55 protein-coding genes and 6 pseudogenes (1 of these 61 only partly in view) are annotated in these 56,457 nt (G+C 66.7%); 29 read left to right on the plus strand and 32 right to left on the minus strand.

What is annotated here, in order from left to right; translation table 11 throughout:
* Positions 1 to 236: hypothetical protein (locus tag MKK53_RS05030; RefSeq protein ID WP_243927453.1), on the minus strand; the 236-nt coding region annotated here is incomplete at its 3' end.
* 515 nt (positions 237 to 751) lie between these two features.
* Between MKK53_RS05030 and MKK53_RS05035 the strand changes: the two genes are divergently transcribed.
* The 3 genes from MKK53_RS05035 to terL are packed head-to-tail and all read left to right on the plus strand — an operon-like array spanning position 752 to position 4,236.
* Positions 752 to 2,245: a DNA modification methylase gene (locus tag MKK53_RS05035; protein WP_243927455.1), complete on the plus strand. Its 1,494-nt coding sequence runs from the start codon at positions 752 to 754 to the stop codon at positions 2,243 to 2,245.
* 9 nt (positions 2,246 to 2,254) lie between these two features.
* Positions 2,255 to 2,710, plus strand: coding sequence for a hypothetical protein (locus MKK53_RS05040; protein ID WP_243927457.1), 456 nt, complete (start codon positions 2,255 to 2,257; stop codon positions 2,708 to 2,710).
* Entirely contained in the window at positions 2,707 to 4,236 is a 1,530-nt protein-coding gene (gene terL, locus MKK53_RS05045) for a phage terminase large subunit (RefSeq protein ID WP_243927459.1), read from the plus strand. The genes MKK53_RS05040 and terL overlap by 4 nt, the downstream gene beginning before the upstream one ends.
* A 239-nt stretch (positions 4,237 to 4,475) precedes the next feature.
* Here terL and MKK53_RS05050 read toward each other — a convergent pair whose 3' ends face one another.
* Together MKK53_RS05050 and MKK53_RS05055 are read right to left on the minus strand one after the other, a co-directional pair.
* Complete coding sequence (locus tag MKK53_RS05050; protein ID WP_243927461.1) at positions 4,476 to 4,865, minus strand: hypothetical protein; 390 nt, start codon at positions 4,863 to 4,865, stop codon at positions 4,476 to 4,478.
* A gap of 396 nt (positions 4,866 to 5,261) precedes the next feature.
* Positions 5,262 to 5,675: a VOC family protein gene (locus MKK53_RS05055; RefSeq protein WP_243927463.1), complete on the minus strand. Its 414-nt coding sequence runs from the start codon at positions 5,673 to 5,675 to the stop codon at positions 5,262 to 5,264.
* Between the two features lie 87 nt (positions 5,676 to 5,762).
* Here MKK53_RS05055 and MKK53_RS05060 point away from each other — a divergent pair, with 87 nt between their 5' ends.
* Positions 5,763 to 6,485, plus strand: a complete 723-nt coding sequence (locus MKK53_RS05060) for a helix-turn-helix transcriptional regulator (RefSeq protein WP_243927464.1) — start codon at positions 5,763 to 5,765, stop codon at positions 6,483 to 6,485.
* 91 nt (positions 6,486 to 6,576) lie between these two features.
* On the opposite strand, the gene MKK53_RS05065 is transcribed toward MKK53_RS05060, so the two are convergent.
* From MKK53_RS05065 to MKK53_RS05080, 4 genes are all read right to left on the minus strand, one after another.
* Positions 6,577 to 6,915 carry a nuclear transport factor 2 family protein gene (locus tag MKK53_RS05065; protein ID WP_243927562.1) on the minus strand — a complete coding sequence of 113 codons (339 nt, stop codon included), beginning with the start codon at positions 6,913 to 6,915 and terminating at the stop codon, positions 6,577 to 6,579.
* Positions 6,869 to 7,048: a hypothetical protein gene (locus tag MKK53_RS25550; RefSeq protein ID WP_243927568.1), complete on the minus strand. Its 180-nt coding sequence runs from the start codon at positions 7,046 to 7,048 to the stop codon at positions 6,869 to 6,871. The genes MKK53_RS05065 and MKK53_RS25550 overlap by 47 nt, the downstream gene beginning before the upstream one ends.
* A 116-nt stretch (positions 7,049 to 7,164) precedes the next feature.
* Positions 7,165 to 7,533: an antibiotic biosynthesis monooxygenase family protein gene (locus tag MKK53_RS05075; protein WP_243927466.1), complete on the minus strand. Its 369-nt coding sequence runs from the start codon at positions 7,531 to 7,533 to the stop codon at positions 7,165 to 7,167.
* A 1-nt stretch (position 7,534) separates the two neighbouring features.
* A complete protein-coding gene (locus MKK53_RS05080) occupies positions 7,535 to 7,978 on the minus strand; it encodes a MarR family winged helix-turn-helix transcriptional regulator (RefSeq protein WP_243927468.1) in 444 nt (147 codons plus the stop codon).
* A 604-nt stretch (positions 7,979 to 8,582) separates the two neighbouring features.
* Between MKK53_RS05080 and MKK53_RS05085 the strand changes: the two genes are divergently transcribed.
* From MKK53_RS05085 to MKK53_RS05095, 3 genes are all read left to right on the plus strand, one after another.
* Positions 8,583 to 10,100 (plus strand): FAD-dependent monooxygenase, encoded by a 1,518-nt coding sequence (locus tag MKK53_RS05085; RefSeq protein WP_243927470.1) that lies wholly within the window; start codon positions 8,583 to 8,585, stop codon positions 10,098 to 10,100.
* A gap of 243 nt (positions 10,101 to 10,343) precedes the next feature.
* Entirely contained in the window at positions 10,344 to 10,943 is a 600-nt protein-coding gene (locus MKK53_RS05090; RefSeq protein ID WP_243927472.1) for a hypothetical protein, read from the plus strand.
* A 45-nt stretch (positions 10,944 to 10,988) separates the two neighbouring features.
* Positions 10,989 to 11,582, plus strand: coding sequence for a hypothetical protein (locus tag MKK53_RS05095; RefSeq protein ID WP_243927474.1), 594 nt, complete (start codon positions 10,989 to 10,991; stop codon positions 11,580 to 11,582).
* A gap of 291 nt (positions 11,583 to 11,873) precedes the next feature.
* Here MKK53_RS05095 and MKK53_RS05100 read toward each other — a convergent pair whose 3' ends face one another.
* Together MKK53_RS05100 and MKK53_RS05105 are read right to left on the minus strand one after the other, a co-directional pair.
* Positions 11,874 to 12,506 (minus strand): tyrosine-type recombinase/integrase, encoded by a 633-nt coding sequence (locus MKK53_RS05100; protein ID WP_243927476.1) that lies wholly within the window; start codon positions 12,504 to 12,506, stop codon positions 11,874 to 11,876.
* A gap of 216 nt (positions 12,507 to 12,722) precedes the next feature.
* Positions 12,723 to 13,028 carry a DUF930 domain-containing protein gene (locus tag MKK53_RS05105; protein ID WP_243927478.1) on the minus strand — a complete coding sequence of 102 codons (306 nt, stop codon included), beginning with the start codon at positions 13,026 to 13,028 and terminating at the stop codon, positions 12,723 to 12,725.
* Between the two features lie 307 nt (positions 13,029 to 13,335).
* On the opposite strand from MKK53_RS05105, the gene MKK53_RS05110 reads away from it, so the two are divergent.
* The 3 genes and pseudogenes from MKK53_RS05110 to MKK53_RS05120 form a co-directional block, all read left to right on the plus strand.
* A complete protein-coding gene (locus MKK53_RS05110; RefSeq protein ID WP_243927480.1) occupies positions 13,336 to 14,766 on the plus strand; it encodes an IS1182 family transposase in 1,431 nt (476 codons plus the stop codon).
* Positions 14,767 to 14,996: 230 nt separating this feature from the next.
* Positions 14,997 to 15,518, plus strand: coding sequence for a DUF1993 family protein (locus MKK53_RS05115; RefSeq protein WP_243927482.1), 522 nt, complete (start codon positions 14,997 to 14,999; stop codon positions 15,516 to 15,518).
* 492 nt (positions 15,519 to 16,010) lie between these two features.
* Positions 16,011 to 16,124: pseudogene (locus tag MKK53_RS05120) on the plus strand (IS5/IS1182 family transposase); the annotation flags it as partial.
* 22 nt (positions 16,125 to 16,146) lie between these two features.
* On the opposite strand, the pseudogene MKK53_RS05125 reads toward MKK53_RS05120, so the two are convergent.
* The 16 genes and pseudogenes from MKK53_RS05125 to MKK53_RS05200 all read right to left on the minus strand — a co-directional run.
* Positions 16,147 to 16,314 (minus strand): annotated as a pseudogene (locus MKK53_RS05125) (IS630 family transposase); the annotation flags it as partial.
* A 44-nt stretch (positions 16,315 to 16,358) separates the two neighbouring features.
* The gene (locus MKK53_RS05130; RefSeq protein WP_243927484.1) at positions 16,359 to 16,805 is read right to left on the minus strand and encodes a prepilin-type N-terminal cleavage/methylation domain-containing protein; all 447 of its coding nucleotides are present in this window, start codon (positions 16,803 to 16,805) and stop codon (positions 16,359 to 16,361) included.
* Positions 16,806 to 16,807: 2 nt separating this feature from the next.
* Entirely contained in the window at positions 16,808 to 17,272 is a 465-nt protein-coding gene (gene gspG / locus MKK53_RS05135) for a type II secretion system major pseudopilin GspG (protein WP_243927486.1), read from the minus strand.
* Positions 17,273 to 17,287: 15 nt separating this feature from the next.
* A complete protein-coding gene (locus MKK53_RS05140) occupies positions 17,288 to 18,514 on the minus strand; it encodes a type II secretion system F family protein (protein ID WP_243927488.1) in 1,227 nt (408 codons plus the stop codon).
* A 1-nt stretch (position 18,515) separates the two neighbouring features.
* Complete coding sequence (locus tag MKK53_RS05145) at positions 18,516 to 19,115, minus strand: prepilin peptidase (RefSeq protein WP_243927491.1); 600 nt, start codon at positions 19,113 to 19,115, stop codon at positions 18,516 to 18,518.
* Positions 19,112 to 19,828 carry a hypothetical protein gene (locus tag MKK53_RS05150; protein ID WP_243927493.1) on the minus strand — a complete coding sequence of 239 codons (717 nt, stop codon included), beginning with the start codon at positions 19,826 to 19,828 and terminating at the stop codon, positions 19,112 to 19,114. Before MKK53_RS05150 ends, MKK53_RS05145 begins: the two co-directional genes overlap by 4 nt.
* The gene (gene gspM / locus MKK53_RS05155; RefSeq protein ID WP_243927495.1) at positions 19,825 to 20,337 is read right to left on the minus strand and encodes a type II secretion system protein GspM; all 513 of its coding nucleotides are present in this window, start codon (positions 20,335 to 20,337) and stop codon (positions 19,825 to 19,827) included. The genes MKK53_RS05150 and gspM overlap by 4 nt, the downstream gene beginning before the upstream one ends.
* A 44-nt stretch (positions 20,338 to 20,381) precedes the next feature.
* On the minus strand, positions 20,382 to 21,524 hold the full coding sequence (locus MKK53_RS05160) for a PilN domain-containing protein (protein WP_243927497.1): 1,143 nt from the start codon (positions 21,522 to 21,524) through the stop codon (positions 20,382 to 20,384).
* Positions 21,511 to 23,121 (minus strand): GspE/PulE family protein, encoded by a 1,611-nt coding sequence (locus MKK53_RS05165; protein ID WP_279598834.1) that lies wholly within the window; start codon positions 23,119 to 23,121, stop codon positions 21,511 to 21,513. Before MKK53_RS05165 ends, MKK53_RS05160 begins: the two co-directional genes overlap by 14 nt.
* A 278-nt stretch (positions 23,122 to 23,399) precedes the next feature.
* Entirely contained in the window at positions 23,400 to 24,335 is a 936-nt protein-coding gene (locus MKK53_RS05170; protein WP_243927501.1) for an alginate O-acetyltransferase AlgX-related protein, read from the minus strand.
* A gap of 170 nt (positions 24,336 to 24,505) precedes the next feature.
* The gene (locus MKK53_RS05175; RefSeq protein ID WP_243927502.1) at positions 24,506 to 25,243 is read right to left on the minus strand and encodes a heme-binding protein; all 738 of its coding nucleotides are present in this window, start codon (positions 25,241 to 25,243) and stop codon (positions 24,506 to 24,508) included.
* 241 nt (positions 25,244 to 25,484) lie between these two features.
* Positions 25,485 to 26,318 carry a general secretion pathway protein GspK gene (locus tag MKK53_RS05180; protein WP_243927504.1) on the minus strand — a complete coding sequence of 278 codons (834 nt, stop codon included), beginning with the start codon at positions 26,316 to 26,318 and terminating at the stop codon, positions 25,485 to 25,487.
* A complete protein-coding gene (locus MKK53_RS05185; RefSeq protein WP_243927506.1) occupies positions 26,315 to 27,004 on the minus strand; it encodes a prepilin-type cleavage/methylation domain-containing protein in 690 nt (229 codons plus the stop codon). Before MKK53_RS05185 ends, MKK53_RS05180 begins: the two co-directional genes overlap by 4 nt.
* A 55-nt stretch (positions 27,005 to 27,059) precedes the next feature.
* The gene (locus tag MKK53_RS05190) at positions 27,060 to 27,506 is read right to left on the minus strand and encodes a prepilin-type N-terminal cleavage/methylation domain-containing protein (protein ID WP_243927508.1); all 447 of its coding nucleotides are present in this window, start codon (positions 27,504 to 27,506) and stop codon (positions 27,060 to 27,062) included.
* Between the two features lie 55 nt (positions 27,507 to 27,561).
* Positions 27,562 to 29,697, minus strand: a complete 2,136-nt coding sequence (gspD, locus tag MKK53_RS05195; RefSeq protein WP_313901527.1) for a type II secretion system secretin GspD — start codon at positions 29,695 to 29,697, stop codon at positions 27,562 to 27,564.
* Positions 29,698 to 30,101: 404 nt separating this feature from the next.
* Complete coding sequence (locus MKK53_RS05200; RefSeq protein WP_243927513.1) at positions 30,102 to 30,359, minus strand: hypothetical protein; 258 nt, start codon at positions 30,357 to 30,359, stop codon at positions 30,102 to 30,104.
* A 990-nt stretch (positions 30,360 to 31,349) separates the two neighbouring features.
* Between MKK53_RS05200 and MKK53_RS25665 the strand changes: the two are divergent.
* A pseudogene (locus tag MKK53_RS25665) lies at positions 31,350 to 31,583 on the plus strand (Arm DNA-binding domain-containing protein); the annotation flags it as partial.
* 16 nt (positions 31,584 to 31,599) lie between these two features.
* On the opposite strand, the pseudogene MKK53_RS05205 reads toward MKK53_RS25665, so the two are convergent.
* Together MKK53_RS05205 and MKK53_RS05210 are read right to left on the minus strand one after the other, a co-directional pair.
* Positions 31,600 to 32,258 (minus strand): annotated as a pseudogene (locus MKK53_RS05205) (IS5 family transposase); the annotation flags it as partial.
* 1 nt (position 32,259) lies between these two features.
* A pseudogene (locus tag MKK53_RS05210) lies at positions 32,260 to 32,788 on the minus strand (transposase); the annotation flags it as partial.
* A 62-nt stretch (positions 32,789 to 32,850) separates the two neighbouring features.
* Between MKK53_RS05210 and MKK53_RS05215 the strand changes: the two are divergent.
* Together MKK53_RS05215 and MKK53_RS05220 are read left to right on the plus strand one after the other, a co-directional pair.
* Complete coding sequence (locus MKK53_RS05215; protein WP_313901528.1) at positions 32,851 to 32,976, plus strand: type II secretion system protein GspG; 126 nt, start codon at positions 32,851 to 32,853, stop codon at positions 32,974 to 32,976.
* A gap of 17 nt (positions 32,977 to 32,993) precedes the next feature.
* A pseudogene (locus MKK53_RS05220) lies at positions 32,994 to 33,425 on the plus strand (prepilin-type N-terminal cleavage/methylation domain-containing protein); the annotation flags it as partial.
* Between the two features lie 22 nt (positions 33,426 to 33,447).
* On the opposite strand, the gene MKK53_RS05225 reads toward MKK53_RS05220, so the two are convergent.
* Positions 33,448 to 34,353 (minus strand): ferritin-like domain-containing protein, encoded by a 906-nt coding sequence (locus MKK53_RS05225; RefSeq protein WP_243927517.1) that lies wholly within the window; start codon positions 34,351 to 34,353, stop codon positions 33,448 to 33,450.
* Between the two features lie 46 nt (positions 34,354 to 34,399).
* Positions 34,400 to 35,323, minus strand: a complete 924-nt coding sequence (locus MKK53_RS05230) for a ferritin-like domain-containing protein (protein WP_243927519.1) — start codon at positions 35,321 to 35,323, stop codon at positions 34,400 to 34,402.
* 309 nt (positions 35,324 to 35,632) lie between these two features.
* Between MKK53_RS05230 and MKK53_RS05235 the strand changes: the two genes are divergently transcribed.
* From MKK53_RS05235 to MKK53_RS05245, 3 genes are all read left to right on the plus strand, one after another.
* Positions 35,633 to 36,220, plus strand: a complete 588-nt coding sequence (locus MKK53_RS05235; protein WP_243927521.1) for a hypothetical protein — start codon at positions 35,633 to 35,635, stop codon at positions 36,218 to 36,220.
* Positions 36,221 to 36,452: 232 nt separating this feature from the next.
* Complete coding sequence (locus MKK53_RS05240) at positions 36,453 to 36,950, plus strand: tetratricopeptide repeat protein (RefSeq protein WP_243927523.1); 498 nt, start codon at positions 36,453 to 36,455, stop codon at positions 36,948 to 36,950.
* An 89-nt stretch (positions 36,951 to 37,039) separates the two neighbouring features.
* On the plus strand, positions 37,040 to 37,348 hold the full coding sequence (locus MKK53_RS05245; RefSeq protein WP_243927525.1) for a hypothetical protein: 309 nt from the start codon (positions 37,040 to 37,042) through the stop codon (positions 37,346 to 37,348).
* Positions 37,349 to 37,363: 15 nt separating this feature from the next.
* Here the strand turns inward: MKK53_RS05245 and MKK53_RS05250 are convergent, their stop codons facing one another.
* Both MKK53_RS05250 and MKK53_RS25350 read right to left on the minus strand, forming a co-directional pair.
* Positions 37,364 to 38,248, minus strand: coding sequence for a hypothetical protein (locus tag MKK53_RS05250; protein ID WP_243927527.1), 885 nt, complete (start codon positions 38,246 to 38,248; stop codon positions 37,364 to 37,366).
* 20 nt (positions 38,249 to 38,268) lie between these two features.
* Positions 38,269 to 41,517 (minus strand): glycosyltransferase, encoded by a 3,249-nt coding sequence (locus MKK53_RS25350; RefSeq protein WP_279598828.1) that lies wholly within the window; start codon positions 41,515 to 41,517, stop codon positions 38,269 to 38,271.
* A gap of 835 nt (positions 41,518 to 42,352) precedes the next feature.
* Here MKK53_RS25350 and MKK53_RS05265 point away from each other — a divergent pair.
* From MKK53_RS05265 to MKK53_RS05325, 13 genes are all read left to right on the plus strand, one after another.
* A complete protein-coding gene (locus MKK53_RS05265; RefSeq protein ID WP_243927529.1) occupies positions 42,353 to 43,804 on the plus strand; it encodes a type II and III secretion system protein family protein in 1,452 nt (483 codons plus the stop codon).
* Between the two features lie 8 nt (positions 43,805 to 43,812).
* Positions 43,813 to 44,148, plus strand: a complete 336-nt coding sequence (locus MKK53_RS05270) for a hypothetical protein (protein WP_243927531.1) — start codon at positions 43,813 to 43,815, stop codon at positions 44,146 to 44,148.
* Between the two features lies 1 nt (position 44,149).
* Positions 44,150 to 44,605, plus strand: a complete 456-nt coding sequence (locus MKK53_RS05275) for a prepilin peptidase (RefSeq protein WP_243927533.1) — start codon at positions 44,150 to 44,152, stop codon at positions 44,603 to 44,605.
* Positions 44,606 to 44,761: 156 nt separating this feature from the next.
* Entirely contained in the window at positions 44,762 to 44,953 is a 192-nt protein-coding gene (locus tag MKK53_RS05280) for a Flp family type IVb pilin (protein ID WP_243927535.1), read from the plus strand.
* The gene (cpaB, locus tag MKK53_RS05285; RefSeq protein ID WP_243927537.1) at positions 44,950 to 45,912 is read left to right on the plus strand and encodes a Flp pilus assembly protein CpaB; all 963 of its coding nucleotides are present in this window, start codon (positions 44,950 to 44,952) and stop codon (positions 45,910 to 45,912) included. Before MKK53_RS05280 ends, cpaB begins: the two co-directional genes overlap by 4 nt.
* 41 nt (positions 45,913 to 45,953) lie before the next feature.
* Entirely contained in the window at positions 45,954 to 47,111 is a 1,158-nt protein-coding gene (locus MKK53_RS05290) for a CpaE family protein (protein ID WP_243927539.1), read from the plus strand.
* Between the two features lie 158 nt (positions 47,112 to 47,269).
* Positions 47,270 to 48,583, plus strand: a complete 1,314-nt coding sequence (locus MKK53_RS05295) for a CpaF family protein (RefSeq protein ID WP_409564274.1) — start codon at positions 47,270 to 47,272, stop codon at positions 48,581 to 48,583.
* Between the two features lie 31 nt (positions 48,584 to 48,614).
* The gene (locus MKK53_RS05300; RefSeq protein ID WP_243927541.1) at positions 48,615 to 49,553 is read left to right on the plus strand and encodes a type II secretion system F family protein; all 939 of its coding nucleotides are present in this window, start codon (positions 48,615 to 48,617) and stop codon (positions 49,551 to 49,553) included.
* Positions 49,554 to 49,558: 5 nt separating this feature from the next.
* Positions 49,559 to 50,452, plus strand: a complete 894-nt coding sequence (locus tag MKK53_RS05305) for a type II secretion system F family protein (RefSeq protein WP_243927543.1) — start codon at positions 49,559 to 49,561, stop codon at positions 50,450 to 50,452.
* An 11-nt stretch (positions 50,453 to 50,463) separates the two neighbouring features.
* Complete coding sequence (locus MKK53_RS05310) at positions 50,464 to 50,922, plus strand: TadE/TadG family type IV pilus assembly protein (RefSeq protein ID WP_243927545.1); 459 nt, start codon at positions 50,464 to 50,466, stop codon at positions 50,920 to 50,922.
* Positions 50,915 to 51,538: a TadE/TadG family type IV pilus assembly protein gene (locus MKK53_RS05315; protein WP_243927547.1), complete on the plus strand. Its 624-nt coding sequence runs from the start codon at positions 50,915 to 50,917 to the stop codon at positions 51,536 to 51,538. The genes MKK53_RS05310 and MKK53_RS05315 overlap by 8 nt, the downstream gene beginning before the upstream one ends.
* A 32-nt stretch (positions 51,539 to 51,570) precedes the next feature.
* Positions 51,571 to 53,001: a TadE/TadG family type IV pilus assembly protein gene (locus tag MKK53_RS05320; RefSeq protein ID WP_243927548.1), complete on the plus strand. Its 1,431-nt coding sequence runs from the start codon at positions 51,571 to 51,573 to the stop codon at positions 52,999 to 53,001.
* 123 nt (positions 53,002 to 53,124) lie between these two features.
* Positions 53,125 to 54,036 (plus strand): ferritin-like domain-containing protein, encoded by a 912-nt coding sequence (locus tag MKK53_RS05325; protein WP_243927550.1) that lies wholly within the window; start codon positions 53,125 to 53,127, stop codon positions 54,034 to 54,036.
* An 88-nt stretch (positions 54,037 to 54,124) separates the two neighbouring features.
* Here the strand turns inward: MKK53_RS05325 and MKK53_RS05330 are convergent, their stop codons facing one another.
* Positions 54,125 to 56,457 carry the 3' portion of a glycosyltransferase family 2 protein gene (locus MKK53_RS05330; RefSeq protein ID WP_243927552.1) on the minus strand. Its footprint extends 40 nt past the window's final position, so only the last 2,333 of its 2,373 coding nucleotides appear in the window; its start codon lies off the right edge, out of view — the gene reads right to left on this strand; it ends in the stop codon at positions 54,125 to 54,127.

A 56,457-nucleotide genomic window follows, 5' to 3' on the forward strand; every position in this document is an offset into this window, starting at 1 on the left:
CCCAGGCAGGGGTGGCCATGGTTTACCCCGGGCAGCACCTCATCGGGCGGCCAGAACGCAAAGGGCGTCCCCGGTTGGAGGACCGCCCACTGGCCGGTTGCGGTGTCCTCCCCCGCCATCCAGGCGATTGGCTTCATGGAAGCGAACAGCCAAAGCGGCGGGTTCCGGCAACGGGCGAACAACGTTCGTCCGCTGGTGCGGTCGACGAAGGACCCAACCAGGGCCGCGAGCAGCATCGCAGGAAACGGGGATGTGGCCCGTGGAGACCGGGCGCAGAATGGCCGGTAATCAGGCCCCAGAGACGCGACAGAGACGCGGCTGAAGCAGGACGCTCGAGCTAAGTTACTGACAAGTCGAGGGTTTCGACGACCACCGGGATCCTGCGATTTACGCAAGACCCCCTGGTGGTGGACGCAGTCAGGCTCGAACTGGTCTCCGCTCGCACGTCTGGGAAATGGGAAACTTCCTGAGCCTGAAATGGGAATTGCGATCGCTGAAACCTCAGCAAGAGAATTTCGAAGCCTGATCAATATTTTCGTTCGAACCGAACGATTTTGGTTGACAGCGTGAGGCGGCTTGGTTGATGTTCGGGCCAGAAACGGAAGGGTTCAGGCGCCCACCGTTGAGGGAATTCTGGTCAAGGACGGTCAATCGTCCTCGATGCAGGCACTCTGACAGGAGCCTCGATCGGAGATCGCATCAGTCGCGTTCTTCGGCTTGACTCGTGTTGTGCCTCAACATCGAGGGCATCATGACGGGACAGATCCCAGTCGCGCGCAAGCGCGTTCGTACTCACCAACCTTCGCTGCAGCAGTCTCTGCCGGCGTCCGAGCCGACGCTGGCAGAGACTGCTATTGCGCCAGCCGTTACAGCTGGCTCTTCCAGTGCGGGAAGCTCGCAGCCCGACTACCAAGCCGATGCGTCGGTGCGAGCAAGCCCGACGAACTATCGGCGCATCAGCGTCGACCACGTTTCGATCGCGAGTCTCACCCCCTCGAAGATCAAGCTCCGCCGTGCGGGTCGACACCAAAAGGAAGGTCTCGAGCGCAACATCCGACACTTCGGCATCGTGCGGGCGATCCTGGTGCGTCGCGACGGGACCATCATCGCCGGACATAGTATCTACGCGGCGGCGCGGACGGTCGGCCTCGACGAGGTGCCGGTCACCTACATCGATGATCTGTCCGACGACGAAGTCCGCATCCTGCGCATCAGCCTACACAAGATCGAGGAGATGGCCTCCTGGGATCCGGAGGCACTGAAGATCGAGCTGACGCACGTGCTCGACATCAATCCCGATCTCGCGGTGTTCAGCGGGTTCTCGACGGGCGAGATCGATACCCAGCTCAGCGGCACCGACGCGAAGGTCGACAAGGCCGACGCTCTACCGGAGACCACCGGGCCGACCGTGTCCCGGGTCGGCGATTGCTGGGTGTTCAAGGGCGGCCATCGCCTGATCTGCGCGAACACCCTCGACCCCGACGCGTTGGTCTGCCTGATGGACCAGGTGCAGGCGCGCCTCGTCCTAGCAGACCCACCCTTCAATGTACGCGTAGAGGGTCACGTCTCGGGCCGCCAAGGGGCGCGCGAGTTCGCCATGGCCTCCGGAGAGATGACGGAAGCTGAGTTCATCGTCTTCCTTACGACCGCGTTCCGCAACGCTGCGATGCACTCCCTCGACGGGTCCCTCGCCCTGTACTTCATGGACTGGCGTCATGCCTACGAGATCTTGACGGCAGGGCGGGCGGTCTACTCCTCGTTCAAGAATCTGATCCCGTGGGTCAAGTCAAATGCAGGCATGGGTACGCTATGGCGATCACAGCATGAACTCATCTTCGCTTTCAAGCTCGGCTCGGCTGCGCACATCAACAATGTCGAGCTAGGGAAAAACGGGCGCTGGCGCTCGAACGTGTGGCATTACGCGGGTGCGACCGCCTTCGGCCGGACCCGAGACGAACTTGACGGCCACGTGACACCCAAGAGCGTCGCCCTGCTGCACGACGCCATTCTCGACGTCACTGCGAGAGGGGATGCGGTGCTGGACCCGTTCGCCGGCGCCGGCTCGACGCTGGTGGCGGCGCATCGGGCGCGCCGGGTCGGCTACGGCGTCGAAATCGATCCAATCTACGTCGATACCGCCGTGCGCCGGCTCGAGGCCTTTACCAAGGCCGAAGCCGTCCTCGAGGCGACTGGACGCACCTTCGCCCAGACCAGGGCGGAGCGGTGTGGCCCCGCGACCGCGTGAGGCCACCCCATGCCTCGCGATCCCAGGCCTGACGCACCGACAGCGGCGTCCGATGACGAGAAGGTCGGCTACGGCCGGCCACCATCCCAGTTCCGCATTCAGCCTGGTGAAACACGCAACCCCTGGGGGCGCAAAGGCCGTCCGAAGTCGAGGGAGGATTTCCTCGACGGCAAGCTCTCGATGCGGGTCGATGGCAGGGTGGTGAAGGTCACCCGCGACGAGGCGATCGACCACTTCCTTTTCGAGGCGGCCTCCAAGCGCAACGTTTCGGCTGCCAAGCTCCTCGAGCAGCGGCGACAGGCTCGGCTTGCCCGGTCATCGCAGGCCCAGAATACCGACACACTGCTGCCCGAGGAGGAGGCCTCGCTTCTCAGGGCCGTCGGGCGGCGTCTGCGCACGCTCGACCGCGAGACTGAGGACGATGAACCTGTCGAAGATCATCCGGAACCGGAGGCCGACCCATGAGCCCGGAGGCGCGCCTGTACCAGGTGCTCCTCCGCTCGGACTTTATGTTGTTCTACGAGCGCTGCTTCGCGACCCTCGAGCCCGGCACTCCGTTCATCGACAACTGGCACCTGCACGCCGTCGCGGAGGCCTTGCGGCGCGTCGAGGTGGGCGAGGCTCGGCGACTGATCATCAACGTCCCCCCGCGCTCGGGCAAATCGCTCTTGGTCACCGTCGCCTTCACCGCTTGGCTACTCGGTCGCAATCCACGGCTTCGGATCATCTGCACCTCCTATTCCGCCGATCTGGCGCAGACCCACGCCGCCGCCTTCCGGGCCATCGTCACCAGCGCCTGGTTCAGGGCGACATTCCCAGCCTTCACGATCAAGCGCGGCGGCGACCGCAAGCTCGAGACGATCACTACCGAGCGCGGCTACCGCTACGCGGTCTCGATTGCCGGACCCGTACTCGGGCGCGGCGCCGATCTTATCATCGGTGACGACGCGATGAGTCCGGATGCTGTGTTCTCGGAGGCCGTACGCCGCCGGCAAATAAATCTCTGGAACACCGCGCACCGCACCCGCCTCAACGACAAGCGACGCGGTGCCATCGTCCTGGTCTCGCAGCGCCTGCACGAGGACGACCTGATCGGGCAGGTCCGGCGGACTGGAGATTGGGACGAATTGGTCCTACCCGCGATCGCGCCGGAGGCGGCTCGCTATCGGATCGGAGCGGACGAAGACGATGTCTACTATCGTACTGAAGGTGAGGTCCTGGACCCCGCGCGCGAGCCGCGTGAGGTGCTCGACGAGATGCTCGCGGCCGTTGGCTCGATGACGTTTGCGGCGATGTACCTGCAGGATCCCGTACCACCGGACGGCAACGTGATCCGCCGCGAGTGGCTGCGATACTCCGAGCGCGACTTCAATGATCCGGCGTTCGTGTACTTCGTGGCGAGTTGGGACCCGGCCTCGACGCTCGACGCGACCAGCAGCTACTCGGTCGGGCAGCTCTGGGGCTGGGACGGGGAGAACTACTATCTTCTCGATCAGGTACGGGGTCGCTGGGAGGTGCCGGACCTGCGCCGCAAGATCCTCGAGTGCACGCGCAGCTGGCGTCCGGATGAGAGCCTGATCGAGGACACCGAGCTTGGCCGCAGCCTACAGCAGGATCTACGCCGTACCAGCAGCATGACAATGCATCTCAGACGGCCGCGCTACGACAAGCGCGCGCGGCTTCTGGCTCAAAGTGCGCGATTCGAAGCCGGCCAGGTCGTGATCGCGGAGGGGGAGCCCTGGACGCACGGCTACGTCGGTGAGTTGCTGGCGTTTCCATTCGGCCGCAGTGACGATCAGGTCGATGCGACCTCGCAGGCGCTCGACTTCCTCACGGCGAAGACCGCCCAACTTCGACCGGTGCAGCGTCGCAATCCGACCCGCCGCAATATCGAGCGTCGCGGCGTTGAGAACGATGAAGAGGATGAGACGGACCCGATGGTCGGTCGGCGGAGACGCGCAGGCTTCGATGGGCCGCCAGGATTAGGCTGAGCGCTTCACGATCTGCACCGCGGCTTCACCGCCGACGCTCGGTGCGAGCCCAGCAAAGCCTTCGCGTATCATGGCCCCGGATCAAACCGCACTCCCCCGTCCGGTGCTCGATCTCCGCGTGACATGCCCGTCGTCGGTCGGCGTCACAGATCAGACTGCAGTCGGAGGGTGATGCTAGCGATAGCTCAGTCATGGCGAGCAAGGCGAAATGAGCATCGCAATCAGGCGTGTCCACACGGTCAGCGCTCCTTCGCCTGACCGGCGTGGAGCGTGGCGGCGAACCAGTCCATCGCCGCGAGCAATGCATCGATAGAGGTCGCGGATAGGCCCGCGAGCGGGATGGTCTTGCGCTTCGAGACCGCATCGGGCGGTAGACGAATGCCGGGCACCGCGTTTAGGCGGTCGAGCAGTTCCTGCCGCAGCTCCAGGTCATCGAACACCGGTTTCCCGAGCATGTGCTCGAAGTACACCGCCATCGTCCCGTCGGTGAAGATCCGCAGGGCTGGGATGCCGACCCCGTCCTTCTCGAACACCGCCCCCAGCGCGCCGAAGTTCGCGTTCGTGTTGAAGGCGATACGATCCGCGCGTCGGTGGATCCACGCTACGATCGTCCTGACCGCTCCAAGCACGGCCGCGTCGGCGGGCCACCGGCAAGAGGCAACCCGACGGGAGGCGCGAGCGCGACAGGCGGGATCACGTCACCGTGAGCTCCTCAGGGCGAAGACCGGCGGGCGGGGTGGCGCCGACGGTGTCGCCTTGGCAGGATCGCGGTGGCACGCCTCTGGCGGGTCCACGGCACGCAGAAGGGTGAGACCACCCGATGGTGAGGATCATCGCGCTGATCGTCATCGTGGGAGCCGCAGCGACCGCGGTCCTCCATTTCACGTACCCGGCCGTAGCCGCCGTGCGGCAAAGTTGCCGACGGTGCTTCCCCCCACGAGGACGACGTCGAACTTGCTGTCCAAGGGGCCAAGGTGAGGTCGGCCTGCACGGCTTCGAAGAGGCTGGCGGCTGGCCGGGAGGCGTTAGGACGATGTCAGATCGACGACCCAGGTGACCCCGAATCGATCCTTCAGCATGCCATAGAGAGGCGACCAAGCCGAGGGTCCGAGTGGCTGTGGGACGGTCGCGCCCGCGCTGAGGCCATTCCAATACGCCGTGATCTCGTCCTCGGATGAGCCGCGCAGGGACACGTAAAAGGCATTCTCGCCGGGATGCCACGGGCGCTCGGGCTGGACATCGTAGGCCATGATGCGAAAGCCGGTCTCGCAGGCGACCTGCCCCCAGATGACCTTTTGCGCCTGCTCCGGGTCCGTCACGCCGGCCAGTTCGCCGTAGGTGACGAGGGTGGGCTCGCCGCCGAAGACGTTGGCGTAGAAGGCCAGCGCCTCCCGTGCCCGGCCGTCGAAATTGAGGTGCGTCGTCACTTGCACGGTCATGGTCGTCTCCGACTCCACTCGGGGCCGTTGTCAGCCCCATGACCGGACTGTACCAACGCCCAACTGACAGAACCCGGCAGTTGCGCGATGGCGCGGAGTGACCGTCTCTTTCGTCTGCTGCACGCCATGCGCGTGCTGCCGCCACCGCTCACGGCCAAGCGCCTCGCCGAGGAGACGGGCGTGTCGCTCCGCTCCCTGTACCGGGACATCGACAGCCTGCGCGCGGCCGGCGCGCGGATCGAAGGGGAGCGTGGCTACGGCTATCGGTTGACCGAGGACGTCGCCCTACCGCCCCAAACCTTCGACCGCTTGGAGACCGAGGCGCTGGCAATCGGCATGGCCGCCGTCGGCGCCATGGGCGATCCGGACCTCGCCCGCGCCTCGGCCTCGGTGCTGGCCAAGGTGGCCGCCACCCTCACCGACGAGCGCGAGCAGCAGTTGCTGCATGCCGTGTCCAAGGTCTACCGGCCCGAGGCCCGGCCTGCCGCCACACCCGACACGGCCCTGATCCGGGAAGCGTGCTGGCGGGAGGAGAGGCTTACCCTCCGCTACACGGACGAGCATGGAGCCGACACGCAGCGCACGATCCTGCCGCTCGCCATTGTGTACACCGAGCAGCGTTCGGTCGTCCTGGCATGGTGCCTCCGGCGCGAGGCGTTCCGCATGTTCCGGCTGGACCGCATCCGCGATGCCCGCACCGGCACCGGCAGCTTCCGCCCCCGGCGGGCTTCCCTGCTACGGTCCTATCTCGAACAGCTCAGGCACGAGGAGGCGAGCCCGGCGACTTCGCGCAGCCCCCATGGCCGGTGAGCCCCCCGCGGCGGGAGCCAACGTTCGCGGGACATCTGCAACCGACCGCTCTTCTTCAGGACCGTCACAACGCAGCGCTCGCCGCAGGACGTCAGTTGCCGGATCGAGCCGTGAAGAGCGGAAACCCGTTGCCTGCGAAGGGTCCGGTATCGAGCCACAGATATTGGAAAGACCGGCTCTTGAAGAGCCAGTTCTCGCCCGAGCGATGCAATCGGTCGAACGCGATGCAATGGCAGCGGTAGTAGGTCTCGTCAGCTCCTTGTGCGCTCTCATGGATGAACGTGCGTGTGGTCGCCTCATTGCCGGCAATGTCGATCACGCCGGGCAGCGCGAACTGCACGAAGAACGTCTTGCCGGCGCGCAACTCGCGGAACAGGGCGACGTTACTCGCCGGCCCAGTCGAATGATGCCCGTTCGGCGCCTCGCCGATGACGAACTCGCCATCGTCCGTCCATAAGCTGTGAAAGCTCGTAATCGGCTCTGGTCGCAATGTCGGCGTAGCGGGCAATCACGTTGCGGATGATCGCCTCGTCGACGAATTTCTGCAGGGTGGATCGATCCATCGGCTCCCTCCCTCGTCTCTGATACAGTTTGCCGTCACCGAGGAATCCCGGTGACGGCCCGGCAGTGGTTCGCTCATCGATTTCGACCCGGACGACGATGGTGTCGCCGCTCCCGTTCAGGCGGTGCAGATGCCGGGGACCTCGACTTTCCTGAACAGGTGCGGGCTTACCGTAACACCCTCCGGGTAGTCGGCGAGCTTCGCCTGGAACGCTGGGTTCGTGAAGGCGGACCGGAAGTGGGCGACCGATTGCCAGATGGCGTAGTTCAGGAAGACCCCGCTTCCCGCGATGCCGCGATGCAGCTGCGTCGAGATGAAACCCGGCTGCGCCTTCATCAGGCTGGCATCGCCCGTCCAGACTTCGAGCAACTTATCGGCATCGTCCGGGGATGTGACGAAGGTGTTGATCAGAATCACCGGTCCTTCCTCGGACTTGAGTTGATCGCCCAACGTGACGGCTTGGCCCATTTCGACGAACTTCGGCATCTCAGATCTCCTTGATCCCAGTGGAGGCCGGGGTGGCGGTGGAACTTGCGATGCGGCACTGGATGTCGCGCAGCAGCTCGCTTGCGGCCTCGATCCGCTCCGGCGACAGATCGGCCATCAAGGATTCGGCCCAGCGTCCATGGCGTTCGCTCGCCTCGCGATAGGCCGCTTCACCCTTATCGGTCATCGCGACGAGCATCGCGCGCTTGTGGTGCAGGTTGGGTTCGAGGCGGACGAGGCCATCGGCCCGCATCTCATCCACGGAATACTGCACGGCCTGTCGGGCCAGTCCCATGTTGCGCGCGATGTGAGCCACTGGCAGCGGGACGGGGGAGAGGGAGATCGCGCCCAGGACCTGCCAGCGCGCGCTGGTCAATCCGAGGTCGGCGCCGAGCGTGTTCCCGACGGCGAGCTGGTCACCGTTGAGTCGGAACACCTCGATCACGAAGCCGACATAGGCCCGGCGCAGGCGAGACTTCGGTTCGGCAGAGACGGTTGGACTATGCGACATGGAGCAAATGTAGCATGATGACGAATTTCGTCAATTAGACAAAATTATGCCTCTACGCCTGCCCAGAAGGCCCGTCCGTTCCGTGACCCGGAAGGGCAAATTACGACGGTCGGCCTCAGAGGGGCCAGTTCCCGAACGGGCCATCGCCGTCACACTCGATCACGTCGCCAACGGACGGTCGTGTACGGGTCCCCAAGCTGTCGATCGTGCGGTTGGGTGAGCGTGGCACCTTGGGATGAGCGCAAACGATCACTGCACCTCTTCCGCCCGGTGTGAGATTTCGAGAATCGGAGTCATCGCATCGGCTGTAGCGTGGCCGTTGCGGTCATCTCACCATCGCGCTATCGTGGCGATGTCGGAAAAGGCAGACTTGGTTTGGTAAGCCCAAGTCCTTCCGGTGACGGAAGCTCTGGTCTTTGGCCCCCTGCCGCAGATCCCCGCGACGAACGAAGGACGCCCTCGCGCGTCCGGCCGTTCGTCCGCGCGGGTCTCAGGTTTGGGAAACGCTCCGGTCGAACAACGACCCTGGAGCCCGACCATGTCCGCATCCACCACGCTCTACGACACGATCATCGCCGGCGCCGGTCCCGTGGGCCTGTTCCTCTCCTGCGAGCTATCGCTGGCCGGCTGCTCGGTGCTGGTCCTCGAACGAGAGGGTGATCCGTCGTCGCCGTTGAAGCGCGCGCCGTTCGGGCTGCGCGGCCTGTCCGTCCCGACGATCGAAAGCCTCGACCGCCGCGGTCTGTTGGACGCGATCGCGGCCTGCGCGGCCAGCCCCGCCACGCCCGGAACGGCGCATTTCCTCATGCAAGCCCGCCGTCCGGGCGGTCACTTCGCCGGCATCCAGTTCTTCCACGACCGGATCGATACCGCGCGCTGGCCCTACCGCCTGCCCGGCCCGGTCAGCAGCCTCGCCGCGGAGTTGGCGAGCATCGAGACTGTTCTGGTCACGCGAGCGGAGGAGACGGGCGTTGCGGTCCTGCGAGGCGCGGGTGTCGAAGGCTTCACGCAAATCGATGGGTCGGTGGTCGTCCAGGCTGGCGGCCGATCGTTCCGGGGCCGCTGGCTCGTCGGATGCGATGGCGCCCGCAGTGTGGTGCGCAAGGCTGCCGGCATCGCCTTCATCGGCACCGAACCGGAGTTCACCGGGTACTCGGTCCAGGCCGAGTTGTCCGGCACGGGCGCCCTCAAGCCCGGCCGGCACTACACCGCCCAAGGCATGTATCTGTTTACGCCGCCCGGCACGCTCGCGATGGCCGATTTCGACGGAGGCACCTTCCATCGCTCCGCACCGATCACGCGTGAGCACGTTCAAGCGGTCCTGCGCCGAATCTCCGGCACCGACGTCACGGTGACCCGCCTCCATCTCGCGACCACCTGGACCGACCGCGCCCATCAGGCGAGCGCGTATCGCTACGGCCGCGTGCTGTTGGCGGGCGATGCCGCTCACATCCACTCGCCGTTGGGCGGCCAGGGTCTCAACCTCGGGCTCGGCGATGCGATGAACCTCGGCTGGAAGCTCGCGGCCACGATACGGGGCGACACGCCGGCCGGTCTCCTCGACAGCTATGAGCACGAGCGGCATCCGGTCGGTGCGCGCGTCCTCGATTTGTCGCGGGCCCAGGTCGCTCTGATGCGCCCGAGCGCGAGTTCGCGCGCGCTCGAAGCCATCGTGCGCGACCTCATCGAGACGCCGGACGGCGCGACCTATTTCGCCGAGCGCGTCTGGGGTGTCTCGCTTCGCTACGATCTCGGCGAGGATCACCCGCTGGTCGGTCGCAGCGTTCCCGACTTGGCGCTGAGTGACGGGCGGCGAGCCAGAGCCCTGATGCGCGACGGCAAAGGCTTGCTCGTGGATTTCACGTCGAGCCCGTCGCTTCGGGATCTCACACGAAGATGGCCCGCCAGGATCGGCTATGGTGTGGGGACCGCGCAGGACGAGATGGGCTTGCACGCCGTGCTGGTGCGGCCCGACGGGATCGTCGCCTGGGCCAGCGACAGCGCTCCCGACGAGGCGGCCCTCGGCCAAGCCGCGACGCGATGGTTTGGCGACTGATGGCGCGCACTTGAACGGCCTCGCCTGCGCCCCGCTGCGAAGAATTGATACGCACGCGTCATATTCCCGTACCGGTCAGCGGTCAGTCTCGCCTTCACTCCGAGATGAGGTCGCCATGGCCGACGCTGGCCCCGTGCTGTCTCCCGAGAAGCGCTAAGCCGCCGAGATCCTGGATCGCGCGCAGCGGGCGATGATAGAGAAGGTGCATACCGCCGGCGCAACTCCCATCATCGGCGGATCGCCATGAGCGCGGCTGTGATCATCATCGAGCGCATCGAACGCCTTGCTCGGATCAGCGCATACCCATGGAACCTGACGAGACGAATCTTCAGCCCGCAACAGTCTGAGGCCGAAGCGCTCGTTATCGGTTGGATGGAGGAAGCGGGCCTATCGACACGGCGCGATCCCGTCGGCAACCTCATCGGTCGGATCGAGGGATCGATCCCAGGCGGCCCGGCCATCGTCGTCGGTGGCCACATCGATACGCGCAAGGATGCCGGCCGCTACGACGGCACGCTCGGCGTGCCAATAGGCATCGCCGCGGTCGAGAACGTGATCCGTGGAGGCTCACCCCTGCGACACGCGATCGAGGTCGTCGCCTTCGTCACGGATGCGGCCGGGCGATTCGGCTTGCCGCGGTTCGGTAGCAGAGCCGTCGTCCGACGGATCGATCCGGACTTGCTGGGTTTGGATGACGACTATGGCGTTGCCCTGCGCGAAGCCCTGCAGTCGCAGGGGCTCGCCCCCGAGATGCCCCCAAGCGCGAGGCGGTCCCCCGACGAGATCGTTGCCTATCTTGAAGTCGCGGCTGAAGCCGGTCCGGCGCTGGAACTGTCGGGATAGCCGGTCGGGATCGTCCCCGCCCTGTCGGCGTCTTCGATCCTGCGTGTGACGCTGACCGGACAGACCGTCGATGCGGCGACGGTCCCAATGTCGGGCCGGCGCGACGCCTTGACCGGAATGGCGGAATGCATCCTCGATGCGGAGCGGATCGGATCCACGCGGGACGACGTCACGGTCACGGTCGTGCGCGTCGATGTCGAGCCTCTCCCGACTTTCGTCGTCACGGGTCGCGCGATCTTCGGCGTTACCGTCCAGTCCTGTGACGATGTCGCGCGCAGCACGGCTATGATCGACCTCGTCGCGGCGTTCGAAGGGATCGCGGCGCGGCGCCAACTGGAGATCGTCATCGACCAGGGTATCGATCCCGCTGCCATCTGCTGCGAGCCCGGGATCGTTCGCCTGTTCGAGCGCGCCGCGGAAGCCGCGGGACAACCCTTTGTCCGGCTGGCGCAAGGTGTCGCCATCGACGCCGCGAATATGGCTCAGCTGGGACCGATCGGCTTGGCGCTCATCCGATGCCGTGGCGGCGTGGGGTGGGGGCCGGCGGGCGTCGTGAAACCGACCGATATCATGATCGGCCTGAACGCGCTGACTTCCGTACTCGGAACATTGGTCAGCGGAACGAACGCGCCGCCATGAGGAGTACGTGATCGCCGTATCCTTAGACGAGGCCAGGGGTGGAGAGCGTCATAAACGTGCCGATGCGCCTGCAAGCGGGCAGGCGCCGTCATCTTTGGTGGTGATGGCTAGGTCCGAGTGCGCAGCATTTCCAGCAGGGTATCCACGACGCGCAAGCGCTATGCTCGGCACTCGATTTCGCCCATGTCCGCTTTGAGGATGTCGCTGAGAACCGCCGAATGGCCGGGATGGGCGCTTTTCTGCCGGGCTGCTCTGAAAGCCCCTCGACACTGAAGCCGAGGGGCCGAACGCTCAAATCTCCGTGCCTTCGGCCAGGGTCAAGGCATCTTCGACGTCGACACCGAGGTACCTAACCGTGCTCTCGATCTTGGTATGGCCGAGCAGGATTTGGACCGCACGAAGGTTGCCGGTCCGTTTGTAGATCAACGACGCCTTCGTGCGACGGAGGGAGTGGGTCCCGTAATCCTCGCTCCGCAGCCCGATGCCAGTCACCCACTCATCGACCAACCGCGCATACTGCCTGGTGCTGATGTGCATGACGCCGTCGAGCCTGCTTGGGAAGGCATAGTCGTCGAGCGTTCCGCCCCGGGCCTCCAGCCATGTCAGGATGCTGGTACGAGCGGGTTCAAGCAATTCGAACTGCACTGGTCGGCCGGTCTTGCGCTGGATGACGATAGCCCGGCTACGGACGCGACCCCCGCTGACGAGGTCGCCGATCTTGAGCTTGACGATGTCGCGGCCGCGCAGCTTGCTGTCGATGGCGAGGTCGAACATCGCACGGTCGCGCACGCGCCGTTCGCGGTCGAGCCAGAAGCGGATGGCCCAGACCTGCTGAGGTTTGAGGGCCCGCTTGGCGCCGAGCTTGCGGCCGGCGTTCCAGGCCGGTCGCCCTTTCGTAGCCGGATCGTGTGCAGAGTGTCCCATCGTCTGTCTCCTTGCCGGCCCATGCCGACAAGGCGAGGAGACACCCGAACCGAGGCTCTGGAGATGTAAGGCAGATGCGGATGTTCCGCTGGCGACCCAACGCGGCCGCTTAAGCCACCATCGACGCTGTCCGAAAGCAGCGATCAGACTGATGCCATGCAAGTTTGGCCGAGGTAGATGTCGGCCGTAGCGTCAGGCGGAGATACCCTCCCACGCTCAATCGCCGTGGTAGAGCTTGCTCATATCCCAGCCGGGGATTTCTGACCCAAGGGTGTGCTCGAATGCCACGATCCCGAGCCCATCCGGTGTAGTCTTGCAGCGGAAGGAAAGCCGGAACCAATGGCCTCGGCTCCTGACGACCGCACCCGGTGCCACGACTTCTGTTCCGTGCTCCTGCGGATTGGACAGGGCGTAGGCGATCACCTTATCGGCCTCGAAGCCCGGATGCTGGCGGGAAACTTCACCGCCCGCTCTTGCATCACATCGCTGCTCGATCCGCGTTCCGAGTTCCACCTTGAGCATCAAGCGGTCCCGTGCGTCAGGTGGCTGCCCGCCCGCGCTGGCAGATTGGGCAGAGGCCAGAACGCAAAGAGTGGTCAGGCAAAGCGTTTGCAGTCGGAACATGGCCGTTGCTTGAGCGGCGATTTAGGCACCTCTATGGCCAAGCTTGATGGTATGCCGCTGGGATCTGAGATGGATCGCTGCAAAAGCGAGACCACGGCGTCCGTTTCAATGAGTTGATCGCTCATGAGCAGACGGTCGGAAACCCACCGAGGCTGTGTGGAAACGCCCTGTTGTGCTACCTTTTTGGGAGCGCTGGAGGGGTCGAATGGGCCGTTTCATCGAAGGTTGCGAGCGGCGCCAAGCGCTTCTTCTGGCGGATTGCGTCGACGACTATGTCGGCGAGGAGAACCCGGTCCGGGTGATCGACGTCTTCGTCGATGAACTGGACCTTGCCACACTTGGCTTTGAAGGCGCGGCTGCGACGGGGCGGCCCGGCTATCATCCGGCGACGATCCTGAAGCTCTACCTCTACGGTTACATGAACCAGGTGCAGTCGAGCCGACGCCTCGAGCGCGAGGCAGGCCGCAATGTCGAGGTCATGTGGCTGACCGGCAAGCTCGCTCCCGACTTCAAGACGATCGCGGACTTTCGACGCAACAACGGCGAAGCGGTTCGGGCAGCGTGCAAGCAATTCGTCGTCCTGTGTCGGGAGATCGGCCTCATTGCCGGCGGCACGGTGGCGGCGGACGGCAGTCGGTTCAAAGCCGTGAATACGCGCGACAAGAACTACACGCCCGGCGCGATCCGCCTCCGCTTGGCGCAGGTGGAGGCCAGCATCGAGCGCTATCTCGATAAGCTCGACACCGCCGACCGGCAGGAGGCGGACGTCGGCGAGATGCGCACGACGCGCCTGAAAGAGAGGATCGCGGCGCTTCGCCAGCAGATGCGCACGCTGCAAGCCATGGCGCACGAAGTCGAGACCGTGCCCGACCGTCAGATCTCGCTGACCGACCCGGACGCCCGTGCCATGGCCACGAACGGCAAGGGCACGGGCCTCGTCGGCTACAACGTCCAAGCGGCCGTCGATACGGACAGCCATATCGTCGTGGCACATGAGGTCACGAACCTCGGCCATGATCGCACCCAACTCGCCAACATGGGCCGGCAGGCGAAGGACGCGACCGGGGTCGAGCACCTGACGATCCTCGCCGATCGCGGCTACTTCTCAGGAGCGGAGGTCCTGGCCTGCGAAGAGGCGGGCGTCACACCGATCTGCCCAAAGCCTCTGACCTCCGGGGCCAAGGCGGAGGAGCGCTTCGGCAAGCTGGACTTCCTCTACGATGCGCCGAGCGACACCTATCGGTGCCCTGCCGGCGAGACCCTCATCAAGCGCACGACCACCGTCGAGAACGGTCTCGTTCTGAACCGCTACTGGTCGAGCCACTGCCGATCATGCGCGTTGAAGCCCGGCTGTACGACCGGCAACGAGCGACGGGTGACGCGCTGGGAGCACGAGCATGTCGTGGAAGCCATGCAGGATCGGCTCGACCGTAGGCCGGACGCCATGCGCATCCGGCGACGGACCGTCGAGCATGTGTTCGGCACGATCAAGGACTGGATGGGACGCAGCCACTTCAAGATGCGGAGGCTTCCAAACGTCGGGACGGAGATGAGCCTCCACGTCCTCGCCTACAACGTGAAGCGGGCCATCGCCCTCCTCGGAGCGCCAGGGCTTATAGCCGCGATGCGCGGATGAGCCGGGAACGGCTCGCTCCGGCTGTCACCGCTTCCGACACAACCCGTTTCCACACAGCCTCCACCCCGAGCAGACGTTCGATCACCGACCTAACCGAGCCGCCCAGGCCGCTCCCGTCATTTCCCAGAAGTGGACGTCCGTCGGCGGGCGGGCAATGTCATTTGACCCACCCTTACGCGGTGTGCGCTTTCTCACTCAGTCTTTCAAAGCAGGTGCCTTAGCCGTGACAGATGAGCATCAGCATCCACGACGTCAGCGTCCCTGTCTTCGTCAACGCGCTTCGTAACATGAGCACGTGGCTTGACAAGGCGGCGTCGGAAAAGCCCGAAGCCGAGTTGCTCATCCGGCGATTGGCTCCGGACATGAAGCCACTGCCAGCCCAGTATCAAATGGCGTCCGACAGCGCGAAGAACGCGGTGGCACGGCTTGCCGGCATCGAATCGCCCTCGATGCCCGACGTCGAGGCGACCTTCGCTGAACTCAAGGGGCGCTGTGCCAGGACGATTACCTTCGTCGAAGGCATTGATCGGGCGGCGTTGGCCTCAGGCGCGGAGCGGGAAGTGGAGCTGAAGTTTCCCAACGGCATGGGATACCGCTTCAGCGGGCAGGCCTATCTCACGGACTTCGCGCTTCCAAACTTCTTTTTCCACGTGACAACAGCCTACGGGATCCTCCGCGGCGCAGGAGTGAGCCTCGGCAAACCGGATTTTCTACAGCATCTCGGGCCGCCGAACATTCATACCGCGCAGTAGTCACTCCGGCTCGCTTAGGGCCAATGCCAACCAGCCGGATCAAGCGAACGCACGCCTGACGCCATGAAGCAGCACAGCTGGTGCAGGGGTGCGCCAGGCCTACACGCTTTACCGTGGCACCGAGCGGCTCGGCGCCTCCCTTGGACTGGCAGTGCGGTTCGGCTTCGACGGTCGGGATAAGGGGTCCTCGACGCGATGGGCGATCAGCTCGGGCGCGGCCCGTTCCTCTGCCGCTAATCCCATGCCGAGCGTAAGGAAGCCGCGTTCCAGGCCTGCTCCTTCTGGCTGGCCGAACTCGGACCGCAGGACGAGGTCGAGGAGGTTTTCACCGGCACGATCCGCGGCGTGTCCCGGGGTATCGGCATCATAAGCAAAATGGTCGATCCGTTGAGCGGGGACCTCCTCGGCAACGCACTTCAAGGCCTAGCGTCCGGACCTATAACGGTGGCGCGGATGGGTGGGGTGTGATTCACGGCTCTTATCGAGGGGCCGATGAATCATCTTTGGCTGACGGACGAGCAGTTTGCGAGGATCGCACCACTTTTGCCGTACGACACGCAGGGCAAGGAGCGCGTGGACGACCGGCGCGTGATCAGCGGCTTATTAATCCGGACTCTACTGCTCCGACTCAGACGGAGGGTTCAGGGGATCGGCTGAAGGTGGCGAGGATGTCGGTGGCGGGTTTGGTCCAAACGAAAGGCCTGGAGCGCCGGTTAGGCTCGGCGATGAAGCGTTTGATCGCGGCCTGGAGGTCGACGACGCCGGTGACGGAGCTACGTCGCACGCGGCGTCGGGTCCGGGAGAGTTTGCGGGATCACGATCACTGGACGCGCATCCCCGTCATTCACCATCTAAGCCCGGCTTGGTCATGCGTACGCGCCCCAGCTTGACGGTCTGTACCGTCAGCCATTGCGCTTGGTTCTTTTCGACCGAAATCGACACGCGCATGGGCTGCCACCGGACCTGCCTATCGGCTCGGCTGGGCGTACGGTCGGCCGGCTGAATGGCGAGGTCCTCATCAATATCCACCAGCGGCGTCAGGCGAACCTCAAACCGCCGCCCGCCCTCCACACCGGACCGCCCGCCCGTGTTCATGTCCAAGTCCGAAAGAGGCTCGGCGAGGAGGCTGCGCACCAGCCAGTCCGGCGCCATGCGGTCCGCTACCTGGGCTGTGGCGACGCGGGATTGCACGAGGCTGCGCTGCACGACCATGGTGGCGCCCGCGACGATCGCGAAGGCCACGAGGGCCTCGATCAGGGTGAAGCCGTCGCGGCCCGCCCGCCGCATACTCACTCCCGGCTGATCGCGCTGCCGTCCCCCCGCTGCCCGTCAGGCCCGAGGGAGCTGATCATGTACGGCGCCGCCTTGCCCGGCACCCGATACTCGTAGGGCCGCCCCCAGGGATCGGCCGGGACGGCACCCTGTTTCAGGTAGGGGCCGCTCCAGTTCTCGGCCGAGGCCGGCCGCTGGACCAGCGCCTGGAGCCCTTCGTTCGTGTTCGGGTAGCGACCGTTGTCCAGGAAGAACAGGTCGAGGGCCGACGAGAAGGATTCGATCTGCAGCTTGGCGGTGCGCTCGCGCGAACTCGATAGGTATCCCAGCACCCGGGGACCGGCGAGGCCCATCACCAACCCGAGGATCACCAGGACGACAAGGAGTTCGACCAGGGTGAAGCCGTCCTGGCGGTTGCGCTCTCGGCCCCGGCGCGGCCCGGCCGCCGCCGCAGGGCATGTTTCAGAATTCAGCCGATTCATCCTCGCCTCCTCACATCAGGTCAGCATGTCGTTGATGCTCATCAGCGCGGTCATCACCGAGATGATCAGCCACGCGATGAGGATGCTGACGAACACCATGACGGCCGGGCCCACGACGGCGATCAGCCTGCCGAGGGCCGCATCGAGCTTGGCCTCGTAGAACACCGCCACCTGCTCGGCGCTGGCGGCCAATTCCCCGGCCTCCTCACCGACGCGCAGCATCTGCACGACGTGGCGTGGGAAGAGCTGGCGGTTGCCGAGGGTATCGGACAGGCGCCGGCCCTGCCGCACGCCCGCGACGATCCCATCGATCTCCGCGCCCGCGCGCGGCATGCGGACAACCCCACGCATCAGGCGCAGGGCGCTGGAGATGTCGACACCGTTGCGCACCAGGACGGCGAGGGTCCGGCAGAACGTCACCGTGAACTCGCTCTGGAGCACGCCGTGCGCGCCGGGCAGGCGCGCGAGCAGGGCGATCCATAGGCCGCGCTCCCGTCCCAGCCGGGCGATCACAACCCCCATGGCCAGGAGGACGGCGAGGGTGATCACCAGCGTGTCGAGATTCCGGTTCAGGAAGGCCGACATGTTGAAGACGATCAGGGCGGTCGGGTCGATCCGGTCGCGGAACCCCTGGAGTGCGACCTCGAATTTCGGGATCAGGTAGATCAGCACGAAAGCGAGGACGCCGAGGGCTGCCACTACGAGGAAGACGGGATAGGAGATCGCCGAGACGAAGCGCTTGCGCAGGCGCTCGCCCCTCTGCCGCTCCGTGACCAGCGCCGTGAGGGTTTCCGCGAGCGAGCCGGAGGCCTCGGCCGCCTCGACCATCTTCACGTAGATCGGCGAGAACAGGCGCGGATGCCGGGACAGGGCCTGGGACAGGCTCTGCCCCTGGCCGAGGCTCGCGTGCAGGTCCCGAAGCACCCGCGCCAGCCAGCGGTCGCTGGCGAGCTGGACGAGGATCAGCAGCGCCTCGTCCAGGGCGACGCCGCCGCGCAGGAGCATGGCGAGATCGAGGGTCATCGCCGTGATGCCGGCCGGCGAGGGTTCGGGCTTGAGGAGGTCGCGCCAGGTCCGCTGCCCGGAAGTCCGCGCCGGGGCCGGCTGCGCCGAGATCGGCGTGCAGCCAAGGCGTTCGAGATGCGCGACGACGTCAGCGGGGGTTTCCGCCTCCATGCTTCCAGAAAGGAGCTTACCCCCGGGATCGATGGCCCGGTACGCGAAGTTGAGAATAGCGCCCATGTCAACCGATCCCCGTGAGGGCGGGGGCCTGGATCTGCGGCAGCCCGGCGCTCAGCAGCCAGACGAGCCACAGGCAGGGCGCCAGGAGCGCCCCATAGGGGAGCTTCTTCGACTCGGGCGGGCCCGTCATCCTGCCACGCAACCACAGAGCGGCAACGATCCCGCCGAGGCTTGCGGCGAGCACGGTCCAGGCGAAGCCTTCGGTGCCCACGAGGATACCGCCGGCAAAGGCGAGCTTCACGTCGCCGAAGCCGAGGCCGTCATAGCCGCGCCAGCGATAGAAGCCCTCGCGCACGAGGAGGAAGGCGGCCCCGCACAGCAGCCCGTCGAGGATAGCGAACCCAAGGGCATCGGGAGCCGGCATGCCCAGGAGGGCGGCCTCGGAGAGCCGCGCGGCGAGACCCAATGCGCCGAGGGAGAGCAGTGCCACATCGGAAATCGTGAACGTCGCGAGATCCTGCCACGCGATCTGCGCCGCCACGAGGGCCAAGCCCGTGAGGATCAGCAGGACACAGGCGGGCCCGTGGCCGAGCCACGCGGCGCCCGCGACGCCCATGGCCGCAAGCGGCGGGAGGCAAGGGACGAAAAACGACCGGCTCATCGTTCGCCCTGCTGCGGCATCGGCCGGGGCCGCATCCCGGGCGGCGTGGTTGCCGCGAACAGCCTGTGGGTCTGAACCTGATCGCCCAGGCGAATCGTGAGATGCGCCGGCCCGATCTCACTGACCGACCATCCGTCGATCATGTCGCCCGTTCGCAGCACGAGCGTCGGGCCGCTTCCCCGCCGCACGAGGCCCGCCGCGCTCTCGGGATCCTGCACGATTCCGATGAGGCGCAGGGCGGGCGCGGTCGGGGGCGGGGCCGCCACAGGGGCCACGACCTGCGCGACCGCAGCCGGGGCGGGTTTCTGGGGACGGCGTGAGGCGGAGAACAGCGGCCGCTCGCGCGCCGCCTTCAACGCGGGGAGCATATCGGCCAGCCGATTCAGTTCGGAGGGAACCTGTTCGGCGGGATGCTCGGAGAGCCGCGGGCGCGGCAGGGCCGGGGTCTGCGCGGATGGCTGCGCGAAACCGCCTTGCCGCGGCGCCGAGCCGGGCCCCATCACCGCGCCAAGGCCGCCGGGTATCGCCGGCATCACCGGCGGTCCGACGGGATCGGGTGCGGCGGAGGTATCGGGCAGGATCGTTCGGGCAACGCCCCAGGGGGTGACGGGCTCGGCGTGGGCGATGCCATCCGCGACCGTGAGCGTTGTAGCCACCACCAGGATCGAGCGAAGGGCCCATGCGCACCGGCCGGCGGGCCTTTCCCCGGTCATGGCTGCCCTCCCTTACGGTAGCTCCGAACCGTGAGGGTGATGCGCAAGCGCGGATCGTTGGGGGGACCGAAGGTCTCCCGCCGCTGCTCTAGGCGCGCGTCGAGGCCGGCAACGCGCAGCAGCGGCAGCCCGCCCTCCACCGCCGCGAGGAGGTCCACGAGGCGGTCCTGCACCGTCTCGAAGGTGGCGCGGACGGTCGTGCTGAGAGGATCGTCCGCCGGTGCGTCCTCGTCCGCGCGGACCTCGATGAGGCGGCTCCCGGAGCGCTCGACCAGATCGACCACGCGCGTCTGCAATTCGGCCCTCGCCAGTGTCGCGACCGTTGCACCGAGATAGATCCGGTCCATATCCAGGGCCGGCGGCCGGGCGACCGCCGAGGACCTGACCCGTCGCTCGATGTCGGCCACGCGTTCGGCTTGCCCCGCCTGTGCCATTCGCGCTTCGGCCCAACGCAGACCATTGGCGACCGTGAGCGCCGCGAGGATGCAGGGCAGCGCGACGAAGACCACTAGGGCGGCCGGTCCGACCCAACGGGCGGAAGCGGAGACGGCACTCATCGCGGCCCCCGGAACGGATGGGCCGGATCGGTCCCGCGTCCGGCTCCCTTGGGTTCACCGGGCCTCTCCGCTGTGATCTCGAACAGGTCGCGCCCTGCGGCGTCGCGCACGACCGGGGCAGCAAACCTCACGCCGGTCAGGCCCGCCCTCCCTTCGAGCTGCTTGATCAGAGCCGGCGCGTCGCTGGAGCGTCCCGCGAGGCGAACCTTGCCCGAACTCAAATTGATCTCCCGGAGCACGGTGGTGTCGGGAATGGCCGCGCTCAACCCATCGATGAGGACGAGGGCGCTTGCCTCGCGATGCGCCTCGATGAGCGCCCGCTCGTGCGAGGTCCCCCCGCCGCGATGGGCCTGGAGGCGGCTCCGCAGGGCGGCCAGTCGGCCCGTCGTCTCGGCCTGCTCGGCTTCGGCCTCCTGCGCGACCCATGCGCTGGCGAGGCAGGCCGCCAGAAGCACCGTGATCGTACCGATGGCGATCCGGGCGACCCAACGCCGGGTCGCCCGGTCGGCGGTGGCGGGACGCCCCGCATACAGATCGATGCGCGGTGGGGCGTCGATAGCATCCTCGACGCTGCCGAGGGATGTCGGGACGAAGCCGCGGGCGGCGAGACGGTCGAGGACCGGCGCCAGACGATCCGCCGACATGGCGAGGAGATCGACCGCGAGGGAGCCATCCGTCCGCTCCTCCGGGGATACGGCGAAGCCGTGCAGCACCTTATCCATCCGCCATGGGGTAAGCCGCTCGAGGCGGTGGGCGATGATGGACGGGAGATAGTCTCGGCCCGCCGAAGGCAGGGTAAGAGAGCGGCGCAGCATCTGATCGGCCGGAAGCCGCAGATCGATGATTGCGAACCGGCCCGGCACGGCCGCATCTGCTTCGTCGAGAGGGCCGCGACGGACGAGGGGGCCGCGCCCGGCCTGCTCGTGCAGGACGAGCGTGTCGCCCTCCGGCACGATCACCGCCCGCCGCTGCGGGACGATGCAGGAGAAGAGCGGCGCGATTTGGGCCATGAAGGCATCGAGCACTTGCCCCGACACCCGGTCGGCGACCGCCCGGGCCGGCGCGAGGCGCGTCGCCATCGCCTGCCGGACGAGCTCGAGGCCCGCCGCGCGCTCCTTCCCCGGCTCAGGCCGCGACACGCATCACCTCATCGAGCGAGATCAGGCCCTCGGCCGCCTTTCCGATGCCATCCTCGAGCATCGTCGTCATGCCGCCCGCACGCGCGGCTTCGAGGATGCGCAGCGGATCGGGCTCCCGGCGGACCAGTTCGCGCACGGCGCCATCGACGGGCAGCGCCTCGAAGAGCCCGACGCGGCCCCGGTATCCGGTGCCGCCGCAGGATGGGCATCCGACCGGCGCGTGAAGGTGGAGGGACTCCGGCGCCGTGATGCCCCGTCGTACGCAGACTTCGCGCAGGGTTCCGGCGCCATCCTCATCCGGCGTCCGGCACCGGGTGCAGAGGCGCCGCACGAGGCGTTGCCCAAGGACGCCCCGCAGCGCGGAGGCGATCAGGAACGGCTCGATCCCCATGTCGGCCAGCCGGACCACCGCGTCACAGGCGCTATTCGTGTGAAGGGTCGTCAGGACGAGGTGGCCCGTGAGCGCGGCCTGAATGCCGATGCTCGCCGTCTCGCGATCGCGCATCTCGCCGACCATGATCACGTCCGGGTCGTGCCGGAGGAACGAGCGCAGGGCGCTGGCGAAGGTCAGGCCGATCGATGGCCTGATCTGCGTCTGGTGAATGCCGGGGATCTGGTACTCGACGGGATCCTCGACGGTGACGATCTTGCGGGCCGGATCATTCAGCAGCGAGATCGCGGTGGCCAGCGTCGTCGTCTTGCCGCTGCCGGTGGGGCCCGTGATGATGATGACGCCGTGCGGCTCGGCCAGCATCGCCTCCAGAGCGGCGCGGTCGCGACCGGCGATGCCGATGCGCCCGAAGCTGAGGATCTGCGCGTCCTGCACGAGGATGCGCAGGACGGCCGTCTCCCCGTACAGCGTCGGCATCACCGCCACGCGCAGGTCCGCCTCGATGGCGCCGACCCGGATGGTGGTGCGCCCGTCCTGTGGCAGCCGGCGCTCGGCGATGTCGAGCCCGGCCAGGATCTTCACGCGGGAAATCACCGCCGGCGCCATGCTTCGCGGCAGGTTCTGTTGCGGCCGCAGCAGGCCGTCGATCCGGAAGCGGATGCGCAGCTCCTCCCGCGCGGTCTCGATGTGAATGTCGGTGGCGCCCGCGTCGAGGGCACGGGTGAAGAGATCGTCGATCGCCCGCACGACGGGCGCGCCGCGTGCCAGATCCTGCAGGGTCTCGATGTCGTCGAAGAGACCGACTTCCGTCACGCCGTCGAGGTTGGCCTCCCCGCTCGGCAAATGGTCCGTGGTCTCGTCGCGAATCAGCAGGTCCGCAATCTCCTCGAAGGAGAGCACGGCGAGGGTGGCCCGCCCGTCGAGGGCGAGCCTCACCGCTTCGATCGGCTCGGCCTGCGCGGGGTCGGCGGTCAGGACAAGGGCGCCGTCCGCCGTGCGCACGGGGTAAAGGAATGCCTCCTGCAGGAACCGGCGGGACAATCCCTCGGTCAGGGGCGGCAGGTCCAAAACCGCGTCCCGGCTGGCACGGGGCACACCATGGAAGGCGGCCACCGCATCGGCCAATTCCTCGGCGCCGATGCCACCCTGCCGCCAGATCGCATGGGCGGTGACGGCGCCCACGGCGGCGACCGACAGGCCCCGCATCCGGAGGAAATCCGTGAGCGTGACGCTGGCGGCGGAGTCGACGCAAATTTCCTCACGCACGCGCTGGTCTCCGGCCCTGCTCCGGGAACATCGAAATTAAGGAAGTTTTAACTCAACACTATCGGGGCCGCAGCAGCGATAGTCTCGCCAAGACTCGAAAGCTGTGTCTCGTGGCGATGATGCAACAAGTTGCGTCGCAATATCGATTTGGCAGGGTAGGCCGAGCCGCCGGATACCGTGAAGGCCCGAAAACACGTGCGGCGGGAACAGGTCTCGCTTCAGGAGTCTCGGCCGCCGAACGCGTGGGCTTCCATCTGCCGGGCGAAGCTCTCGTGCTCGAAATTCGCAGGGGGAAGCGTCGCCATGAAACGCTCGGCGATCTCGGTGAGGATGAAATCCGGGCGAAGTTCGGCGGCGTAGGACCAGTCGACCGTCGTCGCCCAAAAGAAATGCACCTCGCGGAACGTCTCGGCGAACATCGCCGTGAGGGCGCCGACATGGGGCAGGAAGGCGTGGTGAGCGAAGGAATCCCCGCACAGGACGATCCGGCGCGGATCGATGCCGGGCGCGTCGTTGCGGAAGACGGCCCGCGTCCCGACCCCGCCGCCGGTGGCCCCGCGCTCGGTGAGGATCCGCTGGAGATAGGCGTTGACGTGGAGGAGCTCGGCCGTGCGCGGATACGTCCAGGCCGGCAGGACCTCGCTCCGGTGCACCGGAAGCTTGGTCCCGAGATCTCCGGACAGCGAGGCGAACGTGGGATCGGCTGGAACTAGGCGGACCCGCGGCCAAACCCCCATGCGCGCGCAGAGAGTCAGGTAGGCGCGATGGCAGGCCGGCAGGGACCAGTGCGAATCCGTCTTGAGATAGAGGTTCTCGCGGTCCGGATCGCTGCGAAACGGTGCGATCATGTCGACCACGGAGCCCCACGCGAGGGAGTTGCGAAGCCAGCGACGCAGGGCCAGAGACGGCGCGAGATCGGGATCGATCTTGACGTCTGCGCGGTCGGCGAGGATCGACAGCTTCTCAGGGACGACCACGTGGAAGTACCGCGCGCCGACACCGCGCGCGCGCCGGACGCGATCCTCCAGCAGGCGGCGCCACGCATGGAAGTGCTGCGGCGGGAAAGCGTCCTTCCGATACTGATCCAGAACGTTGTTCGATCCGCCGACGAGGAAGAGCCATCCGTCGCGGCCGATATGGACGATCTCTTGCACGCTGATCCGATTCGAGCGACCGCCCCGCGAACCCGCCGCCGCGCCACCGGCACGGCGAAGGGTCCGGGTCATGGTATTCGACCATGCTGGACCGGATATCGCGACCCCTGGATCGTCGCGAAGGGTTTCAATGCCGCGGCTCTTGTGCGACCGCCGGCACCCACACCGGATCAGCTGTTGGTCGACTGGCCCTGGGTGCCGGCCGAGTTCGGGCAGTTCGGGTGGCCGCCTGTCGACGGCGTCGCGCCGTTCACTAGAGTGATCGTGTCCGTCTCCGGTCCGCGCAGATTCAGGGTCTGCCGGATGCGCCACGCGACCGAGTGGTCGGCACAGGCGGTATCCCCGGACACGCCGATCGCGCCCACGGCGAAGTTGCCGGAGTATAGCGCGAGGCCGCCGCCGAAGGTGATCGTGCCGCCGATACGGTAGCCGAGCATCGGGTCCTGCGCGGTTCCGAACTGGAAGTAGTCACCATTGTAGGCCTTCTCCGCCTGCAGGACGTTGCCGCCCTCGAGGCCGAAGAGCGGATTACCGCCGCTCGGCGACGGCTGCGCGAAGCCGTAGAGCTGCGCGGTCGAGAGCGGGCCGCGGCCGGCGGTGATGCTCAGGCTGAATGCGTTGGCTGTGTAAGCCTTCGCAGCCGCGATCTGCCGGCTGCCGAGCCACTGCGAGTCGATCGCCGTACCCGAATAGGCGACGGCGCAAACATTCCCGGAACGATTGACGGCGACGGCCCAGAAATCGTTGTTGAAGCCCGTGGAATCGGCCGCCGCCGCCTGGGTCACCGCCGCTTTCAGCGCATCGTAGCTGATCGGGCACGCGACCTGTGCTTGAGCCGACGAAATCCCTCCGAAGGATCCGAGCGTGAGGCATGCCGCGAGCAGCCCCTTCTTCGCATGTCTATGCATGAATTGGTCCTCTCTGATGATTCGGACCTGCGCCCCAAACCGCAAATCCGAATTAATACTCAATTGATATCGCCTCTATTTCAACCATATTCTCGCCGATTTGCGAAAATGTTGTTATATTTGTGGCAATCACGCAATACTGCCCGATATAAAATAGCAATACATCCACGAACGGTTCTTCGACCGCCGAGATGGAGGCGCGCATCGGTGACTGAATGCGGAGCGAATGATTTCGCTGACCTTAGAAGACGGTTTCGTACGCTGTTGTGTAGTAAAGTGACTGCTCCTGGGCGGCTTTGACGGTGGTGAATCTGATGCGTCGGCGCGACTGCGCGTTCGTGGTCGCATCCAGAAGGATCCGGAAGCAGCGGCCGGCTTTGACGGCGAGGTGAGCCTGCTGATCGCGCAGCAGGTTCGCCAGATCCTCGGCCAGCCGGTCCGTGGGGGCTTCGCGCAGCCGCAGCACGCGGTCGACGGTCTGGGGCATGAGGCCCGGAAGGGCATGCAGAACCGTCACGGGCGCCGTCGCGGGGGCGATCTTCCCCTGGGGGTTCAGCACGGTCAGGAATTCGGAGAGTACGGCCGCGTCGGACGCGGACAGGCCGGGCAGCCAGCGCAATTCCCCGACGGAGCCGAAGCCGGGCTCCCGCCGCTCGCGGTTCGCGCCGGCCGTCGGATAACGCTCGCGCCACGCCACGACCTTCGCGGCGAAGACCTCCGGTTCGAGGTCCGCCAAACCCGCCGCCCGGTAGAGCCCGGCGAGCAGCACGGGGGCCGACCCGTTAAGGTCGATCTTTCCGGCCTCGTCCTCGACGGTGACACGCACGACGCCGTCGTCGAGGCGGATCTCCCGACCGTTCACGCGGAAGGCCGGGCGCTTGAGCTCGTAGAGCTCGTAGGCGACGAGGGCCGCCCCGGCTTGAGCCAACCCTTCGAGCCGCACCTGTTCTGACGCGGTCAGGACGGCATCGACCTCGCCGCGGACCGCGAGGCTGACGGAGCCGAGCAGCCCCGTCAGCAGGGCCAGCACTCCCAGCACCGCGACGACGATGAAGCCATCCCGCCCGCCCCTCATGGCTTTCGCCCCTGAAGCGCATTGACGATAGCCGCCGTGCTCACGCCCTCGTCGCCCTCCCGGTCGGCGGAACGGCTGCAAAAACCCTTGGTGGGGGCGGCGCAGCCCGATTCGGCTTCCATGCGCAGGGCCACGCGCAACGACTGAGTGACGAGGCCGGTCTCCGGATCCTCGAGCGACAGGCGTACGGCGACCGGCATGGCGTCGGGCAGATCCCAGGCTTCGAAGGCGATCTCGGGGGTCTTGGCCGTCGCGGCGGCGATATAGGCGAAGCGCACGCGCCAGGGGCCACGGTGCAGCGGCCGGGTGGGCTCCGGAACGAGGTCGGCGATGTCGTGCGCGGAGGGGGGAAGCGCGGCTTCGGCGCGGAGAAGTTCGCCGCCGTCCGGGGTGACGACGCTCTTGATTTGCACGAGGCGAGATGGCGCTCCGGGAGAGCCGATCGGCGGGTCGATGGCGAACAGCAGGCTGTCGGCGCTGCCGAAGAAGACGAAGGGCCGGGCCTCCGGTGGCGCCGCCCAGCGCAAGCGCTGCGCGAATTCGATTTCCCTAGCGAGCGCGGCGAGCCCCCGTCGGTCGGCCTCCGACGCCTCCACGCGGCCGAAGGCAAGCCGGGCATGGCGGGACACGACGTTCGTCAGCGAATAGAGACCGACCAAGACCGCGCCGCTGATGGCGAGCGCCACCAGCGTCTCGGCGAGGACGAACCCAGCCTGCCAGCTCTGCCCGGGTGGAATTCGGTCAGGGCGCATGACCTGCCTCGCCGCCGCGCACCACAATGGCGGCGCTGACTGGGTCGATCCGCAGGACCACGTGCTGCTCCCGCGCGTTCAGCACCGCGATTTCCCCTCCCAACGCATGGCCGTCGGGATCGAACCGCACGCCCGAGGTCAGCGTATCGGAGACGAGCATCCGGTAGCGCGGGGGGAGCACGACGAAGGTGGCGCTCGAGCCCGAGCGGATGGCGCCCGCCTCGCGGTCGAGGCCGCTCACGACTGGCTGGCCGCCGCGCAGCGCCGCGTTTCGGTCTGTTCTCAATAGAACCGCGATGCGCGAGGCCGTGGACCACAATTCGCTCGCCCCACCGGTTGCGGAGGCGCGAGGCAAGGCGAGGCCCGCGAGCAGGCTGACGATCATTAGGGCGAGCATCAGTTCGAGGAGGACATAGCCCTGCTCGAAGGCGCGCATTCCCGTCGCAGCCTTCATCCTTACCGCGTGGTCGGAGCAAATCCCGGACATGGCGTCAGTCTTTGTAGACGGGGGCTTGGGGACGTGCCCCGCGGCGCACACCGGCATCGACGAGCTTGTCGCGGTAATTCTCCGTGACGGCCCGGGCATCGCCCCCGTTGCGGACCACGACGGGGCGGATGAAGACCACGAGTTCCGTGCGCTCCGCGCTGTTATCCGTCGAGCTGAACAGCGTGCCGACATTCGGGATACGATTTAGGAAGGGAATGCCGTCGCGCTCGCGCTGCCGCTTTTCGCTGATCAGGCCGGCCAGCAGCACCGTCTGCCCGTTGGCGACGGAGATCATGCTGGCGACGCGGCGCTTCGAGATCGTCGGCGTCAGGGTATCGGCCGCCGCGACGACGGCGGAAATCTCCTGCTCGACCTGAAGCGTGACCGTGTTGTCCTGCCCGATGCGGGGGATCACGTTGAGGATGATGCCCGTATCGCGGAACTCCACCTGGTTGATGAGCGGCGCGTTCGAGACCTCGACACTCTGCGCTTGGCGGGTGGTGATCGGCACGGAGTCGCCCACCTGCAACGTCGCCGGCTGGTTCTCGACGACCACGAGCGAGGGGGACGACAGGATCTTCACGTCGGTGAAGCCATCGAGCGCGGACAGCACGATGTCCGGACCAGCATAGCTGCCACCGAGGAAGTTGAATCCGCCAGTCGCGGGCTTGATGATGTTCGGAGCCGCCGACGCAGCCGCGCTGACGAGACCGAACGACCCCTTGTTTTTTCCGAGGCCGATCCGGCTGCTGTCGAGGTAATATTGCACGCCGTACTTGAGCTGATCGGTCAGCTTGACCTCTGCGATGGTGACGTTGATCGCGACTTGTGGCGGCATGCCGTCGAGCTGGCGCAGGGCGGCATGGATTTTCTTGTAGTTCTCGCCGTCCGTGTAGACGACCACGGCGTTGTTCGACGGATCAACGCTGATCCCCACGCGGCGCGCCTGGCTCCGCTGGGTTAGGTCGACGAGCCCACCTGATTGGCCAGGTCCGGCCGCATAGGTCTGGCCACCGCCCGCCGTGCCGCTGGTGAACGTGTTCCCCTCGTTGAAATTGGCGGCGAAGCGCGCTTTCAGCAGGTCTGTGCCGCGCGGGTCCGCGCCCGACGTCCCCCCGTTCGGGGGGCTCGAACCCGCCCCGCCAAGCCCGGAATTGAAGCCACCGCTGGCGCCGCCCTGGCCGGACCCTCCCGCGCCTGAGCCGGCCAACCCCGAGCCCATGAGGCCGGGCGAGGACGGCCGTGACGCATCGAGGCCGGTGCCGCCCATGCCACTCATACCCCCCTGGCCGGAGCCGAACAGGTTATTCACGACCCGGGCGAGGTCGCGGGCATCGCGGTAGCGCGCCTTGTAAATGAAGACGTTGTCCTCGGCCGTCTCGTTCGCGCTGTCGAGCTTGCGGATGTATGTCTCGGCCCGGCGGATGAGGTTCGGGTTCTTCGACGTGACCATGATCGTGCGCAGGCGGGCGATCGGCTTGAACTGGATCAGCCCGGCCCCCGTGCCGTTCTCCCCCGTGTCGAAGAGCTGGGTCAGCTCCGCCACGATGGCATCCGGTCGGGCACGGCGCAGCTCGAACAGGCTCACCGATTGGCCGCGCATCCAATCAGCGTCGAATGAGAGGATCGCGTTCACGGCCTCCTGTCGCCGCTGGGCGGGGCCTTTCACGATCATCGTATTGCGGGCCACGTCGAAGCGTAGGCCGTCCGCATCCGCGACGAAACCCGAGATAAGGCGCGACATCACCGCCGCCGAAACGTAGCGCAGTGGAACGATGGTGACGCCGTAGCCCGGCTCACCCGCCCGGCCGAAGGAGACCTTGCCGGGGCTGAGGGCATTGGGGGCCACCCGGTAACCGGATCCGGCTCGTGTCAGGGCAAGACCCTGTCCAGCCAGGGTCGTCTCAAGTGCGGTAAGCAATTCCTCGCGGCCCAAAGGCCTGGGCGAAGAGATTGTGACCTGTCCGTTCACGTCTCCGGCCAAGGTATAGTTGAGGCCCAGCGTGGTGCTCAGGATGGCGTGGACGACATCCTTGATGTCGGCCCGCTCGAAGTTGAGCCGATAGCCGCCGACCGGTGCGGGAAGGCCGACTTCCTTCGGTTCGGCATCGTCCGGCGATACCGCCGCGGTGGTCTGCACTTCCTCCGGACCGAAATGGAAAGTATATCCGGGCTGCCGATCTCGTGGCGCAACTCCCTTTGCAGAAGAAGGGGCAACAGTCTTCGCGCGAGGCGCACGAGTAGAGACCTCTCTACTAACCTCATTGGCCAAATTAGGGCGAGAAAGATCTTCCGCAAATGCGCTCATCGCAAATATGCTCGCGAATAGACAGACGACCACAGCGTATACTGGCATAAGAGGCCTGAACGCTTTAGAAAAAAGTTAAAAACTTGTAACCGATGAACGCCGCTCTGAAAGCGATAAAACTGGCGCGTGTATCTGTTTTCGATCGATGTGGATTTTTTGCCACATACTGAGCAGGATATAACATAATACGAAACAATCTGGATAAAATTCAAATACATAGCGCATATACTATGTCATTAAAAATATAAATTTAGTCCTATTTGCGTATACTGAAATATTTGTAAGACACGTACTGTTGCCATCAACCATGCTCCAGTCTTTGACAAGCGGCTGCGGTGGATCATTTCAAGGATGAAATACAGGTGGTCGTTCCGGCATTGGGCAAGCTGACAATGGCTGAGGTAACCAGGATCGCCGCCAACATAACGCATGGGGCGTAAGCCGTCGTTGGATGCGGTGACGACTGCCGACCCTTGGTCGAGACGCTGGGTCATGCGGAATCACCACTCTCAGCAGTATGGTGAGGGCGCGAGGATCAGGACCGGGAGGACGATGCCCAGGTCTCCCGCTTGGATCGACAGTCCACGTCGAGCGGGAAGCGAGGCCCACTCGGGCTTGACCAGTAAGACGAGACGCGCTCCGCCGTCGACGCGAAGGGTCGCGTCGCTCATGAAGCCGGCGATCATGTGGAAAACGACCGCAGCCCGGCCTCCTCGGCGGTGCCCCGATGCCGCTGCAGCAGTTTCTCGGTCAACGCGGCGACGTCGGCATCGCGGTTGCGGGACGTACGCCTTTGGGCAACTATTCAGGTCAGCTTCTGGCTCGGACGCGTCGCGACCGAATTCGGCGGAGCTAGAAAGTAAGATCGTCGACATCGGCCAGCCGTCGATCAAGTCTGACAAAATGGACAGGGCATGGGCGCGGGCGGGACCACTCAGCGGATCCACGCCGTGAAGGTAGCGTTCTCCCGCCGCCATCCGGCTGGCACTCGATCAATCCGCCCGACAGAGGACTCGGGCCTCCATCGAGCATGAAACCGTGCGCTATGCCGCTTCGCCTCCGCGAGCCGCCTACGAACTTATCGTGTCGGTTCCAGGGGCTTCCCCTTGCCCTTGCTACGAATCCGCGACGTAGCGGACAAAAGCGTCACTGAGGGCGTTGACTTGGCCCCCCATAGCCATTCAAAACGCATCCCGTTGCGGGCGTAGGTTAGTGGTAGAACGTCAGCTTCCCAAGCAAAATACGCGAACTTTTTCTGGTTTTTTCAGGCTAGACGTAGTACCGTAAGCCGTTATTTCGTATTCGCTTATTCTTGATCGCGCCGTACGTTGCTTTCTAGAGCTGGCCGTGTCCCGCTCCATAGCTGCTGCAACGGAGCGACGCGCGTGCCGCGATTCAAGTTCACTACGATTGCTCTGTCTCGGAACCTCGTTCCTCCTCACGCGGGAGGTCAGACGGTCGTTTGAGACGCTGAAACGCGGGGCCTCGGTGCATATGTCGGAAAGTCCGGTGCCGCATCGTTCTTCGTCCACTACCGAGTCGGTGGTCGCCAGCGTAAAACCACTCTCGGGCGAATCAGCAAGATGGCGATCGCCGACGCTCGAACGCGGGCGACTGAGATCATGCTCGCGGCCAGCCAGGGACGCGAGTTGCAGAGGAGCGGGCGGCTGCTGATCGGGCCCGCCTGCCTCTGGCTGACGCCTTTGCAGAGTACATGAGGGCACTTTAGAGCGCCTAACAAAACCATCGTTCGATGAAGCGCCAGGTGATGAGGGCTGCGACCAGCGTCGAGAAGGCAAGGTGGATATCGCTGCGGCGCTCGTAGCGGATGGCGAGGCGTCGGAACTGGGCGCACCACGCCAGGGTCCGCTCGACGACCCACCTGTGACGGCCCAGCCGCTGGCTGCTCTCGATCCCGCGCCTGGCGATGCGGGGCTGGATGCGACGGTGGGTCAGCGCCTGACGGCAGCGGCGGTGATCGTAGGCCTTGTCGGCGTGCAGCTTTGTGGGACGCTTGCGCGGCGGCCCCCAGCATGAACGGATCGGCGGGACCTTATCCACGACCGCTTCCAGCATCCGGCTGTCATGCACGTTGGCGCCCGTTAGCTTCAGCGCGAGGGGGATGCCCTTCGCGTCGGTGAGGACATGGCGCTTCGTGCCCGGCTTGCCCCGGTCGGTCGGGCTTGGCCCTGTCGCCAAACCCCCTTTTTTGCGGCGATCGAGGCGCTGTCGAGTGAGGCTCGACTGAAGTCGATGCCGTTCTGGCGGCCGAGCCTGTCGAGCAGTGCGTGTTGCAGGCGGTCCCACACTCCGGCCTTCTGCCAGTCGCGCAGGCGCCGCCAGCAGGTCATCCCCGAACCGCAGCCCATCTCCCGGGGCAGCAGCTCCCACGGCGTAGCGTGACACACTCTCCTCGATCTGCTGGCGACGCCGGTCGAGCTTGCCTTGCGTAAAGTTGCGGTCGCGATTGTTGACCGCTTTGAACTTCGAGCCGTCGATCGCGACGCACGTCCCCGTCAGTAGGCCCATCGTGCGGCACAGGGCGGACAAAGCGGGCACAGACTCGCCCGATGGCGGGGCCGTTCTGCCGACGGAACTCGGCAATGGTCTTATGATCGGGTGACAACTGGCCGGTCAGCCACATGACCTCGACGTTGCGGCCCGCCTCGCGCTCCAGCCGTCGGCTCGACGGGACCCGGTTGAGATAGCCGTAGACGTACAGCTTCAGCAGGGCGGCCGGATGGTAGCCCGGTCGACCCGTCCGTGCCGCATCGACGCCTGCAAAGCCGAGCGCGCCGAGGTCCAGGGCCTCCACGAAGGCATCGACGACCTGGACAGGGTTGTCTTCAGCGATCCAGTCCTCAAGACAAGGCGGAAACAGCGTCGTCTGATCGCGCTCGGCATCGACAACGAACCGTCCCATGCCGTCCTCCGGTCGTGCACAGGAAAGCTACCACCATCGGGTTTTTGACATAGCCAGGATCCATTCCGGCCAACCCCTGGGAACGGCCCTACGAGTATCGGGTGCCTGGCAAGGCATCCCCCTACCTGATTACCTTTCTCGGGCCTGACGGGCAGCGCGGTGACAACAACGGGATCAGCCAGGAGTAAGCGGGAGCCGGGCGGGCCGCGACGGCTTCACCCTGATCGAGGCCCTTGTGGCCTTCGCCATCGTCGCGGGCGCCACCGTGGTCGTGCAGCGCAACCTTGTGCAATCCCGCGCTGCCGCAGCGCGGGCCATGGACCGCGGGGCACCGGAATGGCTGGCGCGCACTCTCCTTGCGGAGCCGCTGTCCGACCTCGACATGAGCATGGGCGGACGATCCGGCATCGAATGCGGGCACTGGTTCGAGGTCCGGCTTACGCCCCTCGCGGACGACCAGCTCGGCCAGAAGTCGGATCGCGGGGCGAACCCCCTGCCAGACCGGGCCGGGCGGCGGGTCCGATGGCAACCCATGCGCGTGTCGATCGCCGTCGAGACCGGCCCCGCAACCTGGCTGACCTTTCAGACCGTCAAGCTTGGACGCGTCGTGGTGGGTGTCCCGGCGGGGGGCGGATGAGCCCCCGCGCATTGCCCGGTCGTCAGCGGATGGTGCCGTTAACCCCGTTCGGGAAGAAGCCCGTGGGCGTGCCGTTGCCGTTGAGGTAGGCGATCCGCAGGACCTGCTGCGGCGTGCGCGCGTAGACTAGGCCGTCAACATCGGTGGGCGTGATGTTGATCGTCGCGTTGTCGCCGATGCCTTGATCGTCGACCTGTGGGCCGTCGACCGCATCCCGCGTCGCTGAGATCTGGCCGGCCTGTTGGACGAAGTTCCTCGCATACAGGAACGACCGGATGGCGCCCGCTTGGTAGGATTCCGTGGCGAGGAAGCCCGAGGCGTTGGCGAGGAACGTCTTGTTGCTGATCAGCGGAGCCGCTCCCGCCAGGGCCGTGACGCACACGTCCTCGAAGATGAAGGCCGCCTGCAGAAAGTTGTTCTCGTTGGCGTAGGGGTCGAACACGTCGTTCGGACCGGCGAGGCCAGCGGCCCGCGCCGCCAGGGTGAAGGCGAAGGCCAGATCGATCGCCGGCCGGGCGATCGGGGCGCCGCCGAGGACGTTCACAATCGTCGCCCGCAGGCTCTGGACGTGGGCCCGCTCGTCCCGTGCCAGTTCATTGGCGAATTTGGCGAGGTAGCTCGTGGCGAAGGCGATTTGCCGCCCACCGGCCACGGGGCCGAGGGTCCCGGTGCCGTTCACCTCGGCATCGGTCAGGCCCTGCCCGACGGAGGCTCGCAGGTAGAACTCAGCGCCGAGATACTCAAAATTGAGCGCAAAATTAGCGATGTCGAGATCCGACAGGGCCTGCGCCTTCGCTGGCGTGGCGCCGGTTCCGAGGAGCGCGGCCCCGACGGCCCCCAGGCCCAGGGCCTGGATGAAGGCCCGCCGGCCCTCCTCGACGTCCATCGTCCCGGCCGGCATGCCGGCGTGATGCGTTTGATCGTTCATGAGCATGACTGACCCAATCCTGGCGAGTGCGGGAGGCTTTTGCGTCTCAGCGGATGGTTCCATTGAGACCGTTCGGGAAAAAGCCAGTCGGTCGGGTGTTGGAATTGAGGTAGACGATATTGAGGACCTGCTGCGGCGTCCGCGCCGGGGTCACGCCGGTCGCGGGATCAGTGAGCACGATGTTGGCGGTGTTTGCGTCGCCGATGCCCTGGTCGAGGTTTGTGTTTGGGTTCAGGGTATTGCGGGCGTTGGTGATCGCCTGCGCCTCATTGTAGAAGCCGTTGACGTAGAGCTGTGTGCGGATCGCCCCCGCATGGTATCCCTCGACCGCCAGGATGCGGGCGGCGCCCGAGAGGTTGCGAGGATCCGAGATCAGCGGCCCGCCACCAAGATAGGCCGAGACGCCGACATCCTCGAAGATGTAGGCCGCCAGCAGGAAGTTCGCGTCGTTGCCGAAGGCGTCGAACGTGTCGTTCGGGCCAACGAGGCCGGCGGCGCGGGCCGCGAAGGTGAAGGCGAGGCTCAAGTCGATGGCCGGGCGGGACACCCGGTTGCCACCCAACGCCGTGCGCAGCGTCCGCACGTGGGCGAGTTCGTCGTTGGCGAGTTCGACGGCGATCTTGCGGATGTTGGGATCCGCGAACGGGACCTGACGGCCGCCGGAGACGGAGCCGGGCGTACCCGTCCCATCGACGTCGCTCGCCTCGAGGCCGACGCCGAAGGCGGCCCGCCGGTAGAACTCGGCCTCCAGATATTCGAGGTTCAGCGCGAAGTTGAAGATGTCGATGTCGGACACCGATTGCGCCTGGGCGGGGGCGACCTGCGAGGCCAGCGCGGAGACACCGATGGCCCCCAGGCCCGCGGCCCGAAGGAAGGACCGCCGTCCTTGCTCCGCCTGCCGGCCTGCCTCATCGGGTTCCGCATGGACTGGAACTACGTTCTGCCCGGCGGCGGCCAAAGTACCTTCCATCGCAGCGATCTCCCTGGGACGAACTATATTCGCTAACCATACTGTAGATAAAAGAGTACACGGGCAACTTAGTCAATAAATGTCATATGTTTATTTCGCACGGAATCGCGGTCCATCCAAGGTTTATATGGATATGATACCCCTCGGCCAATGTTAGTCTGTCCCCTATTGTCGAGTGGGTGCGGCTAAACGACTTCAAGTCACCGGATACGTCGGGCCCGACCGGTGGCGGCGGGGCATGTCCGAAAGCGAGAAGGATCGCGCGGGGCGGGATGGCGGGTTGTTAAGGACTCTCGGGTGCTGTGGGGCATGGCTCGCGTGCTCATGGCCCAAACCCTCGGATCGGCCCTTGTGCCGGCCTGCTTCCTGGTCTCGCAGGGCGCCCAGCGCTTGCTCCACGCTGTCCCGTCCTCCGCGACGGCGTGGTACCTGAACCTCGCAGTTTTCGCGCCCCTTCAGGAGGTCCGGGCGGTGCCCTCGCTGCTCGCCGCCTTCCTCGATCGCGCGGCGGCGACAGAGTTCGTCCTCGTCCTCCTGCTGATGGCGGCGGTCCAGCTCGTGCGCTTCCGCCTCGGCGTCGCCTTCCTCGCCCACCTCGCCTTCGGGGCGAGCCTCCTCGTCGCCCAGGCCTGGATGATGGATCACCATGGGGCGATCGCCCCGGGGCTGCTCCTGACCCACGAGGCGAGCGGCACGGCCTTGGTGGCTCTCCTGCTGGCCACGACCGGTCTCGCCTGTGCGCTCGGCCATGCCACCTTTGTCCTGGCCATCGTGAGCCGCGAGGACGGTGCGCCGCAGGCCAGCGCGGAGCGAGGGAGCGCCCCGGCCGACCCGTCCGTGCTGTCCCCCCGCCACGCGCTGACGCGTGTAGAAGGCGCGCTACCCACATGCCCTTAGATGGGCCAAGCTTGACGCTTCGGCAGGCCCCCTTATGCTGAAGAACCGATACGGTCGTCCGGCCTTTCAAAGTTTGGGTTCGGGCGGCGCCGTGACGGTGCGACGGGGCCAAGCGAAGAGGCCCATTCCAACGTATGGGGTTCGTGCCCTCCTCACGCCGCTTGTCCCGGATATCTTCGATGTTGAAGGCTGCAGCGGAGCAGGGGCTGCCACCGAAGGCGAGGATTGGGCGTTGAGGCGTATCGCGTTCGTGGCTGCGAGCTGCCTGACGTTCGCGGGCGCGGGGTGCCAGAGCCTGTCGGGCGATCCCGTCCCCTCGGCGGATCCCCCGACCTTCGAGACAGGCATCCTGAGTTCGAACGAGGCCAACCGCCTGGGGCGGGCGGACCTCGCGGCCGGGAATTACGGGAATGCCGAGCGCCATTTTCGCACCGCCGTCGAGAAGGACCGCAACGACGTCCCCTCCTGGATCGGCCTCGCCGCCGCCTACGACAACCTCGGCCGGTTCGACCTGGCTGACCGGGCCTATCGCGAGGCCGTGGCGCTCCAGGGTGAGACCTTCGAGATCATCAACAACCGCGGCTATTCGTATCTCCTGCGCGGGGACAGGAAGCGGGCCCTGATCGAGTTCAAGCGGGCGCTGGCCCTCGACCCGACCAACGAGGTGGCCCGCAACAACCTGCGGCTGCTGCAATCGGGCGAGCGGCCGAACCGCGACGTGCCGATCTGACCGGGCGAGCGCCCCAGGCGATCCTGCTTCCGGCCCTCGTTATGCTCGCAATGGGCAGCGCCGGGGGAGGGGCCGCCCCGTCGTCGGGGATGCTGTCCCTGCGACGGTTCGAGTTGCTCGACCAGTTGTCGGGCACCTCGGAGTCGAGCGAGATTAACGCCTATCTCGCGGCGGTCGCCGATACGCTCGATGTCACCAACACGGTCCTGGCCAGTGCCGGGAAGCTGAAGCTATTCTGCGGCAATCCCCCCCTCGACGTCCCGTTGATGCGGGGTCTTTTGCGGGAGCGGATCGCCTTCCTAGCGAAGCTCGGGCAGGACACGGAGGCCATCAAGGCCCGCAGCGGCATCGTGATCGTGATCCTCCAGGCGCTGCGGGAGAAGTACGCCTGCCGCTGACCGGCCAGGGGCGTCTCAGATCCGCCCGTATAGCTCCATGAGGAAGGCGCGAACTATCTCGGTCCGCCGGGCAGGTGAGGCGCCCGCCTCTGCGGCGAGGTCGGCCAGCAGCCGCGCGTAATCGTTGATGCGCCCGTGCGCGAGGACATGGGAGTTGGCGTTGACCACGAAGAGGTCCGTGCCCGGCACGTCGATCAGGCGGAGCATGTGGAGGTAGTCCCCCCACCAGTGCATGTGCGCCGGATTGTCGAGTTCTCCGGCCGCAATCACCACCGCGCGCGAGGCATCGGGATCGCGATGGCCGGCGAGGTGGGCCCGCAGGTCGATCAATCCCTCCGGAGCCGACAGGGCGCGGATGCCCACGAAGGAGATCCGGCCCTTGGCGTCCGCATCGGAGAAGGTCTGCGGGGCGCAGGCCACCACGGTGGCGCCGGGCATCCGCGCGGCGGCCGCCAGCGCCGCGTAAGCCCCCGACGACTGTCCGAAGAGAAGCGCCCGCGCACCGCCCGTCTCCGGGACCACGACCCGTCGGCACAATGCGTCAAGATCCGGGAGGAGGGGGGAGCCCTGGTACCAGTAGCTGATCGGATCCTGGATATAGACCACCGGGCAGTGCAGATTCCGCGCGGCGGCCACCATGAAGAAGCACTCCAGGTTGCCGGCGAAGATCGTGGCGACGCACTCGTGCTCGCCGGGCGGCCGGAAGACGGCGCAGCCCACCGTGTCCGACCGGGCGTTGAGGTCCGCGATCAGCGCCCGGAGTTCCTCGGGCGACAGGTCGCCCAGGCAGGTGTCGAACCGCGCGATGGTGAAGGGCCGGTCGGCCGGCGGGACCTCCGCCGGACCGGGCTTGGGACAGGGGACCCGTCGCCTTCGGCCGAGGCGCCGCAGGAGGCTCAAGGGCGACGGATACCGCCCGGTCACAGCCAGGGCCCACGGCGGTCGGCGGCGACATCCTCCTCCAGGGCATCCACGAGCTTGGAGAGCGGAACGTCCCACGGTTCGAGGCGGGCGATCCGGTTCTCGGCCGTTTCGTCCCATCGCGAGAGGGCCTCCCCCACGAGGGCGCAGAGCTTCGGCAAGGCATTCGAGGTGGGAATGCCGAATTCCCGGTGGGCGGGAATGTCCGAGGCGATGACGGGCAGCCCCATGGCGAGTGCCTGACCGATGCCGAGGTTGTATCCCTCCCACTGGGACAGGCTCGCATAGAGATCGCTGGCGGCATAGAGTTCCGCCATCTCCCCGTCCGTGACGTTCGGGAAGACCGTCAGCCCGGCCTTGCGCAGGTACTCGACATCCTCCTCGTCGCCCCGGCCCACGAGGACGAAGGCGCCCCGCTCCGCGAGATCAGGGACGAGGTAGCGGGACTCCGCCGCGAGGCTCGCGTACAGGTCGACACCCTTGTAGCGCCTCTCGCTCTCGTGGAAGCGGCAGACGTTGAGGATGACGAAACGTCCCTCGAAGCCGAATTTCCGGCGCAGGGCTTGTCGCCTTGCCGCCCAGTCCGGCGTCCATGTGGACAGGTGGGTGTTGCCGTTGCGCAGAACCTGGGCGTCGGTCCGGTACTGCTCCTGGTGGATCGTCTCGGAGATGGCGAAGACCCGTTGCGCCAGGGGGGCGCAGAACCGCTTCTCCCAGTCCAGCAGCTCGCGAGCCTCCCAATCCTCGAACAGGCGAGGGGGCGGCTCGCCGTGATCGTAGATGTAGAAGAGGGGACGGCTCCCGAGATACCGGGCAAGGGAGAAGAACGGGGGCGTATGCGCGATGACGCAATCGTAGCCCTCGGCGACCGCGAAGGCCGCCGCCTGCACCTCGGTGACGAGCCTGACCCAGCGGCAACCGGGATAGTCCCGGTCCCGATCGCCCACCACGCCCCCGACGGCCACGTCCCAGCCGCGCTTCAGGAAATGCTCCGCCTGCAGGCCGATGACGCTGGCGACGCCGTGGCCGAGGCCGTGAACGGAGGACAGGATCAGGACCCGCCTCTGGGGCGAGCGGCGCCACGGCTGCATGTACCGGGGGGACACCCCGAGATCGCCGATCCGTTGTAGCGACAGGTTGGGACTATAGGACGGATCGTCGCGAAAGATCGGCGCGTGCCGCATGCGCACGTAGATGGCTTCCCGCCGATTCAGGGCCTGCTTCTGCCGGGAATCATCGTAGCCGCGTGATCTCGACTCGTGATGGTAGAGTAGCGGCTGGGCGATGTAGACGTTGCGGTAGCCCGCCTCGTGCAGCCGCATGCACAGGGCCGCGTCGTTGAAGGCCACGGCGAGAATCGGATCGAACCCCCCGACGGCCTCGAACGCCCTGCGGTTGACCGCGAGACAGGCGCCGGTGACGGCGGTCATCTCGCGGGTGGCGTCGAAGGGCTCGCACTCGTCGCGTTCGAACCCGACGAAGCGGTGGGCGCCCACACCGAGCAAGCCCAGCACGACACCGGCATGCTGAACCGTGTCGTCGGGATAGAGAAGCTTCGCACCGATCGCCCCAGCATCGGGCGCAACGGCATGCGCGACCAGCACGGTCAGCCAATCGGGGTCGATGACCGTGATGTCGTTGTTGAGGAAGACGAGGATCTCACCGTCGGATGCGGCCGCTCCATCATTGCAGATCTTCGAGAAATTAAACGGCCCCGGCGAGGGAACCACCTGGCAGGACGGGTGGTCGGCGAGGGAGGCGAGATAGCTGACGGCGTCGTCGTCCTGGGAGTCGTTATCGATCACGACGATGCGGAAGCGATCGTGGGGATAGCCGGTCTTCGCAAGGACGCTGGAGACGCAATCTTCAAGCAGTTCCCGCCGGTCCCGCGTGGGAATGAGAATCGAGACGCGCGGGGGATCTGCGAGCTGTGGGGCGGGGATAGGCTTTAGGTTCGCCGGGATGACCTCATAGATCTTCCTCAGATCGTCCGCGTCCGGCGGCATGTCGTCCGGCAGGGCATAGAGAAGGAGGGGAAGACGCTCCACGCTCCGGCGGTCGTTCTTCAGCAGCAGCGCCGCGAAGGCCGAGTCGGGATCGGCTTCGGCGGCCGCCGCCAGCGCCGACTGCACCCATCCTCGCGTTTTGGCGGAAAGGCGCACGGCCACTACCGGTCCCGCATAGGGCATCTGTGCCATGAATGTCGGAGACATCTCCGGCTTGAAGACCGGACGGCATCGCTCGCCATCCCCGGTCTCGTGATCATGGTCGCAGTAGGCCGCGTCGGCGGGGCCACGGGACAGGGCGGCCGCGAAGCAATAGGCAGCATGACGCCTCAACCGTGCGTCTCCGGCCGACAGGATGACCACCGCCCCATCCGGTAAAGCCACGAGGGCGCGCTCGGCGCCCGCGAGATCTGCCCCGTCACGGACGACGCTGAGGGCCGGTCGAGCGCCGATCTGGTCGGCCACGGCCGCGCGGATCCGCTCCGCCTCCGTCTCCCGTCGAACGATGTGGACCCAATGGGTCGCCGGCATCGGATGCGTTTCGGCATCGGCCTCAATCCGCCCGATGTCCTGTTCGGTCAGCGCGGCGAAGCGGTCGATCCATCGCGCATAGGGAGGAGCCCCCACGGGCACGATCCCGGCGGCGCGGCCGAAGCGGAGGTAATGCTCCAGGGGCGAGATCGACCCGTCGTTCGGGAAGGCGGGATTTTGCTCCACATAGTACGCACTGTCGAAATTCGGTCCGGGATCCCGCCCCTCCTTGGCGCCGGCCCGGACGAGGTGGTCGAAGGGGTCCGCGCCGAATTTGCGGACGTCGGGATTGCGCTTGAGATACCATTCGGCATCGAAGAGTCCGCTCTCCTCCAAGAGCGAGGCGAGCAGCCCTGTCCGGCGCATGTGGCTGCGCGTGGTCGGCAGCTTCAGCTCCTGGCCGAACCGCAGGTAATGCTCGAACGGAGACATCTCCGTCTTCAGAACGGACGGGTTCTCCTCGGCATAGAAATCCGAGTCGAAATCTGGTCCGGGGTCGCGCCCTTCCTGCAGTCCGGAGTCGAGGAAGTGCTCCAGGGGAGCCTGTCCGAACCGCCTGACGTCCGCATAGCGCGCCAGGTACCACTCGCCGTCGAAAAAGTCGCTCTGTTCCACGAGATCGCGGAGTTCGGTGTCTTCCACCGGTTCCGGCCGCGTGGGTTCGATACCGGCGTCGCGCCCGTAGCGCAGGTAATGCTCGAACGCGGACAACCCCGTCTCGGCGAAGGACGGGTTCTGCTCGGCGTAGTAGGCCGACTCGAACCCCGGTCCCGGATCGCGGCCTTCTATTGCGCCATGCTCGGCAAAATGATCGAGTGGATCGCGGCCGATCCGCTTGAGGTCCGGGCTTCGTGCCAGGTACCAATTCCGATCGAAGAGGCCGCTTTCAGCGAAGAGGGCCCGCCGTTTCCGCCACGCATCGCGCTTCTCGTGAGCGGAAGCCCCCCCCTTCCGAAGACGCCCGAGAAACCGCCGCATACATGGAGCCTTTCACCCTCTGATCGCGCGGTCGCCGTACTCCCTACCGGCGCGATATTCCTGTCAATGGAGCAAGCGTAGTATTATTGATGCGATTATATCTGCATTGCTTTTCGGACGCTCAATAATCCGCAGTCGTCGGCTGAGCGTTGCCTTCCCCCTGGCGGGTGTATCATCCATCATGGTTGGCGGCGGCATTACTATATGCGCCGGTGGCCAACGTCTAGTTGCAGTCCGGGCAACTTCTGCGACGAGGGAAAGGTCCTCCAGCGGCGGCGGACGCGTCCGGTATCCTCAAGGCTACGCCTGCGTTCGGCGGTCGATGGCCGGGCCCCGGGCGTCCCCGCCAGCCTGATGAGGCCGGCCGGGGAGACGTCCTGTCACCCCGCGGCCCTGTTGCGTTTGGGTATCAAACCCACGGTTGCATGGTCACGAGCCGCTTTCAGCCCTTCTCGGGCGGGCCGTCAGAGGTTAATGATCGGTTGATTTTGTGACACGTGGCGTGATTGATTTGCATACCGCGAACGCCGCTTTCAGCCCTGTTGTCATCAACGTCCTGTGTCGACTGTTGATTCTCGTCGCGATCCTGTCGCCGGCCGGGGCCTTCGCCGCCACCCGGGTCGTCAGCGGGTCCAGGGAGGCATCGGTCAGCTACCTTAAGCTCACCGTTAACAAATCTAAAACCCTCAAGCTCTCGAGCGCCTTCGCGGACGTGCTTGTCGGCTCGTCCGAGATTGCCGATGTCGTGCCCATCAGCGACCGGACCATCTACCTGCTCGGCAAGCGGGTCGGGACCACCAACGTCTCGCTGATCGACGCGGACAAGCGCCTCGTCGGATTGATCGATGTCGAGGTGCGGCCCGATGTGGAGGCCTTCGAGTCGCAGGTCCGGCAAAGCACCGGGGAGACCGGCTTGACGATGCGCAGCCAGGGCGACCGCCTCGTCCTTAGCGGAGTGGCCAACGACGCGCCGACCGTGGACCGGGCGATGCAGGCCGCCCCGCCCGGGACCGTGAACCTCACTCGGGTGAAGTCGCCGCAGCAGGTCATGCTCAAGGTCCGCTTCGTCGAGGTGAGCCGGACGGCGGGCCGCGAGCTCGGGACGCGCTTCGAGTTCGGCGGGCCCAGGACCCTGACCACGGTCGGGTCCTACGGGGGGGCGGGTCCCGCCACCAGCATTCAGAATCCGGGGACGGGCGTGCTGGCCGGCGCCCTCGGCACCGCCGTCAGCGGGGCGACCCTCGGCACGAGCGGGCTGCCCTTCGCCAACATCATCCAGCGCTTCGGCGGTACCACCACCCAGCTCGACGTCATCATCAGCGCGTTGGAGACGCGGGGCGTCCTCCGGCGTCTCGCCGAGCCGAACCTGATCGCCATTTCCGGCGAGCGCGCGGAGTTCCTCGCAGGCGGCGAGTACCCGATCCCGGTCGCCAACCAAACCTTCAATGGCTCACCTCAGGTCACGGTGTCGTACAAGGAGTTCGGCGTGAAGCTAGCCTTCACCCCCACTGTCCTGCGTAACGGCACAATCAACCTGCAGCTGGAGCCGGAGGTCAGCCAGATCGATCCGACCTTGTCGGTGGCGGTCGGCGGCGGGGTCTCCGTCCCCGGCCTCAGCAAGCGTCGGGCGCGGACCAATGTCGAGTTGCGGGACGGCCAGAGCTTCGCCATCGCCGGGCTGCTTCAGACCCAGTCCAGCCGCACCGTCGATCAGCTTCCCTGGCTCGGCTCCCTTCCGGTGCTCGGCGCCCTATTCCGCAGCCCGGCCTTCCAAGACAACGAGACCGAACTGGTGGTCATCGTCACCCCGTCCCTGGTCAATCCGGCCAAGCCCGGCCAAGTGCTGGCCTCTCCCCTCGACACGACGCTTCCGGCCAACGATGTCGATCTCTTCGTCAACGGAAAGACCGAGATCGCCCGCGATACCCGAACCTTCGTGACCTCGACGGGCGGTGCCATCGGCCCCCACGGCCATATCGTCCCGCCCCCGCCGGGCGAGGCCGCCATCGTCGTGCGGTGAGGCGGTCCATGACCATGCGCCTCATGAGCCCCGGGAGACTTTTGCGGATCGCCGCCGGCCTGCTGCCGATCGGCCTCGCCGCCTGCCAGGATCCCTACCTCGCCCGCCGGGACACTCTCACGATCGGGAGCGGCGAAGCAGTCCACGCCAACATCGCCAAGCAGGTCATCGACCCGTGGCCCGCCCACGCGCAGCGGATCGAGCCGACCATGAACGGCGAGCGGGCGCAGCACGCGATGGAACGCTACCGCAACCCCGGCGCCGGGCCGGGTGCGGGGGCGCTCGCGCCCGTGCCGATCGGCGCATCCGGCGTGCCGGCCGCCGCCGTGCCTACCCTCCGGTAGGATGGCGGCGAGTCTCGCCGTCGATGGCGCTGTCGCGGCCCTGCTGGTCTGGATCGCCCGCGAAGACGGCCTCCGCTTCCGCATCCCGAACCGCCTCGTCCTCGCCCTCGCGCTGGGGTTCCCGGCGGCATGCCTCATCCGCGGCCAGGCCAGCTTCGTCGTCCCGCATGGCCTGTTCGCCCTGGCCGCCCTCGCCGTGCTGTTCGCCGGGTTCGCGGCCGGGATCTGCGGTGGCGGGGACGCGAAGCTCCTGGCGACGGCGCTGCTCTGGATCGGACCCGAGAGCACCCTCGTCTTCGCCGTGCTGCTCCTTCCGGCCGTGGCCGCCTATGCGCTGGGAGGGCGCCTTGGCCTCCTGCCGGCCCGCCGCGAGGGCCGGCGCATGCGCATCCCGCTCGGCCCCTGCATCGCGCTCGCTTGGATTGGCGTGATAGGCCTCGGCCATCTCCTGCGGTGAGTGGCCGGAGGCTGCCGCCTTCGTCATCTGGAATGACGGCCGATGCGTCCTTCGGGCGATTGACGCAACCGAATTGTTAAGGGATCCTTACTGGAGAGTTCTGGCGAATGTTCCACTTTGGATCTTCGCTGCGTTCAGTACGAAAAGGGATCGACCATGCGTGTCTTGCTTCAGCGTTTCTGGCGGGATCAGGATGGCGCGGCGATGGTGGAATACGCGCTGCTCGTGGCTCTGATCGCCCTCGTCGCCATTGTCGGCGTCTCGGCCACCGGCACGAGCATCAACGCGCAGTTCGCCAAGATCAGCTGCAAGATCAGCACCCCGACCGCACCTTGTGACCAGCCGTGAGGTTCGCGCCCAGGGTCTCGCTGCTGGTCTCGCTGCTGTGCGGGCTGTGTGCGGTGCTCCTGGCGCGTGGCCTGACGTCCGGTGGCGCCGATTCCGGCCCGTCGCGGACCATCGTCGTCGCGAAGGCGCCGATCCCGCCGGGGATGCCGCTCACCCGTGAGAACCTGCGTGAGATCCGTTGGCACGGTACTGAAGCGCTGCCCGGATCCTTTGCCCATGTCGATGACCTGATCCGGGACGGACGCCGCCTCGCGTTGGCGAGCCTCCAGCGCGATGAGCCGGTCCTCTCCGGCCGCGTCACCGCCCCCAACCAGCGGGCCACGCTCTCGACCCAGCTCGATTATGGGATGCGGGCGGTCGCCGTCCGCGTCGATGAAATCCGGGGTGTGGCGGGGTTCGTCCTGCCGGGCGACAGGGTCGATCTCGTCCTGACGCGCGGCGAGGGCGGATCCGGCGGGGACGCCAAGGCCTATGCCGACCTGCTCCTCCAGAACGCCAAGGTCCTGGCCGTCGATCAGATCGCGGCCGAGGGGCAGGAAAAGCCCACGGTGGCGCGGGTGGTGACTCTCGAACTGACCCAGATGGAGGCGCAGAAAGTCGTCCTCGCCCAGGGAATCGGCCGGCTGTCGCTGATCCTGCGGCAGGCGGGCGAGGTTGGCGGCGATCCGCCCCTGCGCGTCACGGCGAGCGACCTCGGGCCGGATGCCGCAGCCGAACGCGACCGCCTCGCCGAGATGGAAAAGCAGCTCGAGAGCATGAGGAAGGCGACCGCCGAGGCCGAGCGCCGGGACGCCCAGCGGCTGGCCGAGGTCGAGGCTCGGATGCGCCAGAGCCTCGACAAGCCGATGCCCAGCTTCGCCCCGCCGCCGCCCCCGAAGGCCACGACGCCGAGTTCCATCGTCAACGTGATCCGCAACGGCTCGAAGACCGAGCAGTACAACGTTGCGGCGGAACGCTGAGACGATCGGGCGGTCGGTCGCGCAAACGAGGTAAGCAGAGCGTGCGGTCTTTCATTGTGGGCCTCGATCCCGGCGAGGTCGCGCGCCTCGCGCGGCTGTCGGCAGCCATTGGCTTTCCGGTCGGCGTTCTGCCGGGCCTTGACGCCCTGCGCCTGGAGCTGGCCCGGCCTGGTGTGGGCCGCACCCTTGTGCTCCTGGCGGATCCGAGCCTGACACGAGATGCGGTCCGGCTGGCGGTGGAGCACGGGGATGTCGCCTTCATCGTCGTCGTCGCCAACACGATCTCACCGGACGACTACAAGGCCCTCGTACGCACGGGAGCAGGCGAGTGGATCCAATGGGGGAGCTGCGAGGCCGAACTCGCAGACCTCGTCAAGCGGTTCGCCGCCCCCGCCCATGCCGGAAACGGGGCCCGCATCGTCACTTTCGCGCCGAGCAAGGGCGGGGTCGGCAACACGTCCCTCGTCGCCGAGATGGGCGTCCTGCTGTCCGGCCCTAAGGCGGCTGGCGGGCGCTTGGGATCCAGGGTCGCTGTCCTCGACCTCAACTTCCAGGGGGGCACCCTCGCCGACACCCTCGCAGTTGAGCCGCGCTTCGACCTCGCCGAGGTCGCCGGCCGGCCGGAGCGCCTGGACGAGCAGTTGGCCGAGGTGTTCCTCAGTCGCTACGGGGACCGGCTCGACGTGTTCGCGCCGCCGTCCCGGCCGGTGATGCTGGACGACATCGCCCCAAATCTTGTCTTCACCTTCATCGATACGATCAGCCCGCGCTACGACCTTGTGCTGGTCGATCTGCCATCCGTGGCCCTGGGCTGGACTGAGACCCTGATCGAGGGATCGGACGCGGTAGTGGTGACGGGCATCGCGACGGTGCCGGGGCTCCGGCGGCTGTGCGACCGGCTATCTCGTATTGACGACCTCTCTACGCCTGCCCGCCGCCTCGCCGTGGTCAACCAAGCCGAGACCGACATGATGGGCCGGTTCGTCCGGAGAGCGGAGGTCGACCGGCTCCTCGCAGGGCGAGACAACCTCCTCGTCCGGCGCGACTGCGCTGGCATGGAGACGGCCGCCAATTCCGGCCAGCCCCTGGTCGAGACCGCCCCTGACGGCCGCCTCGGCCGCGACATCCGGCGCATCGCCAAGTGGATCGAGGCGGTCGCCGCCCGGCCTGCCGAATCTGCGAGGGAGAGCGCCGCGTGAGTCGGACCCTGTCGGATCGATGGCGCAGCCCCGCCCGCCCGGCCCCGGTGCCGGAGGCGGTCCCCCAGGATGAGGCCCAGCGGGAGCCCCCAGAGCGGGCTCCGGAGTGGCCGGACCCACCCGGTGGGCTGGCCAGCCGTGGACCGGTCCAAACGCCCGTGCCCCAGCTGCGTCCGGCCGCGCCGCCGCCGGCCACGCCCAGCACCGCCCTGGTTGATGCCAAGGTGCGGCTTCACGGCCGGATCATCGACGAGTTCAACCTCGCCCTGATCGACAAACTCTCCCCGGAGGATCTCGCCAAGCAGGTGGCGCGCTACGTCGCCGACTACGCGGCCCGCGAGCGCCTGACCCTGAACCAGCGGGAACTCGAAGCCTTCGCCCTGGAGATCGTCGATGAGATGATCGGCCTCGGGCCGATCGAGCCCCTGCTCAAGGATCCGAGCATCACCGACATCCTCATCAACGCGCACATGTCGGTGTTCGTGGAGCGATCCGGCCAGCTTCAGCAGAGCCCGGTGCGGTTCAAGGACGAGGCGCATCTCCTGCGCATCATCAACAAGATGGTCGCCGCCGTCGGCCGCCGGGTCGATGAATCCTCGCCGATGGTCGATGCCCGCCTGCCAGACGGCTCCCGCGTCAACGTCGCCATCCGCCCCGTGGCCGTCGATGGCCCGCTGGTCTCCATCCGCAAGTTCGCCAAGAAGCCGATCTCGATGGAACGGCTTGTGGAACTGGGGGCACTCCGCCCCCTGATGGCCGACCTGCTCAGGGCCGCCGTGCGCGGGCGGATCTCGCTGCTCGTCTCCGGAGGGACCGGCTCGGGCAAGACGACGATGCTGAATGCCCTGTCGTCGTATATCCCGTCGAACGAGCGGCTGATCACCATCGAGGACGCCGCCGAACTGCAACTGCAGCAACCGCATGTCGCTCGCCTCGAGACCCGGCCTCCCTCGGTGGAGGGGCGGGGGGAGATCCGCCAGCGCGAACTCCTGAAGAACGCGTTGCGGATGCGTCCGGACCGGATCATCCTCGGCGAGTGCCGGGGCGAGGAAGCCTTCGACATGCTTCAGGCTATGAACACCGGCCACGAGGGGTCGATGACCACAATCCACGCCAACGCCCCGCGAGACGCCCTGTCGCGGATCGAGCAGATGGTGGGGATGGCCGCCGCCAACATGTCGCTGCCCTCGATCCGGGGGCAGATCGCCTCCGGGATTCAACTTGTCCTGCAATTGCAACGTATGGCCGACGGCAAGCGCCGGGTGACGTCCATCGCCGAGATCACCGGGATGGAGGGCGACATCATCCAAATGCAGGAACTGTATCACTTCGCGCGGGAGGGGGTCGATGAGGCAGGCGCCATCCAGGGCCGCTTCAAGGCGACGGGCGTCCGGCCCCGGCTGCTGACGGAGCTGCGCTCCCAGGGCGTTGACATGCCGGCACACGCCTTCGACCCCCGGACGATCCTTTGAGCCCGGCGCCGGCTAGGACAGGGCGGGTCCGATGAGCGACCAGTGGCTCATCTCCCTCGCCATCTTCGTCCTCGTGGCGCTGGCGGCGCATCAGGGACAGGCCGGTCTTGCGACCTATCTCGGACAGAGGCGGCGGACGGCCGACCGACTGCGGACGCTGGCCGGCGAGGAGGCCGGCACCCCCGCGATCGACTTGCGGCGCCGCCTTCGGGGCGGGAGCAGCCCGGTGTCGCGGTGGCTCGCCCGCTTGGTCGTGCAGTCGGGCACGACGCGCTCGCCTGCCGCCCTCTTCGCGATGGCGGCGGGACTCGGCCTCGTCCTGTTCCTCGTCCTGCCGGGGGCGGCGCACTGGTCCTACCGCCTCCTGCTTGCCCTGCTCCTCGGCGGCGTCGCCGTGATCGCCTCCTTGCGGATCATGCGCCACCGGAGGATCGCCCGCTTTGGCGATTCCCTGCCGGAGATCCTCGACATCATCACCCGTAGCCTGCGCGCGGGACATCCCCTCCCGGTGTCGCTCGCCCTCGTAGCGCGCGAGACGACAGCGCCCGCCGGGCCGGAATTCGCCCTGCTCGTCGATGAGATCAGCTATGGGCGCAGTGTCCCGGAGGCGTTGGAACACCTCTACCAGCGGGTGGGATACCCGGAACTGCGCTTCGTCGTGGCCGCCGTCTCCATCGGCCAGCAGACCGGGGGCAACCTCGGGGAGATCCTGGCCCGCCTCTCCCGGACCCTGAGGGAGCGGCAGCGGCTCGTGCGCAAGGTGCGGGCGCTCTCCGCCGAGGGCCGGTTCAGCGGCATCGCCCTGAGCATCCTGCCGGTCGCGCTGTTCGCCCTGATCAACCTCGTGAGCCCCGCCTACTACGCCGAGTTCTGGGCCAGCCCCGCGTCGGGCAAGATCCTCGCCGTTTCCCTGGCCCTGATGGTAGCCGGGAACGTGGTGATCCTCCGCCTCGTGAACTTGAAGGTCTAGCCGCGATGGGCAGCCTTCTCATCACCCTCCTGGCCTTCGCCGCCGGCACCCTCCTGGCCCTGGGAGGGCAACGGCTGGTGGCGCAGCGCGACCGGGTGCGCCGCCGCTTCGGCTCGCTGAACATGAGGGGGGCGCCTCCGGCGGCGGCGGCGCGGCGCCCCATCCTCGATGCGAACCGGTTCGGCCTCGACGGCGAGGCTCAGCGAACCCTGCGCGTCGCGCTGATGCGGGCGGGCTACTTCGACGCCTCCGCCGTGGCGACCTACACCCTGGCACGGCTCGCGGCCCTCGTCGCCCTGCCGCTCCTCGGCCTCGGGCTCGGGGCGATCCTGCTGCCGGTCTTCGGGCCGACGGAGAAGGCCGCGCTGGCTGCCGCGCTCCTCGCCATCGCCTACGTCCTACCTCAATCCTGGCTGAGCCGCCGCCGCCGGACCCTGGAGGTCCGCTACCGCCTGACGTTTCCCGATTTCATCGACATGCTGGTCGTCTGCATCAATGCTGGATTGAGCCTCGAAGCGGCCCTCCAGCGGGCGTCGGCCGAGTTGCGCGGCGGAGACGCGGAGTTCCGCGCCAACCTCGACCTGATGGGGAACGAGATGCGCGCCGGAAAGAGCACCGGCGAGGCGCTGAAGGCCCTAGCCGACCGCCTGTCGATCCGGGAGGCCGGTGCCTTCGCCGGCCTCCTGCAGCAGACCATCGAACTAGGCACCGACCTGACCCAGGCCCTCACCGTGTTCTCCGACGAGATGCGCGACCGGCGGATGTCGGCGGCGGAGGAGCGCGCCGCCGCACTGCCGCCGAAGCTGACCCTCCCCCTCGGCCTGCTGATCTTCCCCGTGGTCCTGATCGTTGTTCTTGCACCCGCCATGATGCGCATCATCAGCGTCATCGGGCGCTGAGGGAGAACGGCGTGGCACGGCAGCGGCGGATCGAGGGCGGAGCGGCGGCGACATCCCTGGCGGCGTGCGAGGATGGCGCGGCGATCCTCGAATTCGTCCTCGTGCTGCCGATCATGCTGGTCCTCCTAGGCGGGGCCTTTGAACTCGGCCGCATCCTCCTCGTGGATGCCGCCCTCGAAGCGGGGGTGCGGGGCGGCGCCCGCTACCTTGCCCGGGTCGCGGACCCGTTCTGCAACCCGGGATGCTCGCCGGGGGCGGCCCATGCGATGAGCCTGGCCCGGGACAGGATCTTCGAGAACACCCGCCTCGCCCCCTCGCGCCTGCGGGTCGAGACCCTGGCGGATGCCGGGCCGGGCCATGTCGGGCTCAGGGCGGAAGCGGATGTATCCGTGGACTTGTTGGGCTGGGCTGGGCTCTCGCCGACGATCCGCCTATCCGCGACCCATTGGGAAAGTCACGTCGGTGAGTAAGCGACCGGTGCGGGCGTTCGCGGCCCTGCGCGACGAGTCCGGGGCAGCCCTGATCGAGGCCGCGCTGATTCTCCCGGTGCTCTTGCTCCTCGTCTTCGCCGTGGTGGAGATCAGCCTCTACCTTTGGAACGCCGAACTGGCGGCGAAGGCGGTGCAGCTCGGCCTGCGCCGGGCGATCGTGACCGACGCGGTGGCCTGGGGGCCCGGCCTCGATCCGGGGGAGAGCGCCGGCTACTGGGACGGGCTGACCCCCGGCCTGCGCTGCGCCTCGGCGGACCGGAGCCCCTGTCCCCGCTTCACCGTGACTTGTGTTCTCGCCGGCTCCTGTGCGTGCCGGGGAGATGCGTGCCGCTTCACTCCGGTCCCGGCGCACGGAGCGCCGATCCTGGCGGCGATGCGGGCCGTCCTGCCCGGGATCGGCCCCGGAAACGTCGAGATCACCTACGCCACCAACGGCCTCGGCTATGTCGGCCACCCTGCTCCGGTGCCGGTGAACGTCACCCTGCGCCTCGTCGGCTACGACTACACCCCCCTGTTCCTCGGGGGTCTGTTCGGAGGCCGGATGCCGCTGCGCGCCGCCGCGACCCTACCGAGCGAGGGGCTCTTGACCCAGTGAGCGCGCCGCGCCCGATCCGACCCTTACGGCGGATGGCCCGGGACGAGGGCGGCTTCGTCCTCGTCTTCTACGCCATCTGCATCCCGGTGCTCCTCGGTCTCGTCGGCCTCGTGATCGACGGTGGCCGGCTGATGGGGCTCGACGCGCAGACCGCGTCCTTCGCGGACGCGGCGGCACTGGCCGCCGCCGCGCGACTCGACCGGACCCCGGAGGCGATTCCCGCCGCCCGCGCCGCCGCCCTCGCTCTTCGGAACAGGCCGTCCTTCGCCGAGGCCGGCGGCAACCGGCTGTCCTTCAGGTTCGCGGCGCGGTTGTCCGACCTCGTAAACCCGTCCTACAGCCTGCCCGACCGGGCGGGGGCCGAGGCCGTCTATGTCGAGGCGACGACGGCCGAGACCTCGCTCACCGGGATCCTCCTCGCCCTCGTCGGGGCGCAGGTCGTCCCGGTGCGGCGCCGGGCGGTGGCGGAATCGCAATACTACGCCTGCGACGTGACGCCGGCGGTCCTGTGCCATCCCGATCCTGCGACCTTCGCCGCGACGGCGCGGCCCGGACGGCAATACCGCCTAACCATGGACGGCAACCGGGTGGCGGGCTCCATAGCCCTCCTCGACCGGCCGGGCGTGGCCGGCGACAGACAGAGCCTGCGCGACCTGGCGGGGGACCAGCCGGCCTTCTGCTACGCCGAGGGGGTCCGGTTGCGCACGACCGTCGCGCCCTCGGAGTTCGACGATGCGCTGAACGTGCGGTTCGACCGCTATCAGGGCCGGGCGGGCCCCGTATCCCCCGATCTCGCGGTGTATCCCCCCGCGCCGAACGTCATCAAGGGCAGGGCCTACGAGAGCTGCGCCTCGCCGCTGAACCTCTACGACACCATGCCGCCCTTCGCGCTTCCCCGGGATTCGGCCTTCTACGGGCTGTCCCCCACCGGCCCCTGGGACAAGGGCACGGGCGACTGGCGCATCGCCCCCGCCCTCACCGGCCTCGGCGCGGGGACGGCCCTCGACGAATACCTCTTCTGGAACCATGCCGATAAGGGCACCAACGTGCAGGCCCACCTTCGGGACGCCGGGACGCGCTGGGACCTGTACCTGACCGAACTGGGGCTGGACCCGACCAGAGAGGCGGTCCCCGTCGACACGCGGGGATACGCGGCGGCGGCGACGATGCCCACTGGCGGCCCTTTCAACAGTCCGGCGAGGGAACGGGCAGCCCCGTTCTGCTACGCCGGCACCCACCCTATGACGGCGGCCCGTCGGCGGATCCTGTACCTCTCCGTCGCCGATTGCGACGCCTTTCCGGGCGCGGCGACCGCGATGAACCTTTCCAGGCGCGTGGCCAAGTTCTTCCTGACGGAACCCTCGAACCTCGGCGCGGTGCTGGCCGAGTTCGTCGGCATGCTGACCCCTGTCCGCGACGACGGCAAATTCCGTCACGTCGTCCAGCTCGTGCGGACGGATTAGCGGGCCGCAGGTAATACGACCCCTGGTCGCCCATAAAATAATTAACCTTGCTGAAACCTTCCGAAAGGCTCGACCGTATCATTCAAAGCGCTGATATGGCGCGGGAACGAGAGGACACAAAAAATGCGTGAGGAAACCCTCGGAACGGCGCAAGACGATTCGGCGATGCGCCCGCGCGCCATCAACCTGGAAGCCGGACGCCGTGCATTTCTTGGTGCCGTCGGCCTCGGCGTCGTCGGTGCCGCCCTGTTCAATCCCGGCAGCGTAAAGTCGGCCTTCGCCCAGTCCGTCACCGATGTCGACATCTTCAACTTCGCGCTCAACCTCGAATATCTCGAAGCCGAGTTCTACCTCCGCGCCTCCGTCGGCCAGGGCCTGGCCACCGCCGAGGTGACGGGGACCGGGACCCTCGGGCCTGTGTCGGGCGGCCGGGCTGTCCCGTTCGCGACGCAAGCCATCGCGAACTACGCCAACGAGATCGCCCGCAACGAGCGCGCTCACGTCAACACCCTCAGGGCCGCCCTGGGCAGCAACGCGGTGGCTCGCCCGGCGATCGACCTCAACCTTGCCTTCACGTTCGCGGCCCGCGCCGCGGGCCTCGCAGGCCCGAACGACAACTTCGATGCGTTCGCGAATGAGACCAACTTCCTCCTGGCTGCCTTCATCTTCGAGGATGTCGGCGTGACCGCCTATAACGGCGCCGCGCCGCTGATCAAGGATCCCCGCAACCTCGCGGGCGCCGCGAGCATCCTTGCTGTCGAGGCCTACCATGCGGGCATCATCCGCACGATCCTCTACAGCCGTGGCTTGTTCAGCCAGGCGCAGGCGATCTCCGACGCGCGGGACTCGCTGGATGGCGCCAGCGACGACGATCAGGGCATCGGCGACACGACGACCTCGAATCTGACCCCGGTCGATCAACGCGGCCTGGTCTATGCGCGGACGCCGCAGCAGGTGCTCAACATCGTGTACTTGAACCCCAATGGTCAGCCGACCGGCTTCTTCCCGAACGGCCTAAACGGCACCGTTCGGTAGGACGCGACCCAAGGGGATCGCACCACATCGGGCCGGGCGGGCTGCATCGAGTGAGCCGCCCGGCCTTCGTTCGCAAGTACGTCCCTCGTCACGGCGCCTTCCAGGGCGGACGGGGCGCGTCGGGCGAAAACCGATACGCCGAGCCGTCCACCGGAACGTTCGGGCTGAGGAACGGATCTCTGAGACCATCGGTGCCCCAGCGGTCGGCAAGTCTGGCCCTGTCCGAGGCGATCCTCCCCGGTGGCTCGCACACGGCCCCGCGGTGAAGCGACCGTTGCTCACCGGCACGAAGACGAATGAGCGGGTCACCGATGACTTTCAGTTTCCGCGCCCGCAATCTCAAGCAGAAATCAATCTGGGCGTATTCTTCGGTGGAGAAGTCTTCGTAACCGTTCAACGCACGGAAATCCGCAGTCCGGACGAATGCGCAGGCCGCACTGACGGCAGTGAATTGCTGGAGGAGATGGCTCTTCCCAAAGTTCTGGGGCTCGTTGTCGGAAAGGCCCGCATAGGCATGGCGCACGGGATCGGCCGCAGTTCCGTTCGTATGTATTCCGAAATCCCGGATCGAGCCGTCCTGCTGAAGAACACGCCCTCCGACCATCCCGACATCCGCCACGCAGAGCCACGCCCGGACCCGTTCGAGGGAGTCTGGAGTGGAGAACACCAGGTCTTCGCCGAGCAGGCCGACGATTTCCCCGCGGACGGCCGCCGCCCCGAGATTGATCAGGCGGGCGAAATGAAACGGCCCGTCATCCCTGATGACCCGGTAGCGATGCGGCTCCCGGCCCAGGGCCGCCAGGACGCCGTTCTTCTCGGGCGTATCCGGGGCGTTGTCGATGATGACGATCTCGATCAGCGGATCGGACAGGCGCTGCACGGCGTCCAGACAGGATGACAAGGCGCGGTTATCCTCGCGCAGGATGACGATGAGGCTGACGATCCGGGGGGATGGCACCGACAGCGTGCGAACGGCCGCGACGCCGGGATATCGGCCATCCACCGACATCAGCGGCCAAGCATTCCGTTCAAAGTGATCGTTGATGGCCCTCTTGGCGGCGTCGAACGCATAGTTCTTGTGCATGGGCCCCATGGAGGTCGAGCCCGGAATCTCCCGCCAGTGATAAAGGACGTGCGGGATATGAACGATCGCGTCCTCGCCGACTTCATCGAGGCCGCGCAACACCAAATCGTAGTCCTGGCTTCCTTCGTAATCCCGGCGACAGCCGCCGATCTTCTCGTAGAGGGAGCGTCGATAGACCCCGAGGTGACAGAACATATTGTGGCCGTACATCAGAAATCGGTCGAAGGATCCTTTCGCGTACGGATAAGCCCGATTGCCGCCGGCCGTGAGTTTGTCCTCGTCGGAGAAAAACATCATGGCGTTCGGGTGGTGATGAATGGCGTGGGCGATCATCCAGAGCGCGTGCGGAGGGAGGAGATCGTCGTTGTCCATCAGGACGAGGAAATCCCCATACGCCGTCGCAGCCGCGGAGTTGGTCGCCTCCACGATGTGGCCGTTCGACTCGCGGTAGACAGGCCGTATCCGCGCATCGGCCGCCGCCCACCGCGCGATGCATCCACGGACTTCAGGATCGCGCGATGCATCGTCCGCGATGCAGAGTTCCCACACTTCATACGATTGCGCTCGCAGCGACGCGATCGCCTCCTCGAGCAGTGAAATCGGCGGATCGTAGACGGGCATGACGACCGACAGCAGCGGACGTTGTGCCCAGCGATTCTGTTCTGCGCGCATCCAGGCGCGGTCTGCGTCGTTCACCCGCTCGTTTTGTGCGATCCAGTCGCCATAATCCGTATCGACGACGATGTCCGTCGTCGGCGGCGTGTGCAGGCATTCGAGCGCCAGGGTCGCGATCGTCGCCTGATCGTCGCCATCGCCCCGGGTGAGCGCCGCTGGCAAGGTGCGCAGGAAACGCACCAGGGCGCTGGCGTGCCGTGCGGCGTTCGCCTGGGCGGCTTCCGTACTCCCCTGGGACAAGAGATGAACGAGAGCCGCGGCAGGAGCGCCGCGCGCGCCCAACGATGCCAGCGTGAGGGTTCCGGCACTTTCGAAGGGATCGAGCCGCAGTCTCCGTGCGAGATGCGGAAACGGGACGAGCGCAATCCACGCGACATCGCGGCGGAACATGCGAATGCTGGACCGCTCGGAAAATCCCAGCCCGTAATCGAGGTAAAGGATCGGCGAGGCGGCGGGATCGCAGCTTTTCACCACGAGTTCGATTTCAACGAACGCACATGCCGCGCTTAGTTCCCCGTGGATCGAGAACAGGATCTGCGGATCGTCGCAGCAATCCATTCTTCCAGCCACGATCGAAATATTGAAGAAATCCAATGACGCGATGCCAAAAATATTTGAGTATGAAAATTTCGCATTGGCTTTCTTTCTTATTTTAAAGTAAT

It is taken from the genome of Methylobacterium sp. J-076, assembly GCF_022829405.1.
Taxonomy (GTDB): domain Bacteria; phylum Pseudomonadota; class Alphaproteobacteria; order Rhizobiales; family Beijerinckiaceae; genus Methylobacterium.

Bases quoted from the DNA above. Each gene is read 5' to 3' on its own strand.
- MKK53_RS05305 (WP_243927543.1), top strand. From the start codon at position 49,559: ATGGGCAGCCTTCTCATCACCCTCCTGGCCTTCGCCGCCGGCACCCTC.
- MKK53_RS05055 (WP_243927463.1), bottom strand. From the start codon at position 5,675: ATGACCGTGCAAGTGACGACGCACCTCAATTTCGACGGCCGGGCACGG.
- MKK53_RS05085 (WP_243927470.1), top strand. From the start codon at position 8,583: ATGTCCGCATCCACCACGCTCTACGACACGATCATCGCCGGCGCCGGT.
- MKK53_RS05150 (WP_243927493.1), bottom strand. From the start codon at position 19,828: ATGACCGGGGAAAGGCCCGCCGGCCGGTGCGCATGGGCCCTTCGCTCG.
- MKK53_RS25550 (WP_243927568.1), bottom strand. From the start codon at position 7,048: ATGGATCGATCCACCCTGCAGAAATTCGTCGACGAGGCGATCATCCGC.
- MKK53_RS05175 (WP_243927502.1), bottom strand. From the start codon at position 25,243: ATGCATAGACATGCGAAGAAGGGGCTGCTCGCGGCATGCCTCACGCTC.
- MKK53_RS05075 (WP_243927466.1), bottom strand. From the start codon at position 7,533: ATGCCGAAGTTCGTCGAAATGGGCCAAGCCGTCACGTTGGGCGATCAA.
- MKK53_RS05270 (WP_243927531.1), top strand. From the start codon at position 43,813: ATGACCATGCGCCTCATGAGCCCCGGGAGACTTTTGCGGATCGCCGCC.
- terL (WP_243927459.1), top strand. From the start codon at position 2,707: ATGAGCCCGGAGGCGCGCCTGTACCAGGTGCTCCTCCGCTCGGACTTT.
- MKK53_RS05235 (WP_243927521.1), top strand. From the start codon at position 35,633: ATGGCTCGCGTGCTCATGGCCCAAACCCTCGGATCGGCCCTTGTGCCG.
- MKK53_RS05200 (WP_243927513.1), bottom strand. From the start codon at position 30,359: ATGACCCAGCGTCTCGACCAAGGGTCGGCAGTCGTCACCGCATCCAAC.
- MKK53_RS05165 (WP_279598834.1), bottom strand. From the start codon at position 23,121: ATGCGGGGCCTGTCGGTCGCCGCCGTGGGCGCCGTCACCGCCCATGCG.
- MKK53_RS05300 (WP_243927541.1), top strand. From the start codon at position 48,615: ATGAGCGACCAGTGGCTCATCTCCCTCGCCATCTTCGTCCTCGTGGCG.
- MKK53_RS05320 (WP_243927548.1), top strand. From the start codon at position 51,571: ATGGCCCGGGACGAGGGCGGCTTCGTCCTCGTCTTCTACGCCATCTGC.
- MKK53_RS05090 (WP_243927472.1), top strand. From the start codon at position 10,344: ATGAGCGCGGCTGTGATCATCATCGAGCGCATCGAACGCCTTGCTCGG.
- MKK53_RS05130 (WP_243927484.1), bottom strand. From the start codon at position 16,805: ATGCGGCGGGCGGGCCGCGACGGCTTCACCCTGATCGAGGCCCTCGTG.
- MKK53_RS05230 (WP_243927519.1), bottom strand. From the start codon at position 35,323: ATGGAAGGTACTTTGGCCGCCGCCGGGCAGAACGTAGTTCCAGTCCAT.
- MKK53_RS05100 (WP_243927476.1), bottom strand. From the start codon at position 12,506: ATGGGACACTCTGCACACGATCCGGCTACGAAAGGGCGACCGGCCTGG.
- MKK53_RS05275 (WP_243927533.1), top strand. From the start codon at position 44,150: ATGGCGGCGAGTCTCGCCGTCGATGGCGCTGTCGCGGCCCTGCTGGTC.
- MKK53_RS05190 (WP_243927508.1), bottom strand. From the start codon at position 27,506: ATGCGCGCCTTCGAGCAGGGCTATGTCCTCCTCGAACTGATGCTCGCC.
- MKK53_RS05115 (WP_243927482.1), top strand. From the start codon at position 14,997: ATGAGCATCAGCATCCACGACGTCAGCGTCCCTGTCTTCGTCAACGCG.
- MKK53_RS05280 (WP_243927535.1), top strand. From the start codon at position 44,762: ATGCGTGTCTTGCTTCAGCGTTTCTGGCGGGATCAGGATGGCGCGGCG.
- MKK53_RS05105 (WP_243927478.1), bottom strand. From the start codon at position 13,028: ATGCTCAAGGTGGAACTCGGAACGCGGATCGAGCAGCGATGTGATGCA.
- gspG (WP_243927486.1), bottom strand. From the start codon at position 17,272: ATGAATCGGCTGAATTCTGAAACATGCCCTGCGGCGGCGGCCGGGCCG.
- MKK53_RS05180 (WP_243927504.1), bottom strand. From the start codon at position 26,318: ATGAGGGGCGGGCGGGATGGCTTCATCGTCGTCGCGGTGCTGGGAGTG.
- MKK53_RS05225 (WP_243927517.1), bottom strand. From the start codon at position 34,353: ATGAACGATCAAACGCATCACGCCGGCATGCCGGCCGGGACGATGGAC.
- MKK53_RS05145 (WP_243927491.1), bottom strand. From the start codon at position 19,115: ATGAGCCGGTCGTTTTTCGTCCCTTGCCTCCCGCCGCTTGCGGCCATG.
- MKK53_RS05325 (WP_243927550.1), top strand. From the start codon at position 53,125: ATGCGTGAGGAAACCCTCGGAACGGCGCAAGACGATTCGGCGATGCGC.
- MKK53_RS05110 (WP_243927480.1), top strand. From the start codon at position 13,336: ATGGGCCGTTTCATCGAAGGTTGCGAGCGGCGCCAAGCGCTTCTTCTG.
- MKK53_RS05060 (WP_243927464.1), top strand. From the start codon at position 5,763: ATGGCGCGGAGTGACCGTCTCTTTCGTCTGCTGCACGCCATGCGCGTG.
- MKK53_RS05035 (WP_243927455.1), top strand. From the start codon at position 752: ATGACGGGACAGATCCCAGTCGCGCGCAAGCGCGTTCGTACTCACCAA.
- MKK53_RS05040 (WP_243927457.1), top strand. From the start codon at position 2,255: ATGCCTCGCGATCCCAGGCCTGACGCACCGACAGCGGCGTCCGATGAC.
- MKK53_RS05245 (WP_243927525.1), top strand. From the start codon at position 37,040: ATGCTGTCCCTGCGACGGTTCGAGTTGCTCGACCAGTTGTCGGGCACC.
- MKK53_RS05140 (WP_243927488.1), bottom strand. From the start codon at position 18,514: ATGGGCGCTATTCTCAACTTCGCGTACCGGGCCATCGATCCCGGGGGT.